This is a genomic window from Pseudomonas sp. HOU2 (assembly GCF_040729435.1).
Taxonomy (GTDB): Bacteria; Pseudomonadota; Gammaproteobacteria; order Pseudomonadales; family Pseudomonadaceae; genus Aquipseudomonas.
In genome coordinates, this window is the sequence record NZ_CP160398.1 from 4250344 (window position 1) to 4308014 (window position 57671).

General features: G+C 60.7%; 43 protein-coding genes (2 of these 43 only partly in view). 21 read left to right on the plus strand and 22 right to left on the minus strand.

The annotated features are described in order from the left end of the window. Positions 1-1512 carry the 3' portion of a methyl-accepting chemotaxis protein gene (locus tag ABV589_RS19130; protein WP_367083066.1) on the plus strand. It extends 519 nt beyond the left edge of the window, so only the last 1512 of its 2031 coding nucleotides appear in the window; its start codon lies beyond the left edge, outside the window; it ends in the stop codon at positions 1510-1512. Positions 1513-1805: 293 nt separating this feature from the next. Further along, positions 1806-2195: a hypothetical protein gene (locus ABV589_RS19135; protein ID WP_367083068.1), complete on the plus strand. Its 390-nt coding sequence runs from the start codon at positions 1806-1808 to the stop codon at positions 2193-2195. Between the two features lie 113 nt (positions 2196-2308). Here the strand turns inward: ABV589_RS19135 and ABV589_RS19140 are convergent, their stop codons facing one another. Next, positions 2309-3085, minus strand: a complete 777-nt coding sequence (locus ABV589_RS19140) for a TatD family hydrolase (RefSeq protein WP_367083069.1) — start codon at positions 3083-3085, stop codon at positions 2309-2311. 3 nt (positions 3086-3088) lie between these two features. Next, complete coding sequence (gene cra, locus ABV589_RS19145; RefSeq protein WP_367083070.1) at positions 3089-4084, minus strand: catabolite repressor/activator; 996 nt, start codon at positions 4082-4084, stop codon at positions 3089-3091. A 306-nt stretch (positions 4085-4390) separates the two neighbouring features. Here cra and ptsP point away from each other — a divergent pair, with 306 nt between their 5' ends. The 4 genes from ptsP to ABV589_RS19165 all read left to right on the plus strand — a co-directional run bounded on the left by ptsP (position 4391) and on the right by ABV589_RS19165 (position 11665). Further along, on the plus strand, positions 4391-7252 hold the full coding sequence (gene ptsP, locus ABV589_RS19150; protein WP_367083071.1) for a phosphoenolpyruvate--protein phosphotransferase: 2862 nt from the start codon (positions 4391-4393) through the stop codon (positions 7250-7252). After that, complete coding sequence (gene pfkB / locus ABV589_RS19155) at positions 7252-8193, plus strand: 1-phosphofructokinase (protein ID WP_367083072.1); 942 nt, start codon at positions 7252-7254, stop codon at positions 8191-8193. Before ptsP ends, pfkB begins: the two co-directional genes overlap by 1 nt. Positions 8194-8204: 11 nt before the next feature. Continuing rightward, on the plus strand, positions 8205-9938 hold the full coding sequence (locus ABV589_RS19160) for a PTS fructose-like transporter subunit IIB (protein WP_367083073.1): 1734 nt from the start codon (positions 8205-8207) through the stop codon (positions 9936-9938). A gap of 185 nt (positions 9939-10123) precedes the next feature. Beyond that, the gene (locus tag ABV589_RS19165) at positions 10124-11665 is read left to right on the plus strand and encodes an alkaline phosphatase D family protein (RefSeq protein WP_367083074.1); all 1542 of its coding nucleotides are present in this window, start codon (positions 10124-10126) and stop codon (positions 11663-11665) included. 16 nt (positions 11666-11681) lie between these two features. Here ABV589_RS19165 and ABV589_RS19170 read toward each other — a convergent pair whose 3' ends face one another. The 3 genes from ABV589_RS19170 to ABV589_RS19180 form a co-directional block, all read right to left on the minus strand. Continuing rightward, on the minus strand, positions 11682-12083 hold the full coding sequence (locus tag ABV589_RS19170) for an endonuclease domain-containing protein (protein WP_367083075.1): 402 nt from the start codon (positions 12081-12083) through the stop codon (positions 11682-11684). 622 nt (positions 12084-12705) lie between these two features. After that, positions 12706-15234, minus strand: coding sequence for a sulfite reductase flavoprotein subunit alpha (locus tag ABV589_RS19175; RefSeq protein ID WP_367083077.1), 2529 nt, complete (start codon positions 15232-15234; stop codon positions 12706-12708). A gap of 214 nt (positions 15235-15448) precedes the next feature. Beyond that, entirely contained in the window at positions 15449-17773 is a 2325-nt protein-coding gene (locus tag ABV589_RS19180) for a TonB-dependent siderophore receptor (RefSeq protein ID WP_367083079.1), read from the minus strand. A gap of 207 nt (positions 17774-17980) precedes the next feature. On the opposite strand from ABV589_RS19180, the gene ABV589_RS19185 reads away from it, so the two are divergent. Beyond that, on the plus strand, positions 17981-18661 hold the full coding sequence (locus ABV589_RS19185) for a Fe2+-dependent dioxygenase (RefSeq protein ID WP_108591450.1): 681 nt from the start codon (positions 17981-17983) through the stop codon (positions 18659-18661). Next, positions 18658-19398 carry a tetratricopeptide repeat protein gene (locus ABV589_RS19190; RefSeq protein WP_367083080.1) on the plus strand — a complete coding sequence of 247 codons (741 nt, stop codon included), beginning with the start codon at positions 18658-18660 and terminating at the stop codon, positions 19396-19398. Before ABV589_RS19185 ends, ABV589_RS19190 begins: the two co-directional genes overlap by 4 nt. Positions 19399-19548: 150 nt before the next feature. Here ABV589_RS19190 and ABV589_RS19195 read toward each other — a convergent pair whose 3' ends face one another. From ABV589_RS19195 to ABV589_RS19215, 5 genes are all read right to left on the minus strand, one after another. Next, positions 19549-20712 carry a type III PLP-dependent enzyme gene (locus ABV589_RS19195; protein WP_047291221.1) on the minus strand — a complete coding sequence of 388 codons (1164 nt, stop codon included), beginning with the start codon at positions 20710-20712 and terminating at the stop codon, positions 19549-19551. 643 nt (positions 20713-21355) lie between these two features. Continuing rightward, positions 21356-22513, minus strand: a complete 1158-nt coding sequence (locus ABV589_RS19200) for an ABC transporter ATP-binding protein (protein WP_003221591.1) — start codon at positions 22511-22513, stop codon at positions 21356-21358. Next, the gene (locus ABV589_RS19205; protein ID WP_329696102.1) at positions 22510-23163 is read right to left on the minus strand and encodes an ABC transporter permease; all 654 of its coding nucleotides are present in this window, start codon (positions 23161-23163) and stop codon (positions 22510-22512) included. Before ABV589_RS19205 ends, ABV589_RS19200 begins: the two co-directional genes overlap by 4 nt. A gap of 12 nt (positions 23164-23175) precedes the next feature. Then, the gene (locus ABV589_RS19210; RefSeq protein ID WP_367083081.1) at positions 23176-24069 is read right to left on the minus strand and encodes a glycine betaine ABC transporter substrate-binding protein; all 894 of its coding nucleotides are present in this window, start codon (positions 24067-24069) and stop codon (positions 23176-23178) included. Between the two features lie 21 nt (positions 24070-24090). After that, entirely contained in the window at positions 24091-24780 is a 690-nt protein-coding gene (locus ABV589_RS19215) for an ABC transporter permease (RefSeq protein WP_177327464.1), read from the minus strand. A 448-nt stretch (positions 24781-25228) separates the two neighbouring features. Here ABV589_RS19215 and ABV589_RS19220 point away from each other — a divergent pair, with 448 nt between their 5' ends. The 3 genes from ABV589_RS19220 to ABV589_RS19230 all read left to right on the plus strand — a co-directional run bounded on the left by ABV589_RS19220 (position 25229) and on the right by ABV589_RS19230 (position 29195). Further along, positions 25229-26812: a peptide chain release factor 3 gene (locus ABV589_RS19220; RefSeq protein ID WP_007965665.1), complete on the plus strand. Its 1584-nt coding sequence runs from the start codon at positions 25229-25231 to the stop codon at positions 26810-26812. Between the two features lie 741 nt (positions 26813-27553). Next, positions 27554-28783, plus strand: a complete 1230-nt coding sequence (locus ABV589_RS19225; protein WP_367083082.1) for an MFS transporter — start codon at positions 27554-27556, stop codon at positions 28781-28783. A gap of 157 nt (positions 28784-28940) precedes the next feature. Next, positions 28941-29195, plus strand: a complete 255-nt coding sequence (locus ABV589_RS19230; RefSeq protein WP_045122146.1) for a hypothetical protein — start codon at positions 28941-28943, stop codon at positions 29193-29195. A 210-nt stretch (positions 29196-29405) separates the two neighbouring features. On the opposite strand, the gene ABV589_RS19235 is transcribed toward ABV589_RS19230, so the two are convergent. The 9 genes from ABV589_RS19235 to ABV589_RS19275 all read right to left on the minus strand — a co-directional run bounded on the left by ABV589_RS19235 (position 29406) and on the right by ABV589_RS19275 (position 42036). After that, positions 29406-30386 (minus strand): peptide ABC transporter ATP-binding protein, encoded by a 981-nt coding sequence (locus ABV589_RS19235; RefSeq protein WP_007966705.1) that lies wholly within the window; start codon positions 30384-30386, stop codon positions 29406-29408. After that, positions 30386-31354 carry an ABC transporter ATP-binding protein gene (locus ABV589_RS19240; protein WP_007966704.1) on the minus strand — a complete coding sequence of 323 codons (969 nt, stop codon included), beginning with the start codon at positions 31352-31354 and terminating at the stop codon, positions 30386-30388. The genes ABV589_RS19235 and ABV589_RS19240 overlap by 1 nt, the downstream gene beginning before the upstream one ends. A gap of 10 nt (positions 31355-31364) precedes the next feature. Further along, complete coding sequence (locus tag ABV589_RS19245) at positions 31365-32291, minus strand: ABC transporter permease subunit (RefSeq protein ID WP_007966702.1); 927 nt, start codon at positions 32289-32291, stop codon at positions 31365-31367. Positions 32292-32302: 11 nt separating this feature from the next. Then, positions 32303-33313: an ABC transporter permease subunit gene (locus ABV589_RS19250; RefSeq protein WP_007953665.1), complete on the minus strand. Its 1011-nt coding sequence runs from the start codon at positions 33311-33313 to the stop codon at positions 32303-32305. Positions 33314-33386: 73 nt separating this feature from the next. Then, complete coding sequence (locus ABV589_RS19255; protein WP_367083085.1) at positions 33387-34982, minus strand: ABC transporter substrate-binding protein; 1596 nt, start codon at positions 34980-34982, stop codon at positions 33387-33389. Between the two features lie 78 nt (positions 34983-35060). Then, positions 35061-36473, minus strand: coding sequence for an OprD family porin (locus tag ABV589_RS19260; RefSeq protein WP_007966699.1), 1413 nt, complete (start codon positions 36471-36473; stop codon positions 35061-35063). A gap of 174 nt (positions 36474-36647) precedes the next feature. Further along, entirely contained in the window at positions 36648-38246 is a 1599-nt protein-coding gene (locus ABV589_RS19265; protein ID WP_007966697.1) for an ABC transporter substrate-binding protein, read from the minus strand. 302 nt (positions 38247-38548) lie between these two features. Next, the gene (locus tag ABV589_RS19270) at positions 38549-40174 is read right to left on the minus strand and encodes an ABC transporter substrate-binding protein (RefSeq protein ID WP_007966695.1); all 1626 of its coding nucleotides are present in this window, start codon (positions 40172-40174) and stop codon (positions 38549-38551) included. A gap of 260 nt (positions 40175-40434) precedes the next feature. Beyond that, a complete protein-coding gene (locus tag ABV589_RS19275) occupies positions 40435-42036 on the minus strand; it encodes an ABC transporter substrate-binding protein (protein WP_367083087.1) in 1602 nt (533 codons plus the stop codon). 977 nt (positions 42037-43013) lie between these two features. Between ABV589_RS19275 and ABV589_RS19280 the strand changes: the two genes are divergently transcribed. Further along, positions 43014-43376 carry a DUF6124 family protein gene (locus ABV589_RS19280; RefSeq protein WP_367083089.1) on the plus strand — a complete coding sequence of 121 codons (363 nt, stop codon included), beginning with the start codon at positions 43014-43016 and terminating at the stop codon, positions 43374-43376. A gap of 170 nt (positions 43377-43546) precedes the next feature. On the opposite strand, the gene ABV589_RS19285 is transcribed toward ABV589_RS19280, so the two are convergent. Next, the gene (locus tag ABV589_RS19285; protein ID WP_027610819.1) at positions 43547-44266 is read right to left on the minus strand and encodes an SIMPL domain-containing protein; all 720 of its coding nucleotides are present in this window, start codon (positions 44264-44266) and stop codon (positions 43547-43549) included. A 412-nt stretch (positions 44267-44678) separates the two neighbouring features. Here ABV589_RS19285 and ABV589_RS19290 point away from each other — a divergent pair, with 412 nt between their 5' ends. The 4 genes from ABV589_RS19290 (at position 44679) to ABV589_RS19305 (ending at position 49242) form a co-directional block, all read left to right on the plus strand. Continuing rightward, the gene (locus ABV589_RS19290) at positions 44679-45941 is read left to right on the plus strand and encodes an ATP-binding protein (protein ID WP_367083090.1); all 1263 of its coding nucleotides are present in this window, start codon (positions 44679-44681) and stop codon (positions 45939-45941) included. Beyond that, entirely contained in the window at positions 45934-46494 is a 561-nt protein-coding gene (locus tag ABV589_RS19295) for a response regulator transcription factor (RefSeq protein ID WP_003221630.1), read from the plus strand. Before ABV589_RS19290 ends, ABV589_RS19295 begins: the two co-directional genes overlap by 8 nt. Positions 46495-46590: 96 nt before the next feature. Next, on the plus strand, positions 46591-48318 hold the full coding sequence (locus ABV589_RS19300) for an ABC transporter ATP-binding protein/permease (RefSeq protein WP_367083091.1): 1728 nt from the start codon (positions 46591-46593) through the stop codon (positions 48316-48318). 174 nt (positions 48319-48492) lie between these two features. Beyond that, positions 48493-49242 carry a FadR/GntR family transcriptional regulator gene (locus tag ABV589_RS19305; protein ID WP_024164483.1) on the plus strand — a complete coding sequence of 250 codons (750 nt, stop codon included), beginning with the start codon at positions 48493-48495 and terminating at the stop codon, positions 49240-49242. A gap of 138 nt (positions 49243-49380) precedes the next feature. Here ABV589_RS19305 and ABV589_RS19310 read toward each other — a convergent pair whose 3' ends face one another. Further along, positions 49381-49569 carry a hypothetical protein gene (locus ABV589_RS19310; RefSeq protein ID WP_367083093.1) on the minus strand — a complete coding sequence of 63 codons (189 nt, stop codon included), beginning with the start codon at positions 49567-49569 and terminating at the stop codon, positions 49381-49383. Between the two features lie 2 nt (positions 49570-49571). After that, positions 49572-50885: a phospholipase gene (locus tag ABV589_RS19315; protein WP_367083094.1), complete on the minus strand. Its 1314-nt coding sequence runs from the start codon at positions 50883-50885 to the stop codon at positions 49572-49574. A gap of 238 nt (positions 50886-51123) precedes the next feature. On the opposite strand from ABV589_RS19315, the gene kdgD reads away from it, so the two are divergent. From kdgD to ABV589_RS19340, 5 genes are all read left to right on the plus strand, one after another. Beyond that, positions 51124-52035 carry a 5-dehydro-4-deoxyglucarate dehydratase gene (kdgD, locus tag ABV589_RS19320; protein WP_367083096.1) on the plus strand — a complete coding sequence of 304 codons (912 nt, stop codon included), beginning with the start codon at positions 51124-51126 and terminating at the stop codon, positions 52033-52035. Between the two features lie 60 nt (positions 52036-52095). Continuing rightward, positions 52096-53541 carry an aldehyde dehydrogenase family protein gene (locus ABV589_RS19325; RefSeq protein WP_367083098.1) on the plus strand — a complete coding sequence of 482 codons (1446 nt, stop codon included), beginning with the start codon at positions 52096-52098 and terminating at the stop codon, positions 53539-53541. A 158-nt stretch (positions 53542-53699) separates the two neighbouring features. Further along, positions 53700-55064, plus strand: a complete 1365-nt coding sequence (locus ABV589_RS19330) for an MFS transporter (RefSeq protein ID WP_367083099.1) — start codon at positions 53700-53702, stop codon at positions 55062-55064. Between the two features lie 11 nt (positions 55065-55075). After that, positions 55076-56629: a galactarate dehydratase gene (garD, locus tag ABV589_RS19335; protein WP_367083101.1), complete on the plus strand. Its 1554-nt coding sequence runs from the start codon at positions 55076-55078 to the stop codon at positions 56627-56629. 260 nt (positions 56630-56889) lie between these two features. Next, positions 56890-57671 carry the 5' portion of an AEC family transporter gene (locus ABV589_RS19340; RefSeq protein WP_367083102.1) on the plus strand. 160 nt of this gene lie beyond the right edge of the window, so only the first 782 of its 942 coding nucleotides appear in the window; its start codon is at positions 56890-56892; its stop codon lies off the right edge, out of view.

The following is a 57671-nucleotide window of genomic DNA, read 5'->3' on the forward strand; positions in this document are numbered from 1 at the left end:
AATCAAAGTGATATCCGCCAGCTCAGCGAACTGCTCACCAATATCACCCCTGCGGTAACCCAGACCCTCGGCGAGGGCCGGGCCATTGGTGCTTATTCACTGGGCCAAGGTTTTCTGAACAGCTCGTCGAGTACCCGGTTCGACGAGTTGCTGGCGCAGATCGAAAAGCTCCAGGCCGAATACGCGCTGAAACTGGCAGACGCCCTCGACTCCAGCCAGGCCGCGCGCGCCGGCCTCAGTGCTCAGGCCGACACCAGCAAAACCTCGCTCAAACAGGCCAGCGAGCTGTTCGAAAAGAAAGTCGTGGTGGCCGAGACTCTCGATACGCCGTGGCAAGCGTTCTACGACCAGGTCACCGGGCTGATGGACAAGACTTACCAGCTCAACGACGCGACCCTGAAATTCCTCGATACCCAATTGCAACAGCGGCTGGCACAGAACCGCACGCACATGGTGTTGCAGGCTGTGGCGCTGTCGGTGGTATTCGTGCTGATTTTCTATCTCTACGGTGGTTTTTACGCCTCGACCCGCACCACGCTCAAGCGTCTGGGCGCGATGATGGACAAGGTCGCGGCCGGTGACATGACGGTCAACTTCAAAGCCAACAGCCGCGATGAGCTGGGTGAGCTGGGTGAGGTATTCAACGGCACCGTGCGGAAAATCCATGACCTGATCGAGCGAGTCGGGCAGACCGTGGCTGAGGTCGAGCGCCAGGCCGGGCAGGTGGAAACTGTCTCGGCGCAAAGCAATCAGGCGGTGGCCGGGCAGCGTACGCAGATCGAGCAAGTGGCGACCGCGATGAACCAGATGTCGGCGACCTCGCTGGAAGTTGCACGCAGCGCGGCGGCAGCGGTGAGCAGCGCGCACAGCGTCAACGATGAAACCGTCAGCGGCCGCACGCTGGTGGAGTCGCAGCAGGGCAGCATTGCCGCGCTGGCCAGCGAGATCGATCAATCGGTGCTGGTGATCAACCAGTTGGCCAGCGACAGCCAGTCGATCAGCCGCGTGCTGGAAGTGATCAAAAGCATTGCCGAGCAGACCAACCTGCTGGCGCTCAATGCCGCCATCGAAGCGGCCCGGGCCGGTGAGCAGGGCCGGGGATTTGCGGTGGTGGCGGACGAAGTGCGAACGTTGGCCAAGCGCACCCAGCAATCGACCGAAGAAATCGAGCAGATGATCGCCAAGCTGCATGGCGGCGTCGGCGCGGCGGTGAAAGCCATGGGCGTCAGCCATCAGATGGCCAACGGCACGGTCGGGCAGTCGGAAAAGGTCCAGCAGGCGCTGGAAAACATCCTCGGCGCGGTCGGCATGATCGTCGATCAGAACCAGCAGATCGCCGCCGCCGTGGAGCAGCAGACCGCCGTGGCCCATGACATCGACCAGAACATCGTCGAGATCAACCGCGCTGGCGAGCGCACGGCCCAAGGGGCGCACCAGACGGAGGACGCCAGCCGGGCACTGTCAGCGCAGGTGGTGGAACTCAAGCAACTGATCAGCGCGTTCCGCGTCTGAAGCCGGCCGCGCCACCCCTTTTCAGAAACCTGTGGCGAGGGGATTTATCCCCGATGGGACGCGAAGCGTCCCCAATACCCAGTCAGTGATGAGGGACTGCTGCGCAGCCCATCGGGGATAAATCCCCTCACCACAGGCTTCGATCCTACAGAGGGGCGTGGAAATATCAGAACATTTTGTAATGCATTGATACTTACGCTTGTAAGCCAATTCCTGTTTTCTTCCGGCGGCTGGCTTTTCGTCATTAATGAGCCAGTATCCGAGTTCCGCTGATTGCGTCGAGGAGGCCGCTCATGTCCGTTGCAACCCTGGGAATCCAGGGCCGTTGTGCTCATTGCCAGACCCTACAGGTACTCAAACCCTGGCAACTCAACGCCATCGCAATCAACGAACCGTTCACCTGCGCACACTGCCAGAAAGCGCTGGAGTTGCGCTGCCCCAGACAGATCAAACGCTTAAAATCCCTCGATTCACTGGGATTGTTGCGCTTCAGCGCATCGGTCACCGTGTGCACTGCGCTGCTGGTGGCGTTGGTCATGGAATGGATCGGCCTGCTCAGCGTGACTGAGCAACTGAACGCGTCACTGATCGTGCTTTTCGCGTACTTCGCGCTGCTGCGCTTTGTTCACCACCGCCAGCACATGACCCTGATCCTCGACGCAGCCAAGGCCCACGCGAACTGACGGTAGGAGCTGCCTGTAGGCGCTGCCGAGTGAAACGAGGCTGCGATCTTTTGATCTTGTTTCAAGGGCCAGGAGCAAAAGATCGCAGCGTGCCGCAGCTCCTACAGAGATTGTTACCAACCGAACACTGCGCAGCTGTTGGCGGTGCTTGAGACGGCCAGTTGCTCGGGACTGATTTTCATCAATTGAGCCAGCGCCGCGCAGATCGCCGGCAGGTGCGCCGGTGTATTGCGTACGCCGGGGAACATCGCCGGCGCCATGTCCGGTGAGTCGGTCTCGAGAACGATCGAATCCAGCGGCAGATCCGCCAGCACCCGATGCATGCGCAACGCCTGCGGCCAGGTTGGCGCGCCGCCCAGCCCCAGTTTGAAACCGAGCTTGATGTATTCGCGGGCCTCTTCGCGGCTGCCGGCGAAGGCGTGGATGATCCCGGCGCGTTTGAGCTTGAAGCGTTTGAGTGTGGCGATCGCCGCCGCGTGGCTGCGACGCACGTGGATCAGTGCCGGCAGATCGAAGTCCGCCGCCAGCTGCAACTGCGCCTCGAACAGCGCCTGCTGGCGTTCGCGGTCGAGGGTTTCGATGAAGTAATCCAGGCCGATTTCGCCCACCGCACACAGTTGCCGATGGCCGCGCAGCCGCGTCAGCCATTCGCCGAGTGCGCGCAGGTCTTCGGGTTGATGCTGATCGAGGTACACCGGGTGCAGACCAAATGCTGCGTACAGATCCGCATCGCTCTGCACCAGATCCCACACCCGCTGCCAATTACCTTCATACACTCCCAGCACCACCATCCGCCGCACCCCGAGGGCGCGGCTTTCGGCGAGCAACGCTGAGCGATCGGCGTCGAAGTCGGGGAAGTCGAGGTGGGTGTGGCTGTCGATCAACTCCACGGCTCAGTCCCGGTGAATACGCTGCTTGAAGGTCCGCGCGATGGCCTGCACGCCAGGCTTGTATTCGGATTGCTCAACCGCAGCCAGCGCCAGCTCCAGGGCCTTGTCGGCGATCAACTGGTGCTGCTGGGCCATGGCGTTGACCGGCAGCGGCAGAAAGTCCAGCAACTGCGTGTCACCAAAGGTGCCCAGGCGCAGCGGACGGGATTTGAGCGGGAAGTCATGCAGCGCATCGAACACGCCCTGCAACAGCACGTAGGACGTGGTCACCAGCGCATCCGGCAAATGCCCCAGTCGTTGCAGGAGTTCTTCCATCAGTTGCTTGCCGCATTCACGGCTGAAGGACTCGGCGTGCTCGATCAGCACTTCGCCTTTGAAGTCGGCCAGTGCCTGCTTGAAGCCGGCAGCACGTTCCTGACTGATGCTCAGCTCCGGACGCGCGCCGAGCAGCACGATCTGTTTCGGCTGCGGGTCGAGCAGGCTCTGGGTCAGGTGCAGGCTGGCCTCGCGGTCGTCACTGATCACCGAGCAGAAGTGCTCCGGCTCCATGACCCGGTCGATGGCGATGATCGGCAAGCCCTTGGCCTGCAACTGGCGATAGCTGTCGTCAGCGGCCGGCAGGCAACTGGCGACGATCAGCGCATCGCAGCGGCGCGCCTTGAACAGTTGCAGCAACTGGCGCTCGCTGTCCGGCGCATCGTCGGAGCTGGCGATCAGCAACTGATAGCCCCGCGCCCGCGCACCTTGCTCCAGCAGTTTGGCGATCCGCGCGTAACTGGGGTTTTCCAGATCCGGCAGAATAAAGCCCAACGTGCGTGTGTGCCGACTGCGCAACCCGGCCGCCTGCGGGTTGGGCGTGAAGCCGTGTTGTTCGACGACCGCACGCACCCGCTCGACCGTGGCGTTGCTGATGCGTTGCTGTTCGGCCTTGCCGTTGATGACGTAGCTGGCGGTGGTCACGGACACTCCGGCCAACCGCGCGATATCACTGAGTTTCAACCCGGGATTTCCTTGTTTTTTCGAGCTTGCCGCGACATTTTCGCCAATCCTACCCGATTCGGGCAGACGACTATTGTCGCAGCGCATCCGACAAGTTGGACTTCAAGGATGAGACATTATCGAGTAACGTGCCGATCAATCTAGATTAAACGTTTCAGCAAGCGTATTTTCTACGTTTTAGACGCCTTTGGCCGGTTCTGCCGTGAAACCGCCAAAACTGCCGCTGAAAAGCAGGCTGACCAGCGCCTAAGCTGTGACCATTCAAAACAATATCCTGGCGCATCCATGTGCCAAAAAGGAGATCGCATGCTCGAGCTCACTATAGAGCAGATATCCATGGGCCAATCGGCTGTGGATAAACCCGCCGCCCTGCAATTGCTCGCCAATCATCTGGTGGCCGACGGTCTGGTTGCCGATGGCTACCTCGCCGGTTTGCAGGCCCGGGAAGCCCAGGGCTCGACCTTTCTCGGCCAGGGTATCGCCATCCCCCACGGCACCCCGGAAACCCGCGATCAGGTGTTCGCCACTGGCGTGCGGCTGATGCAGTTTCCTGAGGGCGTGGATTGGGGCGACGGCCAGATCGTTTATCTGGCGATCGGCATCGCCGCCAAATCCGACGAACACCTGCGTCTGCTGCAACTGCTGACCCGCGCTCTCGGCGAGACCGATCTGGGTCAGGCCCTGCGCCGCGCCAGCTCACCGGAAGCGCTGCTGAAACTGCTGCAAGGCGCGCCGCAGGAACTGGCGCTGGATGCGCAGATGATCGGCCTCGGCGTGTCGGCTGATGATTTTGAAGAGCTGGTCTGGCGTGGTGCGCGTCTGTTGCGTCAGGCCGATTGCGTGAGCAACGGTTTTGCCGGTGTGTTGCAACAAGTCGAAGCGCTGCCGCTGGGCGATGGCCTGTGGTGGCTGCACAGCGAGCAAACCGTGAAGCGTCCGGGCCTGGCCTTCGTCACCCCGGACAAACCGATGCGATACCTCGGCCAGCCGCTCAGCGGTCTGTTCTGTCTGGCCAGTCTCGGCGAGGCGCATCAGGCGTTGCTCGAACGTCTGTGTGCGTTACTCATCGAAGGCCGCGGCCATGAATTGGGCCGCGCCACCAGCAGCCGCAAAGTCCTCGAAGTGCTCGGTGGCGAACTGCCCGCCGACTGGCCGAGCGCGCGTATTGCCTTGGCCAATGCCCACGGTCTGCATGCACGCCCGGCGAAGATCCTTGCGCAACTGGCGAAGAGTTTTGACGGCGAAATCCGCGTGCGCATTGTCGATAGCACGGACAGCGCCGTGTCGGTAAAAAGCCTGAGCAAACTGCTGAGCCTCGGCGCCCGTCGTGGTCAGGTGCTCGAGTTGATCGCTGAACCGAGCATCGCCGCCGACGCCTTGCCCGCATTGCTGGCCGCTATCGAAGAAGGCCTTGGCGAAGAAGTCGAACCGCTGCCGGCCGTGAGCCAGCAGCGCGAAGTCATCACCGATATCGCCGAGGTGCTGATCGCCCCGGCGTCCGGCGCGCAGTTGCAGGCGATTCCTGCCGCGCCGGGTATTGCAATCGGCCCGGCGCACATTCAGGTGCAGCAGGCCATTGATTACCCGTTGCGCGGTGAGTCCGCCGCCATCGAGCGCGATCGTCTCAAACAAGCGCTGAGCGATGTGCGCAGTGACATTCAGGGCCTGATCGAACGCAGCAAGGCCAAGGCGATTCGCGAGATTTTCATTACCCACCAGGAAATGCTCGACGACCCGGAACTCACCGACGAAGTCGACACCCGTCTCAAGCAAGGCGAGAGCGCCGAAGCGGCGTGGATGGCGGTGATCGAAGCTGCGGCCAAGCAACAGGAATCGCTGCAGGACGCGTTGCTCGCCGAGCGGGCCGCAGATCTGCGGGACATCGGTCGTCGGGTGCTGGCGCAACTCTGTGGTGTGCAGACGCCGAACGAGCCGGAGCAGCCGTACATTCTGGTGATGGACGAAGTCGGTCCGTCGGACGTGGCGCGGCTGGATCCGGCGCGGGTAGCGGGGATTCTCACCGCTCGCGGCGGCGCCACGGCGCACAGTGCAATCGTCGCCCGTGCTCTCGGAATTCCGGCGCTGGTCGGTGCGGGTGCAGCGGTGTTGCTGCTGGAACCGGGCACGCCGTTGCTGCTCGACGGCCAGCGCGGTCGCCTGCACGTCGACGCCGATGCCGCGACCCTGCAACGCGCCGCCGAAGAACGCGACACCCGCGAGCAGCGCCTCAAGGCTGCCGCCGAGCAACGCCATCAACCGGCACACACCACGGACGGTCACGCCGTGGAAGTGTTCGCCAACATCGGTGAAAGCGCCGGAGTTACCGCTGCGGTCGAGCAGGGCGCCGAAGGCATCGGCCTGCTGCGCACCGAACTGATTTTCATGGCCCACCCGCAGGCCCCGGACGAAGCCACTCAGGAAGCCGAATACCGCCGCGTTCTCGATGGCCTCGCCGGGCGGCCGCTGGTGGTGCGCACCCTTGATGTCGGCGGCGACAAACCGCTGCCATATTGGCCGATCGCCAAGGAAGAAAACCCGTTCCTCGGCGTGCGCGGCATTCGCCTGACCTTGCAGCGTCCGCAGATCATGGAAGCGCAATTGCGCGCCTTGCTGCGTTCGGCGGACAACCGTCCGCTACGGATCATGTTCCCGATGGTCGGCGGCGTTGAAGAGTGGCGGCAGGCCCGCGACATGACCGAGCGACTGCGCGTGGAAATCCCGGTCACCGATCTGCAACTGGGGATCATGATCGAAGTACCGTCCGCCGCTTTGCTGGCGCCGGTGCTGGCTAAGGAAGTCGACTTTTTCAGCGTCGGCACCAACGACCTGACGCAATACACCCTGGCCATCGACCGTGGTCATCCGACACTCTCGGCCCAGGCTGACGGCCTGCACCCGGCGGTGCTGCAACTGATCGACATCACCGTGCGCGCCGCGCATGCCCATGGCAAGTGGGTCGGTGTCTGCGGCGAACTGGCGGCGGATCCGCTGGCGGTGCCGGTGCTGGTCGGCCTCGGCGTCGATGAGCTGAGCGTGTCCGGTCGCAGCATCGCCGAGGTCAAGGCGCGCATCCGCGAACTCAGCCTGACCCAGGCACAAACCCTTGCTCAACAAGCCCTCACCGTGGGCAGCGCGAACGAAGTGCGTGCATTAGTGGAGGCCCTGTAATGGCCAAGATTCTCACCCTGACCCTCAACCCGGCGCTGGACCTCACGGTTGAGCTGCCACGTCTGGAGGCCGGTCAGGTCAACCGCAGCGACGAGATGCACACCCACGCCGCCGGCAAAGGTGTGAACGTCGCGCAAGTGCTGGCGGATCTCGGGCATCAACTGACGGTCAGCGGCTTTCTCGGCGAAGACAATCTGCAAGCCTTCGAAACCCTGTTCGCCAAGCGTGGTTTTGTCGACGCGTTCATTCGCGTGCCGGGGGAGACGCGCAGCAACATCAAAGTCGCCGAGCACGACGGACGCATTACCGACATCAACGGCCCGGGACCGGTGGTCAACGCGGCAGCGCAGCAGGCGTTGCTCGAGCGTCTGCTGCAGATCGCTGCGGGGCATGACGCGGTGGTGGTTGCCGGCAGTCTGCCGCGCGGCGTCAGCGCGCAGTGGTTGCGCGAGTTGATCGAACGGCTGAACGGTCTCGGTCTGAAAGTCGCCCTTGACAGCAGTGGCGAAGCCTTGCGCGCCGCCATTGAAGCGCGCCCGTGGCTGATCAAGCCGAACACCGAAGAACTCGCCGATGCGCTCGATTGCGATGTGGTTTCGCACGCCGCCGAAGCCCAGGCAGCGGCGTGCCTGCACGCCAAAGGCATCGAGCACGTGGTGATTTCCCACGGTGCCGACGGGGTGAACTGGTTCAGCGTCGGCTCGGCGCTGCATGCCACGCCGCCGAAGGTGACGGTCGCCAGCACGGTGGGTGCCGGCGACTCGCTGCTGGCCGGCATGCTCCACGGCCTGCTCAGTGCCGACACGCCTGAGCAGACCTTGCGCACAGCCACGGCGATTGCCGCGATGGCGGTGACGCAGATCGGTTTCGGCATCAACGATGCGGCGCAACTGGCGCAGCTCGAACAGGGCGTACGCGTGCGTCCCCTGACAGAACAATAAGAGGGTTTGTCATGAAATTAGCCATTGTCACGGCCTGCCCGAACGGCATGGTCACCAGTGTGCTGTGCGCCCGTCTGCTGGATGCGGCGGCCCAGCGTCAGGGCTGGAGCACCAGCGTTGAAGTGGTGGATGCGTCGCACCCGGAACGTGAGCTGTCGGCTGCCACCATCGCGGCCGCGGAGTGGGTGCTGCTGGTCGCCACCGGTGACATCGACATGACGCGTTTTGTCGGCAAGCGCGTGTTCCGCATCGCCCCGGCGCAAGCGCTGCAGGATGTCGAAGCGGTGCTGCGTCGCGGTGCCGCAGAGGCCGAAATTTACGTCGCCAGCGAAGCCGTCCCGGTCGCCGCTGCGCAACGTGCGCCACGCATCGTCGCCATTACCGCGTGCCCGACCGGTGTTGCCCACACCTTCATGGCGGCCGAGGCGTTGCAGCAGACGGCCAAGCGTCTGGGCTATGAACTGCACGTTGAAACCCAGGGTTCGGTCGGCGCGAAAACTCCGCTCAGCGCGACGGCGATTGCCGAGGCTGATGTGGTGTTGCTGGCAGCGGACATCGAAGTCGCCACCGAGCGTTTTGCCGGCAAGAAAATCTACCGCTGCGGCACCGGCATTGCACTCAAACAGTCCGAAGCGACACTGAAAAAAGCCCTCGCCGAAGCTCAGGTGGAAAGCGCTGCGAGCGACGGCAAGGCACCGGCCAAGCAAGAGAAAACCGGGGTGTACAAACACCTGCTGACCGGCGTGTCGTTCATGCTGCCGATGGTGGTGGCCGGTGGTTTGATGATCGCGCTGTCGTTCGTCTTCGGCATCACCGCGTTCAAGGAAGAAGGCACGCTGGCGGCGGCGCTGATGCAGATCGGTGGTGAGACCGCGTTCAAATTGATGGTGCCGTTGCTTGCCGGTTACATCGCCTATTCGATCGCCGACCGTCCGGGTCTGGCGCCGGGGATGATTGGTGGCTTGCTCGCCAGCACGTTGGGCGCCGGGTTCATCGGCGGCATCGTCGCCGGGTTTATCGCCGGTTATGCGGCCAAGGCCATCAGTCGCTACGTTGCCTTGCCGCAGAGCCTCGAAGCGCTGAAACCGATTCTGATCATCCCGTTGTTCGCCAGCCTGTTCACCGGTCTGGTGATGATCTACGTGGTCGGCAAACCGGTTGCCGGGATGCTCGCGGCGCTGACGCATTTTCTCGACAGCATGGGCACCACCAACGCGATTCTGCTCGGCGTGTTGCTCGGCGGCATGATGTGTGTCGACCTCGGCGGACCGATCAACAAAGCCGCATATGCCTTCTCGGTCGGGCTGCTGGCTTCGCAGAGTTATGCACCGATGGCCGCGACCATGGCTGCCGGCATGGTGCCGCCAATCGGGCTGGGCATCGCTACCTTCATCGCCCGGCGCAAGTTCGCCCAGACCGAGCGCGAAGCCGGTAAAGCGGCGCTGGTGCTGGGGCTGTGCTTCATCTCCGAAGGGGCGATTCCGTTTGCCGCGAAAGACCCGCTGCGGGTGATTCCGGCGAGCATTGCCGGCGGTGCGTTGACCGGCGCGTTGTCGATGTACTTCGGCTGCAAACTGATGGCGCCGCACGGTGGTTTGTTTGTGCTGGCGATCCCCAATGCGATCAATCATGCGCTGTTGTATTTGCTGGCGATTGTCGCGGGGAGTTTGTTGACGGCGGTGGTTTACGCGGCGGTCAAACGGCCGGAAGCGGTAGAGCTGGCGCTGGAACCGGCGAAGGCTTAACTGGCTCCACAAAATCCTGTGGGAGCGAGCTTGCTCGCGAAAGCGGTGTGTCAGCGAATAAGATTTCGACTGATAGTACGCATTCGCGAGCAAGCTCGCTCCCACATGGGTTGTGTGGTGTGTCTGGTGTCATTTCCGGGTCATGTGCGCATGCTTAAGTTTTCCTTTTTTCAGGGAGAACACGCATGAGCGATTTCGATATTGGCCGCCGACGGGTCATGCAAGTGGTCGGTGCCGGCCTGCTGATGCCGGGGCTGGCGCCGGCGGTGATTGCGTCGGTCAAGGATCGGCCGCAACTCACCGACGGCGTGCAGTCCGGCGACCTGCAAGGCGACCGCGCGATGATCTGGAGCCGCAGCGACCGGCCGGCGCGGATGGTGGTCGAGTGGGACACCCGCAGTCAGTTTCGTCACCCGCGCCGCGTGGTCTCGCCACTGGTCGATGCACGCACAGACTTCACCGCCCGCGTCGAACTCACCGGGCTGCCTGCCGATCAGGCGATTTTCTATCGGGTGTATTTCAAAGACGCGCAATCCGGCGTCCCCAGCGAGCCGTGGCTCGGCCATTTGCGCAGCGCTCCGAAGGCGCGGCGCAATATCCGTTTCGTCTGGAGTGGCGACACCGTCGGCCAGGGCTTCGGCATCAACCCGGACATCGGCGGCATGCGTATCTACGAATCCATGCGCCTGCGCCTGCCGGACTTCTTTATCCACAGCGGCGACACCATCTACGCCGACGGCCCGGTGCCCGCGCAACTCACCACCGAAGGCGGGCGGATCTGGCGCAACCTCACCACCGAAGCCAAGAGCAAAGTCGCCCAGACCCTCGACGATTATCGCGGCAACTACCGCTACAACCTGATGGACGAAAACATCCGCCGTTTCAACGCCGAAGTCCCGCAGATCTGGCAGTGGGACGACCACGAAGTGGTCAACAACTGGTCGCCGGGCAAGCAGCTCGACGAGCGTTATCAGGAAAAAGATATCCACACCCTGGTCGGCCGTGCACGCAAGGCCTGGCTGGAATATTCGCCGATGCGCCTGCAAGCGGCAGACGGCGGCGGGCGGATTTATCGCAAGCTCAGCTACGGGCCGATGCTCGATGTGTTCGTGCTCGACATGCGCAGCTATCGCGGGGCCAATGACGACAACCTCGGCGCGGCCAAAGCGTTTTTGGGGCGCGAACAACTGGACTGGCTCAAGCGTGGCTTGAAGCACTCCAGGGCGCAGTGGAAGGTGATCGCCGCCGACATGCCGATCGGCCTCGGCGTACCCGACGGTGAAGTCAGCCCGGGCGTGGCGCGCTGGGAAGCGGTGGCCAACGGCGATCCCGGCCCGGCGCAGGGACGCGAGCTGGAAGTCGCTGAACTGCTCGGTTTTCTGCGGGCGCAAAACGTGCGCAATTTCGTGTTTCTCACGGCGGACGTGCATTACTGCGCGGCGCATCACTACCACCCGGATCGCGCGGCGTTTCAGGACTTCGAACCGTTCTGGGAGTTTGTCGCCGGGCCGTTGAATGCCGGGAGTTTCGGTCCTAATCCGCTGGACAAGACCTTCGGCCCGGAAGTGGTGTTCCAGAAGGCACCCCCGACCCAGAATGCTTCACCGTTTGCCGGGTTTCAGTTCTTTGGCGAGGTGAACATCGAAGGGCAGAGCGGGGAGATGAGTGTGGTGTTGCGGGATTTGAATGGGGTGGCGGTTTTCGAACAAAAACTGCAGCCAGTCTGAAGTTCAAAAACAACCCTCACCCCGGCCCTCCCGAAATGTCGGACCGCTTGGAGGGTGAGGGTGTTTTTCGATTCGCGGCAATTCTTGTGATTTGCTCCAGTACATCATCGATCTGCTGCATTACTTCGAGATTACTGAATCGCACAACTTCAATGCCCTGACGTTCCAGGAAAAGCGTCCGACGTTGATCGTGGATCAAGCCCGCTATTTCATAGTGTTGACCCCCATCCAGCTCAATCGCCAGTTTCAGCTCTACGCAGTAAAAATCCAGGACATAGGGCGGACATGGAAACTGCCTGCGGAATTTCAGATTGGCGACTTGGCGTGAACGAAGTTTTTGCCAGAGTAATTGTTCGCAATCGGTTTGGCTGCTGCGTAACTGGCGGGCGAACTGAGCGAGAGTGAGGCGATTTTGCATGCTTCACGATCCTTGTGAAGTGGCTGGAAATCTCACTGTAGACGAGGACCCTCACCCCAGCCCTCTCCCGGAGGGAGAGGGAGCCTACGGAGTTGTATCGAGTTGTACATCGACCTGAAAGACCTAGTCGATTATGGACTCGGTGAATCACCTTCGTAGCGGCGTAATTCGGCATCCCCCAATCAGCTCCCTCTTTTTCGGGGAGAGGGAGCCTACGGAGTTGTATCGAGTTGTACATCGACCTGAAAGACCTAGTCGATTATGGATTCGGTGAATCACCTTCATAGCGGCGTAATTCGGCATCCCCCAATCAGCTCCCTCTTTTTCGGGGAGAGGGAGCCTACGGAGTTGTATCGAGTTGTACATCGACCTGAAAGACCTAGTCGATTATGGATTCGGTGAATCACCTTCGTAGCGGCGTAATTCGGCATCCCTCTATCAGCCTCGTCTTCTTTGGGGGGAGGGAGTCTACGGAGTGGTTTCGAGTTGTACGTCGACCTGAAAGACCGAGTCGATTATGGATTCGGTACATCACTTTCAGGTCGGCGTATTTATCCGGCATCCCCCAATCAGTCCCCTCTCCCTCCGGGAGAGGGTTAGGGTGAGGGGCTCTTTGGCTGAGTCAGTACACGTCGCGGCGGTAGCGGCCCTGTTCGATCAGGTGCTCGACTTCAGCGGCGCCGAGGATGTCGTTGAGTGCCTGATCGACGCCAGCGGCCATGCCCTGCAGGCTGCCGCAGATGTAGATCACCGCACCGTCAGCCAGCCATTTCTTCAGCTCGTCAGCGGATTCGCGCAGGCGATCCTGGACGTAGATTTTCTGCGCCTGATCCCGCGAAAACGCCAGATCCAGTCGCGCCAGGTCGCCATTGATCAACCACTCTTCCAGCTCCGCCCGGCAGAGGAAATCGTGCTCGCGATTGCGTTCGCCGAACAGCAGCCAGTGACGCTGCTGACCGTCGGCGATGCGCGCCTTGAGCAGACTGCGCAGCCCGGCCAGCCCCGTGCCGTTGCCCAGCAGAATCATCGGCACCGGTTCGTTCGGCAAGTGGAAGCCACTGTTGCGCCGCACGCGCAGGCTGATGCTGCCGCCCACGGGCGCATGCTCGGTCAGCCAGCCGGAACCGATGCCCAGGCTGCCATCGGCGTGTTGTTCCTGACGCACGATCAGTTCCAGCACGCCGTCGGCGGCAATCGAGGCGATCGAGTATTCGCGCATCGCCAGCGGCACCATCGCATCCACCAGCGCTTGCGCATGCAGGCCGACCAGATGCGCGCGATGTTCGGGCAACTGGCGGCTGGCGAGGGCGACTTCCAGCGGTTCTTCGAGGCCGTTGATCTTCACCGTGGTTTCGCCACGAATGCCAAGGCCGTCGAGGAAGTGTTCGATGGCCCACGGGCAGTTGCGCGGCAGCACTTCCACCAGATCGCCGGCCAGCCAGCTGCTGGTGCTCGGCGCCTTCAGGCCCAGCAGGTACACCGGCGCGCCGCTGCTGTCGGGGTTCATCAATTCGCGGCTGACCAGCGTCCAGTTGGCGTAGCTCGGCGCTTGCCAGGTGTCGACCGGCGCTTGTCCGGTCAGCTGCCCGAGCTGGGTTTGCCAGTGGCGCAGGGCGTACGGGTCGCCGCTGTCGACTTCCACCGGAGCGAACAGGGTCTTGCCACCGTGTTCGCCCAGCCATTGATGCAGACGTCGGGCGAAACCGCAGAAATGCTGATACTGGCGGTCACCGAGTCCGAGTACCGCATAGTTCAGACCGTCGAGGCTTGCAGCGTTGCTCAAGACTTTGCGCTCGAAACCACGCGCGCTGTCCGGGGCTTCGCCGTCGCCGAAGGTGCTGACCACGAACAGTGCGTTATTCGACTCACGCAAATCCTGCGCGCTGACATTCGCCAGCGGCTGCACCTTCACCGGCAAGCCGGCGGCCTGCAATTGCCCGGCGGTCTGCCACGCCAGTTGTTCGGCAAAACCGCTTTGGCTGGCGAAACCCACCAGCCATGCCGGTGTATCTGCGTTCGGTGCCTGAAGACCTTTGCGTGCGTCCTGAATCTGTTTTTTCTTGCGTCGACGATCCAGATACAGCAGCCACCCGGTGATGAAAAACAGCGGCATGCACACGGCGGCGAGGGTGACGATGATTCGTCCGACCAGACCGAAATAGCTGCCGACGTGCAGCGCGTAAATGCTGGTCAGCAACTGCGCCTTGAAGCTCTTGTCGGCATAGCGGTCGACGCGTTTGACCACGCCGGTGGCCGGGTCGAGGGTGATCTGGTTCAGCGCGCGATCATGCGGCGAGCTGTCGAGCAGGTAGAACACGGTCGCCGGTTGCCCGGCCACTGGCGGCATGCGGATGTTGTAGGCGGACAGGCCCGGGCCGGCCGCGCTGTAGATGCTGCTCCACATCGCCGCATAGTCGGCGGTCGGTGCCGGGCCTTCCGGCGCCGGGCCGCGACCGCCGCGCACACGCTCGTTTTGCGGCGCATCGGAAAGCAGTCTGGTCAGGCCCTTGTTGTACCACTCGTACGACCAGGACAACCCGGTCAACGCCAGCAGCAGATACACCAGCAGACACCAGGTGCCGGCCACCGAGTGCAGGTCCCAATTGAAGCTGCGGCCCTTTTTCTTCCAGTCGAGGGTCAGCCACACGCGCCAGCTGTTCCACTGTCGCGGCCAGCGCAGGTACAGCCCGGAGAGGCAGAAGAACAGCAGAATCAGGGTGCAGGCGCCGGTGATGTTGCGCCCGGTGTCGCCCATGGCGAGAAAGCGGTGCAGTTGCAGCATCAGGCCGAAGAAGTCCTGGCCCACCGCGTCACCCATGAACTCGCCGGTGTACGGATCGAAGTAGCGCATCTCGCCACGACGCTCGCCTTTGGGCGGGGTGAAGTAGACGCGCGCGGCGTTGCCGCTGTCGGTTTCGACCCAGAGCATCCCGACTTTCTTGCCGGAGTTCGCTTCGATGTGTTCCACCAGCTCGACGGGAGGCAGGACGCCAGCGACCTGCTTTTCCACCTGCAACACCGACGGGTTCAGCGCCCGCAGGATTTCGTCCTGGAACGAATAGGCGGCACCGGTAATGCCCATCAGGGCCAGCACCAGCCCGGCAGTGATGCCGAAAAACCAGTGCAACTGGAACAGGGTTTTCTTCAACACGTCGCTCGCCTTGTTCGTTCGAAAATTTGTCATCACGGCGCGCATTATGCCGTGGGTTATCGAGAAGCGTTCTTTATTACGCACAAAACCCCGTTCACATGAATGAACGGGGCTTTGTTCTTTGTAGGAGCTGCCGAAGGCTGCGATCTTTTGATGTTGGTTTTTAACAATCAAGATCAAAAGATCGCAGCGTGCCGCAGCTCCTACAGGTTCCTTAGAAGTGGAAGTTGGTGCTCAACAGCGCCGTACGGCCCGCCGCCTGGTTGGCGAAGTGGGTCGAGAAGGCCTTGTCGTAGTAGGTTTCGTTGGTCAGGTTCTGCACGTTGAGTTGCAGGTCGACGTTCTTGCTCAGCTTGTAGGCAGCCATCGCGTCGTAACGTACGTAGGAATCGACCATGGTGGTGTTGGCCACGCTGCCGTACACGTCGTCGACGTAGAACGCGCCGCCACCGATGGTCAGCTTCGGTGTGACCTGATAAGTGGTCCACAGGCTGGCGCTGTTTTTCGGCGTGTTGGGCAACTCGTTACCGTTGTTGATTTTGTTGGCTGGCAGGTCACCGCCGTCCACCTGTTCGCTGTCCATGTAGGCGTAGCCGGCGAACACTTGCCACTTGTCAGTGATCTTGCCGCTGGCCGACAGCTCGATACCCTGCACGCGGGTCTTGCCGGCGTTCTCGTAGGAGGTGGTGTCGACTTGTACGCGAGCGTTTTCTTTCTCGGTGCGGAACACGTCAGCGGTCAGCGACAGGCGATCGTTCAACAGATCCCACTTGGTGCCGATTTCGTAGTTCTTGGTGGTTTCCGGCTCCATGTCGCTCTTGAGCAGGTTGCCATTGCGATCCGGGGTGCCACCCAGCGGGTTGCCTTCCATGCCTTCGCCCAGGGTGTTGCCCGGTGGTGTCGCGGAGGTCGCGTAGGAGGCGTAGATGCTGCCGTTCGGTGCCGGTTTGTAGACCACGCCGAACTGACCGGTGACGAATTCGCTGGTGTCATCACCCTTGGAGGTGGTGGTGCCGGCGTTGGTGTAGGTTTTGTAGTCGGTGTAGAAGTGGTCGTAACGCAGGCCCATGTTCACCAGCCACTGCTCGGACAACTCCAGGGTGTCGAACGCATACAGCGCGTAAGTGTTGGCCTTGGTGTCGGTGCCGGCGTAGTTGCGCGAGATCGCGCCGTTCCACGGATCGTTCGGGTTCGGGTTCGACAGCGACGTGCAGTTGTAACCGCTCGAGGCGCCGATCATCGACGGGGTGCAGTTGGTGCTGGCGTTGCCCGGGCTGCGCGGTGTGGTGTCGGTGTTGACGTTGTACGAGGATTTCTGGGCTTCTTCGTAGGTGTATTCGACACCGGTGGAGAAGCTGTTCTTGAAGCCGGCGACGTAGAAATTGCCAAACAGATCAGTCTGGTTGGTGGTGGTCTCGGTGTTGCTCACCCGAGTGTTGGCACGACGCCAGACGCTGCCGTTGTTGACGTTGCCCTTGCTGTCGTCCGGCTGGGTCAGGATGTAGTCCTGCATGCTGGTGCCGTGACGCAGGGTGTTCTTGATGGTCAGCGAATCGCTCAGATCGTGCTCGATGGCGAAGGTCGCGGTGTCGGTGCGGCCCTTGCGGAAGTCGCGATCCAGACCGTAGAAGTTGCTGTGATCACCACCGGCGTACGGCTTGTCCGGGTTGGACTTGGTGCGTGCCGCCGAACCACCGGCCGGGATGGTGTAAGGAATGCCCGAGTCCGGGGTGTCGTTGCTTTCCAGATGGTAGTAATCAAGGTTGACGCGGGTGTCGGTGCCCAGGCCAAACGCCAGCGACGGGGCGATACCCCAACGGTCGTAATCGACGCTGTCGCGACCGGCGACGTTGCTTTCGTGGCTCATCAGGTTCAGACGGCCGGCAGCGGTGTCGCTGAACTGGTAGTTGCCGTCCAGGGTGTAGCGCTGGGTCTGGTCGGAACCCCAAGTGAAACCACCGTCGAATGAGTTGCCCAGGTGCGCTTTCTTGCTCACCAGGTTGATGCTGCCGCCAGCCGCGCCACGACCGCCGATGGCCGAGTTCGGGCCTTTGCTGACTTCGATGTTTTCCACGGCGAAGATTTCGCGGCTTTGCGAACCGGTGTCGCGCACGCCGTCGAGGTAGGTGTCGCCCTGGGCGTCGAAACCACGGATGAACGGACGGTCGCCCTGCGGGTTGCCGCCTTCACCGGCGCCGAAGGTAATGCCCGGCACGGTGCGCAGTGCGTCCTGCATGTTCAGGGCGCCGGTGTCTTTCAACACTTGTTGCGGGATCACGGTAACCGAGCGTGGGGTGTCGACCAGTGGCGCGGTGTACTTGGGCGAGGAGGCTTTTTCGACCTGGTAGGACGTCGGGTCCTGCGCTTCGCCGGTGATGGCGGTAGCATCCAGGGCGATGGCATTGCCGGAGGCTTTGCTGTCGGTCTTTTCTGCGGCGAAGACCATGTGGCCAGAGGAACCGGCGGTGATGGCGACACCAATGGCCGAAGCGAGCAAACGTGGTGAACTGACCGGCAATTGTGCGTGTTGACGTGACATTTTTATTCCCCTCCCCAAGGATTTGAGGCGGCGGAATATAGGGTAAACGGGTATTCGTATCAATTGCGAAACATTGTTATTCGCGACGAATTTACATTCTTTACAATTTAACCTTACGGTTTTTGCCGATTCATCCGTCGTGCGGGTTTTACATAGCCAATAAGAATCAATACCATTGGCGCCCCTTTGCCATCAGGTACGTTTGCCATGCTGCTGCACATTCCCGGCTTGTTCGCGAAAGAAGAAGTGCAGCGCATCCGCCAGGCGCTGGAGCAGGCGGATTGGGCCGATGGCAAGATCACCGCCGGCTATCAGTCGGCCAAGGCCAAACACAATCTGCAATTGCCTGAAGGTCATCCACTGGCCAAGGAAATCGGCGCAGCGATGCTCGAACGGCTGTGGAAAAATCCGCTGTTCATGTCCGCCGCGCTGCCGCACAAAGTATTCCCGCCGTTACTCAACTGCTACACGGCGGGCGGCAGTTTCGATTTTCACATCGACAACGCCGTGCGCCAGCCCAAAGGCAGCATCGAGCGGGTGCGCACCGATCTGTCAGCCACGCTGTTTTTCAGCGAACCCGAGGACTACGACGGCGGCGAGCTGGAGATCCAGGACACCTTCGGCACACAACGGGTGAAACTGCCCGCCGGCGACATGGTGCTGTACCCCGGCACCAGCTTGCACAAGGTCAATGCCGTCACCCGCGGTGCACGCTATGCGTCGTTCTTCTGGACACAAAGCCTGGTGCGCGAAGACAGCCAGCGCGCCTTGTTGTTCGAGATGGACGGCGCAATTCAGCAACTCACTCAAGACATGCCCGATCACCCGTCACTGATCCGCCTCACTGGCACCTATCACAATCTGCTGCGGCGCTGGGTCGAGGTATGAGTTTTCAACTGCGGCGCGAAGAAGTGCTCGACGGCGCCCAGCTCAGTGCCATGCTCGAAGAAAGCCCGGCCCGCGCCGCGCAGGCGATTCTGCTGGCGGCGGGGCAGGGCATTGTTGAAGCGCAGGCGCTGCTCGGACAGATTCTGCTCGATGGTCGTGGCATCGCTCAGGATCAACCGCTGGCGCTGCGCTGGTTCGGCATCGCTGCCGGGCAGGGTCATCTGATGGCGCGCAACATGCTCGGTCGCTGCCATGAGCAGGGTTGGGGCTGTGTGGCGGATGCTGCGGTTGCCGCGCGGCATTATCGGATCGCTGCGCAAAACGGGTTGGACTGGGCGATGTACAACTTGGCCAATCTGCTCGCCACCGGGCGCGGGATACCTGAGGATCAACTTCAGGCACTGGACCTGTATCGACGCGCCGCTGAATCCGGCCACGCCAAATCAATGAACCTGTTGGGACGTTATCTGGAAGAAGGGCGGGTGTGCCCGAGGGATCTGACAGCGGCTCACGACTGGTATCGGCGTTCGGCCGAGGGTGGGGATTTTCGGGGGCAGTTCAGTCATGCGGCGGTGTTGGCGGATGAGGGCAGGGTCGATGAGGCGGTTGTGTGGTTGGAGAAAGCGTTGGCGGGTGGTAATCAGAACTTCCTGCGGGTAGCAAGTCAGACGCTGGCCGCCGCAGCCGAACCCAGGTTTCGAGCCTTGGCAACGGAATACGCTCGCCGTTGCGCATGAGCCCTGCAGGAGCTGCCGCAGGCTGCGATCTTCTAGTTTTTTTCAGAATCAAGGTCAAAAGATCGCAGCCTGCGGCAGCTCCTACAGGGATCAGCAGATACAAAAAAGCCCATGACACGTCATGGGCTTTTTGCGTTTCAGCGGCGGCGCTTACACGTAGAACGATTTCAGCGGCGGGAAGCCATTGAATTCGACAGCGCTGTAACTGGTGGTGTACGCACCGGTCGACAGCCAGTACAGGCGATCACCGATGGCCAGGTTCAGCGGCAGACCGTACTTGTAGTTTTCGTACATGATGTCGGCGCTGTCGCAGGTCGGGCCGGCGATGACGACTTCTTCCATCTCGCCTTTCTTCTCGGTCCAGATCGGGAACTTGATCGCCTCGTCCATGGTTTCGATCAGGCCGGAGAATTTGCCCACATCGGTATACACCCAACGCTCGACGGCGGTGCGCGATTTGCGTGCGACCAGCACCACTTCGCTGACCAGAATACCGGCGTTGGCAATCAGCGAACGGCCCGGCTCGAGAATGATTTCCGGCAGGTCATCACCGAAGTCTTCCTTCAGGAAGCGGATGATCTCTTCGGCGTAGGTTTCCAGGCTGTTGGTGCGGGTGATGTAGTTGGCCGGGAAGCCGCCACCCATGTTGATCAGTTTCAGGTGAATGCCGTCTTCTTCTTTCAGGCGTTCGAAGATCACTTTGACCTTGGCGATCGCCGCGTCCCAGACGCTGATGTCGCGCTGCTGCGAACCGACGTGGAAGGAGATGCCGTACGGCACCAGACCGAGGTCACGGGCGAGGATCAGCAGGTCCATGGCCATGTCGGTCTGGCAGCCGAATTTGCGCGACAGCGGCCAGTCGGCGGTGGTCGAGCCTTCGGTGAGGATGCGCACATAGACTTTCGAGCCCGGTGCAGCCTTGGCGATGTTGCGCAGGTCGGCTTCGGAGTCGGTGGCGTACAGACGCACGCCCTTCTCGAAGAAGTAGCGGATGTCCTTGGACTTCTTGATGGTGTTGCCGTAGCTGATCTGATCCGGGCTGACGCCACGGCTCAGCACTTTGTCCAGCTCATAGATGGAGGCGATGTCGAAGCTCGAACCTTTCTCTTTGAGCAGGTCGATGATTTCGACGGCCGGGTTGGCCTTGACCGCGTAGTAGACCTTGGCGAATTCGAAACCGGCACGCAGGTCATCGTAGGCCTGGGCGATCATCGCGGTGTCGATCACCACGAACGGGGTTTCCTGTTTGTCGGCGAACGCCTTCATTTTCTGAAAGGTTTCGCGCGCGAAATAGTCTTCGACCTGGATCGACATGCTGGAGTGCTCCTATGGGCAAACGGGTAAAAACATGGGTGTAAATGAACGTCCTCCGTATCCCCACTTTGGTTCGCCTACTTCCCAAGGCATGTCGCCGAAAGCAAAAAGGCCACGGGCGTAACTGCCCTTGGCCTTGCTGTCTCGTCGTCAGTACTTGAGCCGGATGGATCGTTTCCAGCATGGACGTTCGGCGCGAACTTTAGGGCGTGAGGGGCCTGAGATCAACTAAAAATGTCGCGTTTCTGCACGCTTCTGACGTACGTCGCGGATATCACTCTTTGTAGCCGACCGAGATGACGGACAGATGTTCCCTGCGATTTTTGAAGTGTTAAAAATACCTGCACGTTCGCAGCTTTTGTCGGCGAAGTCGCGGGTAAGTGTGATCGGTGCAACATCGGCGACGTTGGCCGCGAGAGGCGGGGGTGAGGGGGATTTTGTTGGGTGAGGCGGGTGGTTTGGCAGGGTAGGAAGACGCGTGGGTGTTGATATTTTTTTCCGGCCTTTGAAAACCTGTGGCGAGGGAGCTTGCTCCCGCTGGACTGTGCAGCAGTCCCCGCTTTTTTTTAAAAGCAGGGCCGCTTTGCAACCCAGCGGGAGCAAGCTCCCTCGCCACAGGTTCGGTGTACGACCTTTTTATCGATCAGGCGACCACGGCCTCAGCCGGCGAGACGATATTGGTCTTCATCCCGCGCGAACGTCCCGAGCTCAGGTAAGCCGCAATCGACTCCTGCGTCACCTCACCGAGGAACACCCGCTCGGCATCCATCACCGGCAACCATGAGCGGTTGAACTCGTACATCCGCGACAAAAGGATGCGCAGATGTTCGTCGTACGCCGCCGTGGCGTTGAATTCGCGCAAATACTGCGCGCAGGTGCCGGTCTGGCGGTGCAGGTCGCGACGACGCACATAGCCCAGCGCCTTGTTCTCGGCACAGGTGACCACCACGTAGCGGCGGTCGTGCTCGTCCATCAGTTCCAGCGCATCGGCAACCGGGGTTTCCGGGCTGACCGACGGCGCGTTGTCCGCCGCGTCTTCGGCTTTCACCAGCAGCAGGCGTTTGAGGGTGCTGTCCTGGCCGACGAAGTTGCTGACGAAGTCGTCTGCCGGATGGGCGAGCAGGGTGTCCGGGTGATCGATCTGCAGCAGTTTGCCGGCGCGGAAGATCGCGATCTTGTCACCCAGCTTGATCGCCTCGTCGATGTCATGGCTGACCATGATCACGGTCTTGTTCAGCGCGCGCTGCATCTCGAAGAACTCGTTCTGGATCATCTCGCGGTTGATCGGGTCGACCGCACCGAACGGCTCGTCCATCAGCAACAGCGGCGCATCCGCCGCCAGCGCGCGGATCACACCGATGCGCTGTTGCTGGCCGCCGGACAGTTCACGCGGATAGCGATGCAGATACTGCTTGGGCTCGAGCTTGATCATGCTCATCAGTTCGCGAGCGCGGTCGTGGCATTTCTGTTTGTCCCAGCCGAGCAGTTTCGGCACCACGACGATGTTCTCTTCGATGGTCATGTTCGGGAACAGGCCGATCTGCTGGATCACGTAGCCGATGTTGCGACGCAGGGTCACTTCGTCGAGGTCGGTGGTGTCTTCACCGTTGATCAGGATCTTGCCCGAGGTCGGCTTGATCAGGCGGTTGATCATTTTCAGCGTGGTGCTTTTGCCGCAACCCGATGGCCCGAGGAACACACAGATTTCGCCTTCATTGACGGTCAGGCTCACCGAGTCCACGGCTTTGACATCTTTGCCGTTGCTCTGGAAGGTCTTGCTGAGGTTTTGAAGTTCGATCATTTGAGGAGTCCTTTTGGAGTCAGCGTACGTTGCAGCCACTGCAGGAGAAGGTCGGCGAAGATCGCCAGAAGACTGACCAGCAGCGCGCCGACGATCAGCATCGACATGTCGCTGCGGCTGATGGAGGCGAGGATCAGCACACCGAGGCCACCGGCGCCGATGGTTGCGGCGATGGTCATCACGCCGATGTTCATCACCACGGCAGTGCGCACCCCGGCGAGAATCACCGGCACCGCAATCGGCAGCTCGACCATGCGCAGGCGCTGGCCGAAGGTCATGCCGATACCGCGTGCGGCTTCACGGATACCCGGTTCGACGCCCGTCAGGGCGAGGTAGGTGTTGCGCATGATCGGTAGCAGTGAATAAAGGAACACTGCGGTGATCGCCGGCATCGGCCCGAGGCCCTGGCCGAACCTGGAATAGAACGGCAGCAGCAGGCCGAACAGGGCAATCGACGGCACGGTCAGCAGCACCGTGGCGCTGGCCTGCAAAGGCCCGGCGAGAGCCGGGAAGCGGGTCATCAGAATGCCCAGTGGCACGCCGATAAGAATCGCCAGGGTCACGGCGATGCCGACCAGGGTGATGTGCTGCCAGGTCAGGTGCATCACCTGCTGCCAGTCGAGGTGGGAAAAGGCGTTGAGAAATTCCATGACTTTTCCTCCTTAGTTGAGTGGATGCTGGCGCAGGAAATCCGCGGCCACTTTCGATGGGCTTTCGTGATCGACGTCGACCCGCGCGTTGAGCTGGCGCATGGTTTCGTCGTCGAACAGTTGCGCCAGCGGCTTGAGCTGCTCGGCCAGTTGCGGGTGCGCATCCAGATAGGCCTGACGCACCACCGGCGCGGCGGTGTAGTCGGGGAAGTAGTGCTTGTCGTCTTCCAGCAGTTTCAAGCCGAAGGCGTTGAGGCGGCCGTCGGTGGTGTAGACCAGACCGGCGAACACCTGGCCGTTGCGCAGCGCGGTGTAGACCAGCCCCGCGTCCATCTGCCGGATGTTGTTGCGGGTCAGGTTCATGTCGTAGAGCTTGACCATGCCGTCCAGACCGTCGGAGCGGTTGGCGAACTCGGTGTCCAGCGCCACCAGGTGATTGGTCTTGGCCTCATCGCGCAGCACCTTGTTCAGGTCGCTGATGGTGTTGATCTGCGGGTACTCCTCGGCGACTTTTTTCGGCAGGGCGAGGGCGTAGGTGTTGCTGAATTTCGACGGGGTCAGCCAGATCAGGCCTTTTTTCGCATCGAGTTCTTTGACTCGGGCGTAGGACTGCTCGCTGTCGAGTTTCTCGGTGACATGGTTGTAGGCCACCAGCGACACGCCGGTGTATTCCCAGAGCATGTCCAGTTGTCCGCTTTCGTGAGCGCTGCGGGCGAGGTTGCTGCCCAGACCGCCGGTGATCTGCGCGTCGTAGCCTTTGCTGCGCAGGTATTGCGCGGTGATTTCCGCGAGCAGGGTCTGCTCGGTGAATACCCGGGCGCCGAGGCGGATCACCGGCTTCTCGGCGGCTTGCGCGATTCCTGCGAACAGCAGCACGCAACCCAAGATCAAGCTAAGTCGTTTCATAAGTATTCCTTCGCAAAAGCCTTAAGACGGGCGCAAACCGCGTTCCAGCCAGAGACGGCTGGCGAGGGTGACCACGCCATCGAGCAGCAGGGCCAGCAGCGCGGTGCACGCAGCGCCGAGCAGCAGTTGCGGCTGATTGTTCAGGGCGATGCCGGGGAAGATCAGGCTGCCAAGACTGTTGGCGCCGATCAGGAAGGCCAGCGGCGCGGTGCCGACGTTGATCGCCAGTGCCACGCGCACGCCACCGATGATGATCGGCACGGCATTGGGCAACTCGACTTTCCACAACACCTGGCGCGGGGTCATGCCGATGCCGACGGCGGCTTCTTTCAGCGAACCCTGGACGTTTTTCAGACCTTCGTAGGTGTTGCGCACAATCGGCAACAGTGAGGCGAGGAACAAGGCGAAGATTGCCGGACCACTACCGATGCCGAGAATCCCCAGGGCAATCGCCAGTACGGCCAGCGGTGGCACGGTGTTGCCGATATTGAAGATCTGCATGAAGCGTTCGGCGCGGCCGACCATGGTCGGGCGACTGAGGAAGATACCGGCGGGGATGCCCACGACCAGGGCGGCCAGCATTGAAGCGAGGACGAGAATCAGATGAGCTTGCAGGTAAAACAACAAATCGTCGCGGTAGTGTTCGATCGTGTTGATGCCGATCCAGTGAACCAGCAGGGCCAGGAGCGCGATCACCACCGCACCTCCCATCAGCCCTTTGCCATAGCGGATAGCCACAGGCGGACTCCTTTTTTTGTAGTCGGCGAGCGCAGTCCCGTGTGGCATGCCATTCCTGGCCGCCGGGAGCGTCGTTCGCGAAAAGTAGCCGTTTTTCAGGGCCGGCAAAGCGGTCTGAAAGCGAGCCATGAGCGCAGCCTCGTCAGGCTAACTTGCTGATTTTTCAGCCCCTGACGAAATGTCGTAACAGGGGATGGACGTCTCCGTGCTTTAAAAGGTTCCCACATCGGATGCCATCTGGCCACCTGTAGGAGCTGCCGCAGGCTGCGATCTTTTGATTTTGTTGTGAAGAGCAAGGTCCAAAGATCGCAGCCTTCGGCAGCTCCTGCAGGGTTTTGCGCGCCCGAGGGACGGTGGTCTGGCGATCACTTTTTAAGCTATACTCGCCGCCCTTTTTTGAATCACCGCCAGGCGATTTCCCATGACCAACCAGGCCGCCGAAGTCGCGAAACGCCGCACTTTCGCCATTATTTCCCACCCCGATGCCGGTAAAACCACGATCACCGAAAAGCTCCTGTTGATGGGCAAGGCGATTGCCGTGGCCGGCACGGTGAAATCCCGTAAATCCGACCGCCATGCGACATCCGACTGGATGGAGATGGAGAAGCAGCGGGGTATTTCCATTACCACGTCGGTCATGCAGTTCCCGTATCGCGAACACATGATCAACCTGCTCGACACCCCGGGCCACGAAGACTTCTCCGAAGACACCTACCGCACCCTGACGGCGGTCGACTCGGCGCTGATGGTGCTCGACGGCGGTAAAGGCGTTGAGCCACGGACCATCGCCCTGATGGACGTCTGCCGTCTGCGTGACACGCCGATCGTCAGCTTCATCAACAAACTCGACCGTGACATCCGCGACCCGATCGAACTGCTCGACGAAATCGAAGCCGTTCTGAAGATCAAGGCAGCGCCGATCACCTGGCCGATCGGTTGCTACCGCGACTTCAAGGGCGTGTACCACCTGGCCGACGACTACATCATTGTCTACACCGCCGGTCACGGTCACGAACGCACCGAAACCAAGATCATCGAGAAACTCGACTCCGACGAGGCGCGCGCGCACCTGGGCGACGAGTACGAGCGCTTCCTCGAACAGCTGGAACTGGTGCAGGGTGCCTGCCACGAGTTCAACCAGCAGGAATTCCTCGACGGTCAACTGACCCCGGTGTTCTTCGGTACCGCACTGGGCAACTTCGGTGTCGATCACGTGCTTGATGCTGTGGTTGATTGGGCGCCACGTCCGCTGGCCCGTGTCGCCAACGAGCGTACCGTGGAGCCGGTGGAAGAGAAGTTCTCGGGCTTCATCTTCAAGATCCAGGCGAACATGGACCCGAAACACCGCGACCGCATCGCTTTCATGCGTATCTGCTCCGGCAAGTACGAGAAAGGCATGAAGATGCGCCACGTGCGTACCGGCAAGGACGTGCGCATCGGCGACGCCCTGACGTTCTTCTCGTCCGAGCGTGAACAGCTGGAGGAGGCGTACGCCGGCGACATCATCGGTCTGCACAACCACGGCACGATCCAGATCGGCGACACCTTCAGCGAAGGCGAAGTCCTCGGTTTCACCGGTATTCCGCACTTCGCCCCGGAGCTGTTCCGTCGCGTGCGTCTGCGTGATCCGCTGAAGTCCAAGCAATTGCGTCAGGGTCTGCAGCAGTTGGCTGAAGAGGGCGCGACGCAGGTGTTCTTCCCGGAGCGCAGCAACGACATCATTCTCGGCGCCGTGGGTGTGCTGCAGTTCGATGTGGTCGCCAGCCGTTTGAAGGAGGAATACAAGGTCGAGTGCTCGTATGAGCCGATCACTGTCTATTCCGCGCGCTGGATCGAATGCAGCGACAAGAAGAAGCTTGAGGAGTTTTCCAACAAGGCGGTGGAGAACCTGGCATTGGATGGCGGTGGGCACCTGACCTACCTGGCGCCAACGCGGGTTAACCTGGCGTTGATGGAAGAGCGGTGGCCGGATGTGAAGTTCCGTGCGACCCGTGAGCATCATTAAGCGCTGAGCTGGTTTGTTCGAAAGCCCCTGAGGTGTAGGCCTTGGGGGCTTTTTTTGGCTTTGGTCTTGGCGGCCTTTGGGCCGACCAGGTTCTTGATTTTTTTGTGTACATATCCGTTTTTTTGGTAACGGCTACTTAGGGTTTCGCCCTGACGGCGACTCACTTTTTTGACAAACGCCTCAAAAAAGTAAGCAAAAAAAGGCTTGCTCCTACGTTCGGCCCGCTCGCTAAAGCTCGGGGTTCCTTCGCTCCGGGATTGATCCGGGCGCAGCGCCTACGGTTTGCTTCGCTGCACCTCCTCTCGCTGTGTTTGGCTGCGCCAAACGGTCGCTGCGCTCCCGCCCCCGGATCAATCCCTCCACTCAGCCTTCCGATGTCGCCCGTGGATCAAGATCAAAAGCTTTCGGCAAGCTGACACTCGGCCATTGAGTGGTGAAAAGCATGCGTTCGGCTCTGGCTCTTCTGTGGGAGCTGGCTTGCCAGCGAAGGCGGCCTGACAGCCGACCTGAATTTAATTGAATACTCTGAATTCTCCTGTAGGAGCTGCCGAAGGCTGCGATCTTTTGATCTTGCTTTTGAGTCGTGAGAGCCAAAGTCAAAAGATCGCAGCCTACGGCAGCTCCTACAGGGGTTGTAGGGCGACTCTTTATTTTGAGATATCGAGGTTCTTGAGCGCGACAACCGGTGTGCCGGGCGTTAGTGTTTCGGGTCCACGCCAGTCGCTTTGAGAGGTCAATGGAATGACGCGCAACCTCGTCCATCTGCTGCGCCCCAACGGCTATTTCAGCCTGATGGCCTGGGTACTGGCGGCGTTGCTGTTCATTAATCGTCTGAGCAGCATGGTCAAGTTGTTCATGGCGCTGTATCTGCGCCAGGAGCTGGGGCTGGCGATCGAGACGGTCGGGTGGCTGTTGGCGGCCTACGGTGCCGGGTTGTTGATCGGTTCGATGCTCGGTGGGCTGCTCAGTGACCATGTGCGGACGGCGCGGCTGACGGCGGCGTTGTTCTTTGTTTCTGTGTGGGTGTTGATCCTGTTGGGGCTGGTGACGCAGGTGCCGCTGCTGGCCGGTTTGCTGTTGCTCAGCGGCACCCTCGACGGGGCGATTCGAACGCTGCATCAGCGGCTGATCATGGAGTATTGCGAGCCTGCGCAGCGCTCGCGCGCGCAAGCCTTGAGCCGGGTTGCAAGAAACCTCGGCATGGCGGCTGCCGGTGTTGCCGGCGGGGTGTTGGCGCAGACGGATTTCCGTTGGGTGTTTTTTGTCAGTGCGGCGATGACGTTGCTCGCGTTGCTGTGGTTTGTGCGCACCACCTGGCACCGTGCGGTGCTCGAGCCCGATGAGGTGATCGAGGCTGGCACTGGCACACCGTTGCGCGACACGTCGTTCCTCTGGCTGCTCGGTGCGGCGGTGTTACTGGGGATGGCGTTCGATACGGTCTACAGCACGCTGGGCAACTATCTGCGTGACTACTACCACTTGAGCACCGAGGCCATCGGCTGGCAGTTTGGCCTTAACGCGATGCTGGTGGTGGCGCTGCAGATACCTTTGACACATTGGGGCGAGCGCTGGGGCTTGCGTCGGCAATTGCTGGCGGGCTGTGTGTTGCTGGCGGTCGGGTTGGGAATGCTGCCGTTTGGCTCCGGGCTGTTTTACGTGTGTCTGTCGACGGTGATCTGGACGTTGGGTGAAGCTTTTTTCATGCCGCCGATGAATGTGCTGGTCATGCGGCATGCGCAGGGCGGCAACAGCGGCCAGTATTTCGGCCTGTTTTTCATGAGCTGGAGCGCCAGTGCATTGCTGTCGCCGGTGCTGAGTGGTCAGCTGTATGGGCACTTCGGAGGGCATAGCGTATGGCTTGCAAGCGCGACGCTGGCGTTGTTGACCTTGCCCCTGATCTATCTCGCGACGCGCTCATCGACCCAGGCCAATGCGCCGACCGCCAGCAAAGAAATCAGCTCGCTTAGCTGATTCGGTTATAGGGATTATTCACAAGTGATCTTCCCTGCCGGGGCATTTCCGCGGGCTCGTTAGCGTCCTATCTGGTGAACCCGGCTGATCGGAACTAGATTTCATTCAGCGCCGGATCGGCACCCCAGGCTTCAACCACGAAAGGATGGAAATGGCTATGAGCATTTTTCAACGCGTTGTGCTGTTGCTTAAGGTTTTGGTGATGTTGACGCTTGGCACCACGGCGGCGTGGGCGAGTTCTGCCACGCCACCACAGGGTTTTAATGCCGCCCACGGACAATCCGGTGTGGTCATGCTGGCCAAGTCGGAATCCGAACCGGGCGATCAGGATCAGGGCGGCAGCAAGGATGATGACGACTCGACCACCGACGAGCCGGACACCGACGATGACGACGGCGACAGCCAGTCATAAAGCGCCGGCAAAAGAAAACCCCTTCTTCCCCGACTGATGCGCAATCGGGGGAGAAGGGGTTTGGGTTAACACGTTACCTCCGGATAAACACGATCCCTGCAGGCGCTGCGGCACGCTGCGATCTTTTGATCCTGATGCTGAAAATCAAAAGATCGCAGCCTCGTTTCACTCGACAGCTCCTACAGGTTTGGTGTCGATCTGCGGTTTTGTTTACGCCGCGCCGTCGAGGAACTGCTCGGCGTAGTGGCAAGCCACCTGCCGGTTGTCGAGCTGGCGCAGGGCCGGCTCTTCGCTGCTGCAACGCTCGGTCGCATACGGGCAACGCTTGTGGAACGCGCAGCCCGGTGGCGGGTTCAGCGGGTTGGGCAGCTCGCCGACGATCTTGATTTTCGGCTTGTCCGGATCCGGGTGGATCGTTGGCGTTGCCGACAACAAGGCCTGGGTGTACGGGTGCAGGGGACGGGTGTAGATGTCCTCTTTAGGGCCCATTTCCACTGGCCGGCCGAGGTACATCACCAGCACCGAATCAGCAACGTGACGCACCACCGCCAGGTTGTGCGAAATGAACACGTAGGCGGTGTTGAATTCCTGCTGCAGGTCCATGAACAGGTTCAGCACCTGTGCCTGAATCGACACGTCCAGCGCCGAGGTCGGTTCGTCCGCCACCAGCACTTTCGGTTGCAGCATCATCGCCCGGGCGAGGGCAATACGCTGACGCTGACCGCCGGAGAACATGTGCGGATAGCGCTGGTAGTGCTCAGGACGCAAGCCGACCTGCTTCATCATCGCCTGGACTTTCTCGCGACGTTCGGCGGCACTCAGGTTGGTGTTGATCAGCAGCGGCTCGGCCAGTTGATCACCGATTTTCTGCCGTGGGTTCAACGACGCGTAGGGGCTCTGGAACACCATCTGCACGTCTTTGCGCAGTTGCTTGCGCTGGGCCTTGTCGGCGCCGGCGACTTCTTGCCCGGCGATTTTCAGCGAGCCGGACGACGGCTCTTCAATCAGCGTCAGGGCACGGGCCAGGGTGGATTTGCCGCAACCCGATTCGCCTACCACGGCGAGGGTCTTGCCGGCTTCCAGTTCGAACGACACGCCATTGAGGGCGCGCACGGTCGCGTGGCCCTTGAACAGGCCACGGGAGACTTCGTAGTGACGGGTCAGGTCGCGGGCGGTAAGTACGACGGCCATTACGCCACCTCCTGGTTCAGCGGGAAGAAGCAGCGCGCGAGGCTGTTGCTTTTCGGATCAAGGGCCGGACGCTGCGCGCGGCAGGTGTCCTGCACGTATGGGCAGCGCGGCGACAGCAGGCAACCTTGCGGACGATCGTAGCGGCCCGGGACGATGCCCGGCAGGGTCGACAGGCGCGCGGCGCCCAGGCTGTGCTCGGGAATCGCCTTGAGCAGCGCTTCGCTGTAAGGATGCGCCGGGATGTCGAACAGTTGCGGCACCTGACCGACTTCCACCGCCTGGCCGGCGTACATCACGCACACGCGCTGGGCGGTTTCGGCAACGACGGCGAGGTCGTGGGTGATCAGCACCAGACCCATGTTCTGTTCTTTCTGCAACGCCAGCAGCAGATCCATGATCTGTGCCTGAATCGTTACGTCGAGTGCCGTGGTCGGTTCGTCGGCGATCAGCAGTTTAGGCTCGCCGGCAATCGCCATGGCGATCGCGACACGCTGGCTCATACCGCCGGACAGTTGATGCGGGTAGGCGTCCATACGGCTGGCGGCGCCCGGGATTTCAACTTTTTCCAGCAGTTCGATGGCGCGTTTTCGCGCTTGCTTGCCGGACATTTTCAGGTGCAGGCGCAGCACTTCTTCGATCTGGAAGCCGACGGTGTAGCTCGGGTTGAGCGCGGTCATCGGGTCCTGGAACACCATCGCCAGGTCTTTGCCGACGATCTGCCGACGCTGGCGGTTGCTAAGCTTGAGCATGTTCTTGCCGTCGAAGCTCAGGGCGTCGGCAGTGACGATCCCCGGGTGCTCGATCAGGCCCATCAGGGCCATCATGGTCACCGACTTGCCCGAACCGGACTCGCCGACGATCGCTAGGACTTCGCCCTTGTCGACTTTCAGGTCGAGGCCATCGACCACCGGCACGGCGTTCTTGTCGCCGAAGCGAACGTTGAGATTCTTGATTTCTAGCAGTGACATGGGAATCTCCTCAGGCGGCGTTCTTGAGTTTCGGGTCCAGCGCATCGCGCAGGCCGTCGCCCATCAAGTTGATTGCCAGCACGCTGAGCAAAATGGTCAAACCAGGCAGACTGACGACCCACCAGGCGCGTTCGATGTAATCGCGGGCCGAGGCCAGCATGGTGCCCCACTCAGGGGTTGGCGGTTGTACGCCAAGGCCGAGGAAGCCCAGCGCCGCAGCGTCGAGAATCGCCGAAGAGAAACTCAGGGTGGCCTGCACGATCAGCGGTGCCATGCAGTTGGGCAGCACTGTGATGAACATCAGGCGTGGCAGGCCGGCACCGGCCAGGCGCGCGGCGGTCACGTAGTCGCGGTTCAGTTCGCCCATCACCGCAGCACGGGTCAGACGCACGTAGGACGGCAAGGACACCACAGCAATGGCGATCACGGTGTTGATCAGGCCAGGGCCGAGGATGGCGACGATCGCCACAGCCAGCAGCAGGGACGGCAGGGCCAGCATGATGTCCATCAGACGCATGATGGTCGGGCCGATCATTTTCGGGAAGAAACCGGCGAACAGACCCAGCAGGATCCCCGGGATCAGCGACATCACCACCGACGACAGACCGATCAGCAGCGACAGGCGCGAACCCTGGATCAGCCGCGACAGCAGGTCACGACCCAGTTCATCGGTGCCGAGCAGGAACTGCATCTGCCCGCCTTCGAGCCACGCCGGTGGCGTCAGCAGGAAGTCCCGGTATTGCTCGCTCGGGTTATGCGGGGCGACCCACGGCGCGAAGATCGCGCAGAAAATCACCAGCAGCATGAACAGCAGACCGGCAACCGCGCCCTTGTTCTTGGAGAAGGCTTGCCAGAATTCTTTGTACGGCGACGGGTACAGCAGGCTTTGATCCGCGTTTGGGGCGGAAGTGGCTACTGAGGATGTTGGAGTGCTCATGGGTATTGACCTCAGCGCTGATGACGGATGCGTGGGTTGGCAAAGCCGTAGAGGATGTCCACCACGAAGTTGACCAGAATCACCAGGCAGGCGATTAACAGGATGCCGTTTTGCACAACCGGGTAGTCCCGGGCGCCGATGGCTTCGATCAGCCATTTACCGATGCCGGGCCAGGAGAAGATGGTTTCGGTCAGGACCGCACCGGCCAGCAGGGTGCCGACTTGCAGGCCAACCACGGTCAGGACCGGGATCAGCGCGTTGCGCAGACCGTGCACGAACACCACGCGCGACGGCGACAGGCCTTTGGCCTTGGCGGTGCGGATGTAGTCTTCACGCAGCACTTCGAGCATCGACGAACGGGTCATCCGCGCGATCACCGCCAGCGGAATGGTGCCGAGCACGATGGCCGGCAGGATCAGGTGATGCAGGGCATCGAGGAACGCGCCCATGTCATCGGCCAGCAGCGTGTCGATCAGCATGAAACCGGTGCGCGGCTCGATGTCGTAGAGCAGGTCGATCCGCCCGGACACCGGGGTCCAGCCCAGGCTCACCGAGAAGAACATGATCAGGATCAGGCCCCACCAGAAGATCGGCATCGAATACCCCGCCAGGGAGATGCCCATCACCCCGTGGTCGAACAGGGATCCTCGCTTGAGTGCCGCAATCACCCCGGCCAGCAGGCCCAGGATACCGGCGAACAGCAGAGCGGCCATGGACAGTTCCAGGGTCGCCGGGAAGAGGGAGGTGAACTCGGTCCATACGCTTTCCCGCGTACGCAGGGATTCGCCGAGATCGCCGTGGGCCAGTTTGCCGATGTAGTCCAGATACTGGGCATACAGCGGTTTGTTCAGACCTAGGCGTTCCATTGCCTGAGCGTGCATTTCGGGGTCGACCCGACGTTCGCCCATCATCACTTCCACGGGGTCGCCCGGAATCATGCGAATCAACGCGAAAGTCAGCAAGGTGATGCCGAAAAACGTGGGGATCAACAACCCCAGTCGGCGGGCAATAAAACTAAACATCTTGTGTGGTACCTCATCAGCCGGTTAGGCGTGCCCGGCGACCCTGGGGTCAGGGAGGCCGGGAGTTTCTTATCTACTTCACCTGGGTGGTGGCGAAGTTATTGGTTGTGAGAGGGCTGATGTGATAACCCTCTACGTTGTTGCGCATTGCGGTAAACATACGGGTGTGGGCCATGCTGATCCACGGTTGGTCCTGATTAAACAGCACCTGGGCCTGTTCGTAGAGCTTCGCGCGTTCGGCCGGATCTACTTTAGCCCGTGCTTCGTCCAGCAGGCCCTGGAATTTCTCGTTGCACCAGCGAGCGTAGTTTTCGCCGTTCTTGGCCGCTTCGCAACTGAGCATAGGCGTCAGGAAGTTATCCGGGTCGCCGTTGTCGCCCGCCCATCCGGCCGACACCATGTCGTGCTCGCCGGCCTTGGCGCGTTTGAGCATTTCGCCCCATTCCATCACGCGGATGTCGATCTTGATCCCGACTTTCGCCAGGTCAGCCTGCATCATCTGCGCGCCGAGCATCGGATTCGGGTTGGTCGGGCCGCCGCCGTTACGGGTAAACAGAGTAAACACGGTGCCTTCCGGAACCCCGGCTTCCTTGAGCAAGGCACGGGCCTTGTCCAGATCGCGTGGCGGGTTCTTCAGGTCGTGGTTATAGCCCAGCAGCGTCGGCGGGTACGGGTTGACCGCCACGCTGGCGTTGCCCTTGCCGAACAGCGCGTTGACGTAGGCTTCCTTGTCGAAGGCGATGTCGATCGCTTTACGCACGCGTACGTCACTCATGTATTTGTGCTGGGTGTTCATGGCGATGTACGAGACGGTCATCGCGTCCATCTCGTCGACTTTCAGGTTGCTGTCTTTCTTGATGCTCGGGATGTCATCCGGCTTCGGATACAACGCGATCTGGCACTCATTGGCCTTGAGCTTCTGCAGACGCACGTTGTTGTCGGTGGCGATCGCCAGAATCAGCGCGTCAGCCGGGGCCTTGCCACGGAAGTAGTCCGGGTTGGCCTTGAAGCGCACCTGCGCATCCTTGGCGTAGCGCTGGAAGATGAACGGGCCGGTGCCCACAGGCTTGTTGTTGAGGTCGCCGGTCTTGCCGGACTTGAGCAACTGGTCGGCGTATTCGGCCGGGTAGATCGAGGAGAACGCCATGGCGATGTCGGCCAGGAACGGCGCTTCGCGGCGGGTCAGGGTGAACTTGACCGTGTTGTCGTCGACTTTCTCTACGCTTTTGAGCAGTTCCTTGAAGCCCATGCTTTCAAAGTACGGGAAGCCCACGCTCGACAGTTTGTGCCACGGGTGATTCGGGTCCAGCTGACGCTGGAAGCTCCAGACCACGTCGTCGGCGTTCATGTCGCGGGTCGGCTTGAAGTATTCGGTGGTGTGAAACTTGACGCCTTTGCGCAGGTGGAACGTGTACGTCAGGCCGTCTTCACTGATGTCCCAGGATTCGGCCAGTGCCGGAATCACTTCGGTGGTACCGGGCTTGAAGTCCGCCAGACGGTTGAAGATGGTTTCGGCCACCGCATCGGCAGTGACTGCAGTTGTGTACTGGACCATATCGAAGCCTTCCGGGCTGGCTTCGGTGCAGACCACCAAGGGTTTGGCCGAGACGCCGATGGCGGCGCTCAACAACGCGGCAGCAATGGCCGCACGTAGGGGAAGCATTTTCATCGATAACCCTCTGCAATCGGTTGAAGACAAAAAACCGGACGGCCGACTCATCATGAGTCAGCCGCCGGTTGGCGTTTTTTACAGGATGTTGAATGGAACGGTGGTCACGAGACGGAACTCGTTGATGCTGCCGTCAGCCTGGTTTTCGCTGGCGCGGTGAGCGGTGTAGGTGCCACGGATGGTGGTCGCCTTGAGTGGGCCGCTCTGTACCGCGTAGGTTGCACCGATGCCGTATTCATAGTGGTGCTCGCCGTCCATGCTGCGTACGTCGTACGCAGTGCCGGTGTAATGAGTACCGTCGATGCCCCAGCCGCGCGCCTGGTAAATGTTGAACTTCAGGCCTGGCACGCCGTATTCGGCCATGTTCAGACCGTAGGCGACCTGGAAGGACTTCTCGTTCGGGCCGTTGAAGTCCGACAGCAGGGAGTTGGCCAAGTAGATACCGTTGGTTTCGTGCAGGTAGTCGAAGTACTCGTTACCGTTGATGGCCTGGTACGAGAAGGTCAGGCTGTGGGCCTGATGCGTCAGGCCGAACGACAGGGAGTAGGTATCGTTGTCGATTTCACCCATCTCTTTCTTGCCGGTATCGACGGTCTTGTAGTAGTTCAGGCCGGTGGTCAGGCTCAGGACATTACTGTCACCCAGTTCGTGGGTGGCGCCGAAGTAGTACTGGTTCCAGAAGTCTTCAGCCTTGGAGGCGTACAGGCTGGTCTTCAGGCTTTTCAGCGGCTGGTAGTTCAGGCCGACGATGCTGACGCGATCGGTCTCGGCGCCGTTGGCGCTGTACTCGGTGCGAAACTTCGACAGGCTTTCTTCGGTACGCGGCGATACGCGGTCGAAGCTGCCGGCGTCGAACGACAGGTTGTTCAGTTCTTCGCTGTGCAGGCTGACACCTTCAAAGCTCGAAGGCAGCGCACGGTTGCCGATGGTGTCGACGATCGGCGTGCTGAAGTTCTGACGACCAGCGGTCAGCGTGGTGTTCGAAACGCGGAACTTGACGTTGGCCAGGCCCAGTTTGCTCCACTGGCCTTCAGCGTCACCGCCTTCCTTGGTCAGCGTACGGTTGTTGCCCGCGCCTGGACGTGAACCCGGTGCGCCACCATTGTTGGAGGCCAGATCTTTGCGATTACGCTCCAGCGCTACAGCGTTGTAAGCGGCAATTTCAGTGCTGACACCGACGGTGCCCTCAGTGAAGCCGGAGCTGAAGTTGACGATGGTGCCCTGCACCCAGTTGATACGACGGTCAGTCGGGGTGGCGACGCCGTCCTTGCGGTAAGTGAACTTGCCGCCGCGTTTGAGTTGCTCGTTCGCGTACCAGTTACGGGTAGTGCCGCTGATTGTCGAACCTTCGAGGAAACCTTTGGCGTCAGCCTGGGCACTCTTCTCGTTGACGGTCACCGGGGTAAACGCCTGACTCTGCTCTTCCGCGTAAGCGGTAGCGGTGATGCTGCTTATGGCCAAGGCCAGGATCGCGGTGCTGCTCAGTTTCATGGGTGAAGCTCCTTTACTTTCTTTTTATGCCGGCTTTTTTGGGTTGGCCGGTTATTGGTTTAGAACTCATTCACACATCGCAAACGTTTGCAAAAGGCCCGATTGGCGAATTTCGGCAAAGCGCTTGCGTGAGGGGATAGACAGTCCCCTCAGCGTTGCGGCTAATCGGTTGGGTTAATCGATACTGACGCCCGAGAACACATTGCGACCGAAGGGGCTGACCTTGAAGCCTTCAACCCGGGCGCTTAACGGCTGGTTGACCGTCGAGTGGGCGACAGGCGTGATCGGCACTTGCTGCTTGAGCAACTGCTGCGCCTGTTTGTAGAGCGTGGTGCGCTGGTCGCGGTCGGTGACGACCTTGGCCTCTTTGATCAGCTTGTCGTAAGCCGGATCGCACCACATGGAATAGTTGTTGCCGCCAATCGCGTCGCAGCTGTACAGGGTGCCCAGCCAGTTGTCCGGGTCACCGTTGTCGCCGGTCCAGCCGATCAGGCTGATGTCGTGCTCGCCATTCTTGGTGCGCTTGATGTACTCGCCCCATTCGTAGCTGACGATCTTCACTTTCAGACCGATCTTGGCCCAGTCAGCCTGAAGCATTTCGGCCATCAATTTGGCATTCGGGTTGTATGGACGCTGTACCGGCATCGCCCACAGGGTGATTTCGGTGCCTTCCTTGACGCCGGCAGCCTTGAGCAGCTCGCGGGCTTTTTCCGGGTTATAGGCGGCGTCCTTGATGCTGTCGTCGTAGGACCACTGGGTCGGTGGCATGGCGTTGACGGCCAGTTGCCCGGCGCCTTGATAAACGGCGTTGAGAATCCCTTGTTTATTCACCGCCATGTCCAGCGCCTGACGCACTTCGAGCTGATCGAAGGGCTTGTGGCGCACGTTGTAGGCGATGTACCCGAGGTTGAAGCCGGGCTTGGAAATCAGCTGCAGTTTCGAGTCGGCTTTCAGCGCTTCGACGTCGGCAGGGCGCGGATGCAGGGTGATCTGGCATTCGCCGGCCTTGAGCTTCTGCACGCGCACCGAAGCGTCGGTGTTGATCGCGAAGATCAGGTTCTTCAGCTTGACCCGGCTCGGGTCCCAGTAATGCGGGTTGCCGGTGTAGCGGATGTTCGAGTCTTTCTGATAGCTCTTGAACACGAACGGCCCGGTACCGACCGGCTTCTGGTTGATATCGCTCGGCTTGCCTTCGGCCAGCAGCTTGTCGGCATATTCGGCGGACAGGATGGCAGCGAAGCTCATGGCGATGTTCTGGATGAACGCGGCGTCGACGCTGTTGAGCGTGAACTCCACGGTCAGCGGCCCGGTCTTTTCGACCTTGGCGATGTTCTTGTTCAGACTCATCCCGTTGAAATACGGGAATTCGGTCGGATAAGCCTTACGGAATGGCTGTTGCGGATCGAGCATGCGGTTAAACGTGAACAGCACGTCGTCGGCGTTGAAATCGCGCGTCGGTTTGAAGTACGGCGTGGTATGAAACTTCACACCTTCACGCAGGTGAAAGGTGTACTTGAGACCATCCTCGGAAATATCCCACTTGGTTGCCAGTCCGGGTACGACGTTGGTCGCGCCTTTTTCGAACTCGACCAGACGGTTGTACAGCGGTTCGGCAGCGTCGTTATCGGTCGCGGTCGTGTACTGCGCGGTATCGAAACCCGCCGGGCTGCCTTCGGAGCAGAACACCAGGCTGTCGCTGGCGGCGTAACTGGCGGACGTGGCGGCCATCAGGCCGGCGCCCAGCAATGCGGAAAAAACCAAGGTATGGCGCATGACGCTCCCTCTTTTTGTTGTGGTGTTCAATGCATCGCGATCCCGTCCAGGGACGTTGAGGTTGCATTGAGCTCAATCCAGTACGTACAGCAAGCCGATGGCCCACGCAGACACTGGTCAGAACCCGACGGTAGGGGCCGTGGGTCTGGCAGTAAATGCGCTGAGTCCTAAAGACTCGTAGGAAAAGGCAACACGTCATGTACCTCCCTGTTAAAGCAGGGTGGAAATGGCTGTAGGCAAATTCCTGGCTAGTCGGCAGAAAAAAACAGCGGCGCCGCCTGAAACGTCGCCGCTGTCTCTTCTTAATTGCTGACGCTGACGCCGTAGAAGGAGTTCAGGCCGAATGGGCTGATCTTGAAGTCCTGCACGTTGGCGCGCATGGGTTGATACACCGTCGAGTGAGCGATAGGTGTCATTGGGACTGCATCTTTGAGGACGTGTTGCGCCTGTTTGTACAGTTCGGTGCGCTTGGCCTGGTCGGTAGTGCGCTTGGCTTCTTTAACGAGACCGTCGAACTTCTTGTCGCACCACTTGGAGAAGTTGTTGCCGCTGAGCGAGTCGCAGCCGAACAGCACGTTCAGCCAGTTGTCCGGGTCACCATTGTCACCGCTCCAGCCAATGATCATGGCCTGGTTCTCGCCACCTTTGGAACGCTTGATGTACTCGCCCCACTCGTAGCTGGTGATCTTCACGTTCAGGCCGATCTTCTTCCAGTCGGACTGGAGCATTTCAGCCATCAGCTTGGCGTTCGGGTTGTACGGACGCTGCACCGGCATCGCCCACAGCACGATCTCGGTACCTTCCTTGACGCCGGCTTCCTTGAGCAGCTGTTTGGCTTTCTCAGGATCGTACTTGGCGTCCTTGATGGTGGTGTCGTAGGACCATTGGGTCGGCGGCATGGCGTTGACGGCCAGCTGGCCGGCGCCCTGGTAAACCGAATCGATGATCTGCGGCTTGTTCACCGCCATGTCCAGTGCCTGACGCACACGCAGGTCAGCCAGCGGGTTAGCCTCGTTGCTGCCCTTGACCTTGTCCATCACGTTGTAGGCGATATAGCCGAGGTTGAAACCGGCCTGGTCAGGCATCTTCAGGGTCTTGTCGGCTTTCAGTGCCGCGAGATCCGCCGGACGCGGGAACAGGGTGACCTGGCACTCGTTCTTCTTCAGCTTCTGGATACGTACCGACGGGTCGGTGGTGATGGCGAAGATCAGGTTGTCGATCTTCACGTCGTCCGGCTTCCAGTAATCCTTGTTGCCGGTGTAACGGATGTTCGAGTCTTTCTGGTAGCTCTTGAACACGAACGGGCCAGTGCCGATCGGCTTCTGGTTGATGTCGGCAGCCTTGCCTTCCTTGAGCAACTGGGCAGCGTACTCGGCGGACTGGATCGAGGCGAAGCTCATGGCCATGTTCTGGATGAACGCGGCGTCGACTTCTTTCAATGTGAACTTGACGGTGTGGTCGTCGACTTTATCGATTTTGGTGATGTTGGTGTCCATCCCCATGTCGGTGAAGTACGGGAATTCGGTCGGGTACGCCTTACGGAACGGGTCATCCTTGTTAATCATGCGATTGAAGGTGAACAGCACGTCGTCGGCGTTGAACTCACGAGTCGGCTTGAAATACGGGGTGGTGTGGAACTTGACGCCTTCGCGCAGGTGGAAGGTGTAAGTCAGGCCGTCCGGGGAAATGTCCCAACTGGTGGCCAGGCCCGGGATAACGGCGGTGCCGCCACGCTCGAACTGGCTCAGGCGGTTGAACATGGTTTCGGCTGAGGCGTCGAAGTCGGTTCCGGTGGTGTACTGGCCTGGATCAAAACCGGCCGGGCTCCCTTCGGAGCAGAACACCAGGTTAGTCGCAGCGGATGCGAAAGGTGCGGAGGCTAACAAGCCTGCGCCGACTAAAAACGGAATGACCGCGTGTTTAAGCATGTTGGCCTCATGATTTGTTGTCATTTTTTAATATTGAGGTACGACCTCGTGAGTCGTGCCTGCGGATACTTATGCAGGGGCCATACCCAATGCAAGATCCAGAGTGTGAGCGGGCGTTAAACGGTGGCACGAACGTACCTTAATGTCGCATTTGTATAAGAGTTGACGCATTTGACCGTTTGCGGCCGTTTTTTACGGTGCAAACCAAGCCCCAAAACGGTGCGCTGGTCATGTTGTGCGCGCCGCCTTGGGGCTTGGTGTTACTTATTTATACCCACGCCGTAGAAGGGCGTCAGGCCAAACGGACTGATCTTGAAGTCGGTCACCTCCTTGCGCAGCGGCTGGAACACCGTGGAGTTGGCGATCGGGGTGATCGGCACCTGCTGTTTAAGGATCAGTTGCGCCTGTTGATACAGTTTTACCCGTTGCGCCTTGTCGGTGGTCACCTTGGCCTGCTGCACCAGTTTGTCGTAGGCCGGGTCGCACCACTTGGCGTAGTTGCTGCCCTTGACCGCCGCGCAGCTGTAGAGCACGCCGAGCCAGTTGTCCGGGTCACCGTTGTCACCTGTCCAACCATAGATCATCGCGTCGTGTTCGCCATTTTTTGCACGCTTGATGTATTCGCCCCACTCGTAGCTGACGATGTTGGCCTTGATCCCGATCTTGTCCCAATCCTGCTGGATCATCTGCGCCGACATCCGCGCGTTCGGGTTGGACGCACGCTGCACGGTCATTGCCCACAGATTGATGGTGGTACCCGGTGCCACCCCGGCTTCCTTGAGTAGCGCCTTGGCTTTCACCGGGTCGTACGGAGCGTCCTTGATGTTCGGGTCATACGACCATTGCGCCGGCGGCAAGGCGTTCTGCGCCAGTTGGCCGGCACTCTGGTAGACGGCTTTGATGATCGCCGGTTTGTCGATGGCCATGTCCAGTGCCTGACGGACCTTGAGCTGATCCAGTGGCGGGTGAGTGGTGTTGTAGGCGAGGAAGCCGAGGTTGAATCCGGCCTGTTTGAGCACGCGCAGGTTCGGGTCTTGTTCCATCACTTCGATGTCGGCCGGGCGCGGGTAGCCGCTGACCTGGCATTCACCGGCCTTGAGTTTCTGCAGGCGTACGGCGGCGTCCGGGGTAATCGAGAAGATCAGGTTGTCGATCTTCACGTCTTCGGGTTTCCAGTAGGCCGGGTTGGCGGCGTAGCGTATCTGCGAGTCCTTCTGGTAGCGCTTGAACACGAACGGGCCGGTGCCCACCGGTTTCTGGTTGAGGTCGGCGGCTTTGCCTTCCTTTAATAGCCGGGCGGCGTATTCGGCCGATTGCACCGAGGCGAAGCTCATGGCGAGGTTTTGCACGAACGCGGCGTCGACGTTGTTGAGGTTGAAGCGCACGGTGTTGTCGTCGAGCTTTTCGACCGATTTGATCGTGGTGTTCAGGCCCATGTCGGTGAAGTACGGGGACTCGGCGGGGTAGGCCTTGCGGAAGGCGTTGTCCGGGTCGAGCAGGCGCTGGAAGGTGAACAGTACGTCGTCGGCGTTGAAGTCGCGGGTTGGGGTGAAGTATTCCGTGGTGTGGAATTTTACCCCTTGGCGCAGGTGGAAGGTGTATTGGAGGCCGTCGTTGGAGACGTCCCATTTTGTCGCCAGGCCGGGTTCGATGTCGGTGCCGCCGCGCTGGAATTGGGTGAGGCGGTTGAAGACGGTTTCGGCGGAGGCGTCGAAGTCGGTGCCGCTGGTGTATTGGCTGGGGTCGAAGCCTGCGGGGCTGGCTTCGGAGCAGTAGACCAGGGTTGTGGCGGCGTTGGCGATCGGGGCTATGGCTGTCAGTGCGAGGGTGATTAGTAGTGGTTTCAGGGTGAATCTTTCCATGGAGTCCCCGGGATTTTTGAGGTGGTTGTTTTTTCAGGTTAGCGGGGATTTGGGTGTGTTCGGAAATATCGTTTTTCCTGTTGGGGTGTCTATCTCGGTATATGTGGCGGCTTTTGTCGGGTACATATCCGTTGCTGCGGTAACGGCTGCTTAAGGTTTCGCCCTTACGGCGACTCACTTTTTTTACAAACGCCTAAAAAAAGTAAGCAAAAAAACGCTTGCTCCTGCGTTCGGCCCGCTCGCTAAAGCTCGGGGTCCCTTCGCTGCGGGATCGATCCGGGGGCAGCGCCTACGGTTTGCTTCGCTGCACCTCCTCTCGCTGTGTTTGGCTGCGCCAAACGGTCGCTGCGCTCCCACCCCCGGATCAATCCCTCCACTCAGCCTTCCGACGTCGCCCGTAGATCAAGATCAAGAGCTTTCGGCGAGCTGACACTCGGCCATTTGAGTGGTGAAGAGCACGCGGATTCGGCTTTGGTTTTGTGGTGCTCTTGCCCCTCACCCCGGCCCTCTCCCGAGGGAGAGGGAGAGGGGGCCGATTTTTGGGCTTTTCAAAATTGGAGTTCGACTCGGTATTTCATTTCGGCGTAGCTCCCCCAAACACCTCGGTCAGTCCCCTCTCCCTCCGGGAGAGGGCTAGGGTGAGGGTTGGCTTTTGGCTGTTTAAATCTGTGTCAAATAACCAGAACCTTCCCACAAGGTTTTCAGGTTGTCCCTCGGACGTCAGCTCTCTAGCCTTGGGCTGTCGCTGACATCAGCGATCGGGCGTGAGAACCCGGCAGTTCATAGTCATTCAGTGCCCATACCCGCATAATTGCCGCCAGCCAATACGCTGTATGCAATTACGTTATGGCGGCTCTGTGCGGGCAGACTTTTGTCTGGCCGGGTGCCTATGACCGGTTTCTCACCCCGCACACAGCTGCCACCTCTTCGTCGTGTGAGAAACGGCTTGAGGTGGCCTAACGTCATAGGTGAAATGCATGTCCAAACCTGTCCCAGATCCACCGCTCGAATCCACAACCCCAATCGCCGAAGCCCTCCACGCCGAAGACCTCGCAAAAAACCGCGAAGCGATCAAACGCGCCCTCGATTTCTACCTCAGTCCCGAAGCCACAAAACCGCGCCCACCCAGTTCGATGTTCCTCGTCCATCCGGGCATCGACACGGAAAGTCTGCTGGCCCACGCCTGTGAATCCCTGGCGTCGGCCAACACCATGGCCAGCGATTTCGCCGATCAGCTCAGTCGTCCGCAGCGCAATACGGCGCTGGCGATTCAGCAGATCATCATGCTCGCTGAGCTGGCGGTGAATCGGGCGCTGGACCGGGTGGATCCGCAAGCTTGAGACCGCGTTATCGTTCATCGCGAGCAGGCTCACTCCTACAGGGGAACGCATTCCAAATTGTAGGAGTGAGCCTGCTCGCGATGGCGGCGGAACATTCACCACAAAATCCAGGCACAAAAAAACCGGCGATCACTTACTGATCGCCGGTTTCTCATTCAGCAAGCATCAACTCACTGCATCAGCACTTCAATCGAGCCATCGGCGGTGAGGCTGACCTGGCTGGTGCCGGCTTCAACTTCTGGCGTGACCGGTGCCGAATCCGCCATGCCGGCGGCTTTCATCATCATCGGGGCGCGCATGTACGGTTGTGGGTAGCCGTTGCTGTTGAGGTTCAGATTGACGATTTTGTAGCCCTTGCCGCCCAGTGCATCAGTGGCCAGTTGCGCGCGGGCCTTGAAGGCGCTGACGGCTTCTTTCAACAGTTTGTCTTCGCTGGCCTTGCGGGTCGGCTCGGCGATGGCGAAGTCCATGCCGCCCATTTTCAGGTCGGTCAGCAGTTCGCCGGTGAGTTTGGACAGGGCGGCGAAGTCGGCGCTTTCCAGGCGCAGTTCGGCGCGTTCACGCCAGCCGGTGATTTTCTGGCCCTTGGTGTCGTAGATCGGGTAGCTGTTGCGGCTGCCCTGGCGCAGGGTGATGTCCTTGACTTGCTTGGCCTGGGCCAGTGCCTTGTTCATGGTGGTGCTGACGTCGGCGGCGAGTTTGGCCGGGTCGGTGTTTTGCGCTTCGGTGTAGAGCGTCACGATCATCAGGTCGCGGGCCACTTCCTGGCTGACTTCGGCGCGCAGGGAAATCTGGTTGTAGTGCAGCTCATCGGCGGCCAGCGCCGGAAGGCTGGCGATGCTGCCGACGGTCAGGGCGAGAAGGGCGGCGCTGCGGCGAAAGGTGTGCATGAAGGCTCCTTGAATAATGCGCAGGTGTTTGTTCGTCCCTGCGTGAAACCATCAGACTCTAGCTTCTGCGATCCGGTTCGCCCAGTTACAACTTCTATACAGATGGCCCGGCTCACCGCCGATCCTGAGTCGAGTGCGCTCTTGTGGCGAGGGAGCTTGCTCCCGCTGGACTGCGAAGCAGTCCCAAACCCGGCAACCGTGATCTGCCAGGAATACCGGAGATACCGGATTTACGACTGCTTCGCAGCCGAGCGGGAGCAAGCTCCCTCGCCACAGTTGATCTGTGGCAGCCGTGCGGGGTAGACCAATTTTCCGGCAACGCCATGTGGTCATTTGCCGCACTTTCGCCTCTCAAAGGCGCGGCTTGGTTATACTCCGTGCGATCCGCCTGGAGCGCTCATCAGGAGAGCTCATGCTCGCCCCCGTACAACTGACTTCCGCCACTCGCCAGAACCTCTGGCGGCTGACTTTCATCCGCACCCTGGTGCTCGCCGCGCAGGCTGGTTCCGTAGGCCTGGCCTACTGGCTGCAACTGCTGCCGTTGCCGTGGGTGCAACTGGCGATGACCCTCGGCTGCTCGATTCTGCTATGCGTGTTCACCGCCGTGCGTCTGCGCACTTCATGGCCGGTGACCGAACTCGAATACGCGCTGCAACTGGCCTGCGATCTGGTGATCCACAGTGCGCTGCTGTATTTCTCCGGCGGTTCGACCAACCCGTTCGTTTCCTACTATCTGGTGCCGCTGACCATCGCGGCGGTGACGCTGCCGTGGCGTTATTCGGTGATTCTGTCGGGTATCGCGCTGGCGCTGTACACCGTGATGCTCACGCGTTTCTATCCGTTGGAAACCCTGCCGGTGGCCCGCGAGAACCTGCAGATTTACGGCATGTGGTTAAGCTTCGCCCTCGCTGCTGCGGTCATCACGTTCTTCGCTGCGCGCATGGCCGAAGAGCTGCGTCGTCAGGAGGAATTGCGCGCGATTCGTCGTGAAGAAGGCCTGCGCGATCAGCAATTGCTCGCCGTCGCCACCCAGGCAGCCGGCGCCGCCCATGAACTCGGCACACCGCTGGCGACCATGAGTGTGTTGCTCAAGGAGATGCAGCAGGATCATCCCGACCCGATGCTGCAGGACGATCTGAAGGTGCTGCAGGATCAGGTCAAACTCTGCAAGGAAACCTTGCAGCAGTTGGTGCGCGCCGCCGAAGCCAACCGGCGTCTGGCCGTGGAGATGCAGGACGTCACTCAGTGGCTCGACGAGGCACTGAACCGCTGGCACCTGATGCGCCCCGAGGCCAGTTACCGTTTCCAGCGTCTCGGCCAGGGCACCGTGCCGCGCATGGCGCCGCCACCGGATCTGACCCAGGCGCTGCTCAATCTGTTGAACAATGCCGCCGATGCCTGCCCGGAAAATCTCCAGGTGACGCTGGACTGGGATGCGGAAACCGTGACCATCAGCATTCGTGACCACGGCGCCGGTGTGCCGTTGGCCATCGCCGAGCAGATCGGCAAACCGTTTTTTACCACCAAGGGCAAAGGTTTCGGCCTGGGCCTGTTTTTGAGCAAGGCCAGCGTGACACGCGCCGGCGGCTCAGTGAAACTCTATAGTCATGAGGAAGGCGGCACGCTCACCGAGCTGCGCCTGCCCCACGGCGCCCGAGGAGACCAACATGAGTGACGAAATCCAAGTCGAAGGCGAAGAACTGCCGCATTTGCTGCTGGTCGACGACGACGCGACCTTCACCCGAGTGATGGCCCGTGCCATGGCCCGCCGTGGCTTTCGCGTCAGCACCGCCGGTTCCGCCGAAGAAGGCCTGACCATCGCCCAGGCCGACCTGCCGGACTATGCCGCGCTGGACCTGAAAATGGACGGCGACTCCGGTCTGGTGCTGCTGCCCAAGCTGCTGGAGCTGGACCCGGAAATGCGCGTGGTGATCCTCACCGGTTATTCGAGCATTGCCACCGCGGTCGAAGCGATCAAGCGTGGCGCCTGCAACTACCTGTGCAAACCGGCCGACGCCGACGACGTACTGGCCGCGCTGCTCTCCGAACACGCCGACCTCGACAGTCTGGTGCCGGAAAACCCGATGTCGGTTGACCGCCTGCAATGGGAGCACATCCAGCGTGTGCTCACCGAGCACGAAGGCAACATCTCCGCCACTGCCCGCGCCCTGGGCATGCACCGCCGCACCCTGCAGCGCAAACTGCAGAAGCGCCCGGTTCGTCGCTGAACCTGCGCTGAACGGCCATCGCCAGCTCTCGCGATAACGCGCACCGATCAACTATGATCGGTGCGTGTCTGTTCTTATCTTTATCGAGCCTTTTCCATGAATCAGAACGCTGAATATTCCGCGGTCAACGATGCTGTGCGCGGGCAGTTTTTTCGCAAGGTGTGGGCGATCATCACGCCTTACTGGCGCAGTGAAGAGAAGGGCAAGGCCTGGACGCTGCTGATTGCGGTGATCGCACTCTCGCTGCTCAGCGTGGGTATCTCGGTGTGGTTCAACACCTGGTACAAGGATTTTTACAACGCGCTGCAAAAGAAGGATGAAGCGGCGTTCTGGCGCTTGATTCTGTATTTTTGCGGCATTGCGGCCGTGGCGATTGTCGGTGCCGTGTACCGGCTGTATCTGACCCAGATGCTGACGATTCGCTGGCGGGCCTGGCTCACCGAAAAGCATTTCTCCCGTTGGCTCGCCGACAAGAATTACTATCAGCTGGAGCAGGGCGGTTACACCGATAACCCGGACCAGCGGATTTCCGAAGACCTCAACAACTTCACCTCCAATACCCTTGAGCTGGGGATTGGTCTGCTGCGCAATATCGTCAGTCTGGTGTCGTTCTCGATCATTCTGTGGGGCGTGTCGGGCAGCATCGAAGTCTATGGCATCACCATCCCCGGCTACATGTTCTGGTGCGTGCTGGTCTACGCCGTGGTGGGCAGCTGGCTGACGCACCTGATCGGTCGTCGCCTGATCGGCCTGAACAACCAACAACAACGCTTCGAAGCCGACCTGCGTTTTTCCATGGTGCGGATTCGCGAGAATGCCGAGAGCATCGCGTTGTATAACGGCGAGCCGAACGAAAATCGTCGTTTGAGCGGGCGCTTCGGCAATGTCTGGCACAACTTCTGGGACATCATGAAAGTGTCCAAGCGTCTGACATTCTTCACTGCCGGTTACAGCCAGGCGGCCATCATCTTCCCGTTTATCGTGGCCTCGCCGCGTTACCTCGCCGGCAAGATCGAACTGGGCGAACTGATGCAAATCAGCTCGGCATTCGGCAACGTCCAGGAGAGCTTCAGCTGGTTCATCAGCGCCTATCAGAGTCTCGCATCCTGGCGCGCCACCTGTGATCGTCTGTTGAGTTTCCGTCAGGCCATGACCGATAACGAACAGCGTACCCCGGCCATCGATGTACAGAATCAGGGCAGCGAACTCAAAGTGCACAACCTCGGCCTGGATCTGGCCGATGGTCGCCACCTGCTGACCAATGCCGACATGACCGTGGAGCCGGGCGACCGGGTGATGCTCAGCGGCCGCTCCGGCAGCGGCAAGTCCACACTGCTGCGGGCGATGGGGCATTTGTGGCCAGCGGGGCACGGCAACATCCGCTTGCCGGCGGCGCGTTATCTGTTCCTGCCGCAGAAACCCTATTTGCCAATTGGCACCCTGCGCGAAGCCTTGAGTTATCCACAACCGGGCGACACCTACGCGCCGGAGCGTTACGCGCAGGTGCTGGAGATTTGTCGTCTGCCGCATCTGGTCGCGCGCCTGGATGAAGCCAATCACTGGCAGCGCATGCTCTCGCCGGGTGAGCAGCAACGCCTGGCCTTCGCCCGCGCCATGCTTTACGCGCCGCAATGGCTGTACATGGACGAAGCGACGTCGGCGATGGATGAAGAGGATGAGGCAACGTTGTATCAGGCGCTGATCGATCAGTTGCCGGGTCTGAGCATCGTCAGCGTCGGCCACCGCAGCAGCCTGAAACGCTTCCATCCACGGCACGTGCGGATCGACAGCGGGCATCTGGTAGAACAGGCCGTGACCGCCTGACCCCCTCTGTAGGAGCTGCCGCAGGCTGCGATCTTTTGATGTTGTTTTTGAAGATCAAAAGATCGCAGCCTGCGGCAGCTCCTACAAGGGCAGGGTGTTGACTCGACAGTGATCGTACAACCCGCCTGCGCTATGATGCGAACCAAGCCGAATTTTCGAGACCAGACGTTGACCATGGAAAACCCGATCGACACCCCACGCCTCCCGCGCAAGCGCCGCAGCCTGGCCCAGGAGCTGGTGACGGTGCTGACCGAGCAGATCCGCGACGGTCTGCTCAAGCGCGGCGACAAATTGCCCACCGAGTCGGCGATCATGCAGGAGCATGGCGTCAGCCGCACCGTGGTGCGCGAGGCAATCTCCCGGTTGCAGGCCGCCGGCCAGGTGGAAACCCGCCACGGCATCGGCACCTTCGTGCTCGACACGCCGAGCCCCAGCGGTTTTCGCATCGACCCGGCGACGGTCGTCACCCTGCGTGATGTGCTGGCGATTCTCGAATTGCGCATCAGTCTGGAAGTGGAGTCCGCCGGCCTCGCTGCGCAACGCCGCAGTCCCGAACAACTGGCGACCATGCGCGCCGCCCTCGATGCGCTGAACGACAGCGTCGCCCACGCCAGCGATGCGGTGGCCTCGGACTTCGCCTTCCACCTGGAAATCGCCCTGTCCACCGGCAACCGCTATTTCACCGACATCATGACCCACCTGGGCACCAGCATCATTCCGCGTACGCGGCTGAATTCGGCGCGGCTGGCCCATGATGATCAGCAGCATTACATGAACCGCCTGAGCCGTGAGCACGAGGAAATCTACGAGGCGATTGCCCGCCAGGATTCCGATGCGGCGCGGGCGGCCATGCGCCTGCACCTGACCAACAGCCGTGAGCGGTTGCGTCAGGCGCATGAAGAGGCGCAGGCGCAGCGCGGGTGAGTGTCTGGCAGTCTGTTCGCGCCTGACACACCGCCATCGCTGGCAAGCCAGCTCCCACAGGTTCCTATGTTGAAGCGGATTTCGTGTACGGCATCAATCACTGTGGGAGCTGGCTTGCCAGCGATGAGGGCGGTGAATTCAGCGCGGCAATATCGAGCGATCCACCCTCACCGCCAGTCGCGCTTTCCCCGGTTTGGCAACAAACGCCACCTCGCCTGATTGATCCACAACCCCCCGCGCAATCGGCTTGCCATCCGCCAGCAACTCCAATGGCGCACCTTGCAGCGACTGCCCCGACGCCAATTCCAGTTTCAACGTGATGGTCATGCTCATTCTCCTTGATTGACGTTGCCCGTCGGGTGGTAGTCCTTGAGCAGCAGGTACGTGCTCCAGCCCCACCAGTCATCGATGGTGGCGGTGTCGTTTAGGTTGTTCACATCTTTGCGCCGCAGCACCTTGCCGCCCTCGACGCGGAACAGCGGCGCGAAATTGCTGGAAAGGTTCAGCACCGCCGTCAGATCCGGAAGGCGTTGCAGCGCGGCAAACGTCGAAGGGGCGGGCACGTTGCCGCTGAGATAGGCAGCGAAGACTTCGTCCGCCGAGGCCTGCACCGCCAGATTGACCTGGGTGCGGTTGTCCGCGTCGCTGGCGTCGAAGTAGCGTTTGTCGCCGTAGGCGCGCCATTGATCGCCGTGGGCGTTGCGCACCTTGAGGCCGAATTTGCTGTCTTCGTCGTGCATGAAGCGGGTCACCAGCGAGCCGAGATCGCTCGGCGTGACCGCCGCCGCCATTTCCTTGCGCGGCACCCGCAGGTGGCCGGCAGAGAACAGGTCGGTGAGGAAGTGGTCGGCAAATGCGTTCATCGCGTAGGCCCGTTCCAGTTGTTGCTCATCGTGAGTGGCGCGGGCCGCGACGGCGGTTTGCAGGGCGGCGGTGTGCCCGGCGATGTAGGCCAGTCTGGCCCATTCGCCGAAGTGGTCGGCGTTGTTCGCCGCCAGTTTCAGATAACGCCCGAGCGGGAACAGCGCCGAGACAAAACTGCCGCCACCAGTGATCTTGTTCCACTCTTCGGACAACGTATCTCCGAGCGCATCGTAGGCTTCGTGCGGTGCTTTGCCGTCCTTGATCGCCTGTTTAACCGCGTCGACCTCTCTTTGCATGATCGCAAGAATCTGCGTCGCTTCGGCGCGGGAGGCCGGGAGCACGGCGAGAGAGTCGAATGCGGCATTGAAGCGGTTCAGGCGATCAGCCGGGGTAGCGCCTTCGTTGATCGGTCGATCGACCACGCCGTAGAAATCTCCAGCCAGCGCCACCACCTGGCCGTAGGTCAGCGCAAGGCCGTTGGGCAAGTGCAAGGGTAGGTTTTGCGCACGAATCGGTTCGGCGTTTTCGCTGAAGCGCAGCAAGGTGTTATCGCCGATGGCCGTGTGTTCAGCGCCTTCGAAGCGCAGTGGCGGTCGAATTTTCAAGGCGTCGCCGGGGAGGGCAGTGGCCGGTTCGAGATCGTTGTGGGCGTCGGCAATATGCAGCAGCAGATGCGGATTGTCGGCGCTGAAGTGGATGCCATTGATCGTGAAAAGATCGTCGAAACGGGCGATGACCGGTTTGGGGCGTTCCTGTGGTTTTGCATGTAGTCCGGACATTTCTAGCTCCTTGATATGTCGTCGGTGGATTTATTTTTAGCTGTATGTATATACAGTCTAATCGAGCCTAGACCAGATATTTCCTACGTCAAGAAACAATCCTGTCCGACAAAACGCTCCGGGCGACGATGAAATGCAGTTGACGGTTGTCTTTTAAGTTGTACGATGACTTACAACTTCAGCGCTGGCTGAACCATAAAACTCACAAGAAACGTTGTTACCCAGGGTGTTCGAAAAAATGAATCCACAAGAACTGAAGTCCATTCTCTCCGCCGGTCTGCTGTCGTTCCCGGTGACCGATTTCAACGCCCAGGGCGACTTTCATCGCGCCGGCTACATCAAGCGTCTTGAATGGCTGGCCCCGTACGGCGCGTCGGCACTGTTCGCAGCGGGCGGCACCGGTGAATTCTTCTCCCTGGCCGCCAGCGAATACTCGGAAGTCATCAAGACGGCGGTCGATACCTGCGCCAGCAGCGTGCCGATCCTGGCCGGTGTCGGCGGCTCGACCCGTCAGGCCATCGAATACGCACAGGAAGCCGAGCGTCTGGGCGCCAAAGGCCTGCTGCTGCTGCCGCACTACCTGACCGAAGCCAGCCAGGACGGCGTTGCCGCCCACGTTGAAGCGGTGTGTAAATCGGTGAACATCGGCGTGGTGGTCTACAACCGCAACGTCTGCCGCTTGAACGCAGCACTGCTGGAACGTCTGGCCGAGCGCTGCCCGAACCTGATCGGCTACAAGGACGGTCTGGGCGATATCGAGCTGATGGTGTCGATCCGTCGCCGCCTCGGTGATCGCTTCAGCTACCTCGGTGGCTTGCCGACCGCTGAAGTCTACGCCGCTGCCTACAAGGCTTTGGGCGTCCCGGTTTACTCCTCGGCGGTGTTCAACTTCATCCCGAAAACCGCGATGGATTTCTACCACGCGATTGCTCGCGAAGATCACGCCACCGTCGGCAAGATCATCGACGACTTCTTCCTGCCGTACCTCGACATCCGCAACCGCAAGGCCGGTTACGCCGTGAGCATCGTCAAAGCCGGGGCCAAAATTGCCGGCTATGACGCAGGCCCGGTGCGGGCGCCGCTGACCGACCTGACCGGCGAAGAATTCGAAATGCTCGCCGCGCTGATCGACAAGCAAGGCGCGCAATAAACACCGACCCACAAGGCCGCTGAGCAATCAGCGGCTTTTGCGTAGAGAGGAGAATTTTCTGTGGCTGATTCCAAGCGTTACGACAACTACATCAACGGTGAATGGGTCGCCGGTGCCGATTACTCGGCCAACATCAACCCGTCCGAGTTGAGCGACACCATCGGCGATTACGCCAAGGCTGACCTGACTCAGGTTAACGCCGCCATCGATGCGGCCCGCGCGGCGTTCCCAGCCTGGTCGACCTCCGGCATTCAGGCCCGTCACGATGCGCTGGATAAAGTCGGCACGGAAATCCTCGCCCGTCGCGAAGAACTCGGCACCCTGCTGGCCCGGGAAGAGGGCAAGACCCTGCCCGAAGCCATTGGCGAAGTGACCCGCGCCGGCAACATCTTCAAGTTCTTCGCCGGTGAATGCCTGCGTCTGTCCGGCGACTACGTGCCGTCGGTGCGCCCGGGCGTCAACGTCGAAGTCACCCGCGAAGCCCTCGGTGTGGTCGGCCTGATCACCCCGTGGAACTTCCCGATTGCGATTCCGGCCTGGAAGATCGCTCCGGCGTTGGCCTACGGCAACTGCGTGGTGCTCAAACCTGCCGATCTGGTGCCGGGCTGTGCCTGGGCGCTGGCAGAAATCATCTCCCGAGCAGGCTTCCCGGCCGGCGTGTTCAACCTGGTGATGGGCAGCGGTCGGGTGGTCGGCGAAGCGCTGGTCAACAGCCCGAAAGTCGATGGCATCAGCTTCACCGGTTCGGTCGGCGTAGGTCGGCAGATCGCGGTCAGTTGCGTGTCGCGCCAGGCCAAGGTGCAGCTGGAAATGGGCGGCAAGAACCCGCAGATCATTCTCGACGACGCCGACCTCAAACAAGCGGTCGAGCTGTCGGTGCAGAGCGCGTTCTACTCCACCGGCCAGCGCTGCACGGCGTCGAGCCGCCTGATCGTCACCGCCGGGATTCACGACAAATTTGTCGAAGCGATGGCCGAGCGCATGCAGTCGATCAAGGTCGGCCACGCGCTGAAATCCGGCACCGACATCGGTCCGGTGGTTTCCCAGGCGCAGCTTGAACAGGACATGAAGTACATCGACATCGGCCAGAGCGAAGGTGCACGTCTGGTCAGCGGCGGTGGTCTGGTGACCTGCGACACCGAAGGCTACTTCCTCGCGCCAACGCTGTTTGCCGACAGCGAAGCGTCGATGCGCATCAGCCGTGAAGAAATCTTCGGCCCGGTGGCCAACGTCGTCCGCGTGGCCGATTACGAGGCGGCGCTGGCGATGGCCAACGACACCGAGTTCGGCTTGTCGGCCGGTATCGCCACCACGTCGCTGAAGTACGCCAACCACTTCAAGCGTCATTCGCAGGCCGGGATGGTGATGGTCAATCTGCCGACCGCCGGTGTCGATTACCACGTTCCGTTCGGTGGCCGTAAGGGTTCATCCTATGGCTCACGTGAGCAAGGCCGCTATGCACAAGAGTTCTACACCGTGGTGAAAACCGCCTACATCGGTTCCTGATACACGCAATACCTGTGGGAGCTGGCTTGCCAGCGATGCGGACGACGCGATATGCCCTCGTACCGCGGTGATGCCATCGCTGGCAAGCCAGCTCCCACAAAAGCAACACCAAAGAAGATTCACCCGCGCATAAAAATAATCAGTGGGAGTACATCTACATGCAATCGTCCAAGCCGACTCACGTCCGCTATTTGATCCTGCTCATGCTGTTTCTGGTGACCACGATCAACTACGCCGACCGCGCGACCATCGCCATCGCCGGTTCCAGCCTGCAAAAAGACCTCGGCATCGACGCGGTCACCCTCGGTTATATCTTCTCCGCTTTCGGTTGGGCCTACGTCGCCGGGCAGATTCCCGGTGGCTGGCTGCTCGATCGTTTCGGTTCGAAAAAAGTCTACGCCCTGAGCATTTTCTGCTGGTCGCTGTTCACCGTGCTGCAAGGCTTTGTCGGTGAATTCGGCATGTCCACGGCGATCGTCGCGCTGTTCATGCTGCGCTTTCTGGTGGGTCTGGCCGAAGCGCCGTCGTTCCCCGGCAACGCGCGCATTGTCGCGGCCTGGTTCCCGACTGCAGAACGCGGTACCGCGTCGGCGATCTTCAACTCGGCGCAATACTTCGCCACCGTGCTGTTCGCGCCGCTGATGGGCTGGATCGTCTACACCTTCGGCTGGGAACACGTGTTTATCGTCATGGGCGTGTTCGGCATCGTGTTCTCGGGGATCTGGCTCAAGGTTATCCACAGCCCACGCCAACATCCGCTGGCCAACGAAGCGGAAGTGCAGTTCATCGCCGACAACGGCGGCATGGTCGACATGGACGTCAAGCAAGGCAAAAAAACTGACGGGCCGAAGTGGGATTACATCCGCCAGTTGCTGACCAACCGCATGATGCTCGGCGTGTATCTGGGCCAGTACTGCATCAACGGCATCACCTATTTCTTCCTGACCTGGTTCCCCGTGTACCTGGTGCAGGAGCGCGGCATGACCATTCTCAAGGCCGGTTTCATCGCCTCGTTGCCGGCGATCTGCGGCTTCATCGGTGGCGTGCTGGGCGGGGTGATTTCCGATTACCTGCTGCGCAAGGGCCATTCGCTGACCTTCGCCCGCAAGGCACCGATCATCGCCGGTCTGCTGGTGTCCAGCAGCATCGTGGCCTGCAACTATGTTGACGTGGAATGGATGGTGGTCGGCTTCATGGCCCTGGCATTCTTCGGCAAAGGCGTGGGCGCACTGGGTTGGGCGGTGGTCTCCGACACTTCGCCGAAACAGATCGCCGGTCTGAGCGGTGGCCTGTTCAACACCTTCGGCAACATCGCTTCGATTACCACGCCGATCGTGATTGGCTACATCATCAGCTCCACCGGTTCGTTCAAATGGGCGCTGGTGTTCGTCGGTGCCAACGCACTGGTGGCGGTGTTCAGCTATCTGGTGATCGTCGGCCCGATCAAACGGGTTGTGCTCAAAGAGCCGCCAACCAACGGTGGTTCTGAAATCACCGGCAAATTGTCTCAAGCGCATTCCTGAGGAGCGGCGTCATGCAGTTGATTGAACATTCCGACTCGCCGCGCTACATCCGCCTGCACGAGCGGGACAACGTAGTGATTGTGGTCAACGACCAGGGCGTGCCGGCGGGCACCGAGTTCCCGGACGGTCTGGTGACCGTGGATTTTGTGCCGCAGAGCCACAAGGTCACCCTCGAGGACATTCCCGAGGGCGGCCAGGTGATTCGCTACGGCCAGACCATCGGCTACGCGTTGCAGCCGATCCCACGCGGCAGCTGGGTCAAGGAAGATCAACTGCGCATGCCCACCGCGCCGCCGCTGGACAGCCTGCCGCTGTCCACCGAAGTGCCGGCCGCGCAGGCCCCGCTGGAAGGTTTCACCTTTGAGGGTTACCGCAACGCCGACGGCACCGTCGGTACGCGCAATATCCTCGGGATCACCACCACGGTGCAGTGCGTGACTGGCGTGCTCGATCACGCGGTGAAACGCATCAAGGACGAGTTGCTGCCGAAGTATCCGCACGTCGATGATGTGGTGGCGCTGACCCACAGTTACGGCTGCGGCGTGGCGATCACCGCCACCGACGCCTACATACCGATCCGCACCGTGCGCAATCTTGCGCGCAACCCGAACCTCGGTGGCGAAGCGCTGGTGATCAGCCTGGGCTGCGAGAAATTGCAGGCCGGGCAGGTGATGCACGAGGACGATGCCTCGGTCGATCTCAGCGAGCCATGGCTGTATCGCCTGCAGGATTCCAGTCACGGTTTCACCGAGATGATCGAGCAGATCATGGCCTTGGCCGAGACCCGTTTGAGGAGGCTCGACCAGCGCCGCCGCGAAACCGTGCCGGCCTCCGAGCTGATCCTCGGCATGCAGTGCGGCGGCAGCGATGCGTTCTCCGGCATCACCGCCAACCCGGCGCTGGGTTATGCCTCGGACTTGCTGCTGCGTGCGGGGGCGACGGTGATGTTTTCCGAAGTCACCGAAGTGCGCGATGCGATTTATCTGCTGACTTCCCGTGCCGAGACCAAGACCGTGGCGCAGGAACTGGTGCGCGAGATGGACTGGTACGACCGTTATCTGGCCAAGGGCGAAGCGGATCGCAGCGCCAACACCACACCGGGCAACAAGAAGGGCGGGTTGTCGAACATTGTCGAGAAGTCGCTGGGTTCGATCGTCAAATCCGGCAGCAGCGCGATCAACGGTGTGCTCGGCCCGGGCGAGCGTTTCAAGCGCAAGGGGCTGATCTTCTGCGCGACACCGGCCAGTGATTTTGTCTGCGGCACGCTGCAACTGGCGGCGGGAATGAACCTGCATGTGTTCACCACCGGGCGGGGTACGCCGTACGGGTTGGCGATGGCGCCGGTGGTGAAGGTTTCGACGCGTACGGAATTGGCGCAGCGCTGGCCGGACCTGATCGACATCGATGCCGGACGAATCGCCACCGGGCGCGCGTCCATCGAGGAGTTGGGCTGGGAGTTGTTCCACTACTACCTGGATGTGGCGAGCGGCAAGCAGCAGACCTGGGCGGAGAAGCACAAGCTGCATAACGACATCACGTTGTTCAATCCGGCGCCGATTACCTGATGGTTTGTGGGGCAAAAGCTACCCTCACCCCAACCCTCTCCCGGAGGGAGAGGGGGCCGATCCGGGAATATTTTAGTAATACACCGACCTGAAAATGCTTTGCCGAATCCATAGTCGACTCGGTATTGCAGGTCGATGTATGACGCACCACACCTCAGTCAGTCCCCTCTCCCTCCGGGAGAGGGTTAGGGTGAGGGGCTTTTCAAGCTTTTGGCTTATCATTAAGCCCTGACGACGCTCACCCAAAGGCTCCCCCCGGCATGCTGGCAATCTTCCTCGAAACCCTGAACATCACCGCGCCGGTGTTTGCCATGCTGTTCCTCGGGGTGTTGCTCAAGCGCATCGACTGGATCAACGACAACTTCATCCACACCGCCTCCTCGCTGGTGTTCAACGTCAGCATGCCGGCGCTGCTGTTTCTGGGGATTCTGCATGCGGATCTGCACGCCGCGCTGCAACCGGCGCTGCTGATCTATTTTGCGGTTGCGACGCTGATGAGTTTTGCTCTGGCCTGGGGCTGGGCGATCATCAAGTGTCCGCGCGAGGATCGCGGCATCTACACCCAGGGCGCGTTTCGCGGCAACAACGGGGTGATCGGTCTGGCGCTGGCGGCGAGCATGTACGGCGACTACGGGATTTCCCTCGGGGCGATTCTCGCGGCGCTGGTGATCCTGTTCTACAACACCCTGTCGACCATCGTGCTGGCGGTGTACAGCCCGGTGATCAAGTCCGATCCGTGGAGCATCTGCAAAAGCGTGTTCAGCAATCCGTTGATCGTCAGCGTGATTGCGGCGGCGCCGTTTGCCTGGTTCAAGATCAGCCTGCCGGGCTGGCTGGAAACCTCCGGCCAGTATCTGGCGCAAACCACGTTGCCGCTGGCGCTGATCTGCATTGGTGGCACGCTGTCACTGGCGGCGCTGCGTCAGAGCGGCAGCATGGCACTCAGCTCCAGTCTGCTGAAGATGGTCGGTCTGCCGGTGCTGGCAACCCTCGGTGCGTGGCTGTGGGGTTTTCGCGGGGCGGAGCTGGGAATTCTGTTTCT

Bases quoted from the DNA above. Each gene is read 5' to 3' on its own strand.
- kdgD (WP_367083096.1), top strand. From the start codon at position 51,124: ATGAATCCACAAGAACTGAAGTCCATTCTCTCCGCCGGTCTGCTGTCG.
- ABV589_RS19135 (WP_367083068.1), top strand. From the start codon at position 1,806: ATGTCCGTTGCAACCCTGGGAATCCAGGGCCGTTGTGCTCATTGCCAG.
- ABV589_RS19270 (WP_007966695.1), bottom strand. From the start codon at position 40,174: ATGCTTAAACACGCGGTCATTCCGTTTTTAGTCGGCGCAGGCTTGTTA.
- ABV589_RS19290 (WP_367083090.1), top strand. From the start codon at position 44,679: ATGCTCGCCCCCGTACAACTGACTTCCGCCACTCGCCAGAACCTCTGG.
- ABV589_RS19300 (WP_367083091.1), top strand. From the start codon at position 46,591: ATGAATCAGAACGCTGAATATTCCGCGGTCAACGATGCTGTGCGCGGG.
- pfkB (WP_367083072.1), top strand. From the start codon at position 7,252: ATGGCCAAGATTCTCACCCTGACCCTCAACCCGGCGCTGGACCTCACG.
- ABV589_RS19200 (WP_003221591.1), bottom strand. From the start codon at position 22,513: ATGATCGAACTTCAAAACCTCAGCAAGACCTTCCAGAGCAACGGCAAA.
- ABV589_RS19285 (WP_027610819.1), bottom strand. From the start codon at position 44,266: ATGCACACCTTTCGCCGCAGCGCCGCCCTTCTCGCCCTGACCGTCGGC.
- ABV589_RS19250 (WP_007953665.1), bottom strand. From the start codon at position 33,313: ATGTTTAGTTTTATTGCCCGCCGACTGGGGTTGTTGATCCCCACGTTT.
- ABV589_RS19225 (WP_367083082.1), top strand. From the start codon at position 27,554: ATGACGCGCAACCTCGTCCATCTGCTGCGCCCCAACGGCTATTTCAGC.
- ABV589_RS19330 (WP_367083099.1), top strand. From the start codon at position 53,700: ATGCAATCGTCCAAGCCGACTCACGTCCGCTATTTGATCCTGCTCATG.
- garD (WP_367083101.1), top strand. From the start codon at position 55,076: ATGCAGTTGATTGAACATTCCGACTCGCCGCGCTACATCCGCCTGCAC.
- ABV589_RS19210 (WP_367083081.1), bottom strand. From the start codon at position 24,069: ATGAAACGACTTAGCTTGATCTTGGGTTGCGTGCTGCTGTTCGCAGGA.
- ABV589_RS19240 (WP_007966704.1), bottom strand. From the start codon at position 31,354: ATGTCACTGCTAGAAATCAAGAATCTCAACGTTCGCTTCGGCGACAAG.
- ABV589_RS19315 (WP_367083094.1), bottom strand. From the start codon at position 50,885: ATGTCCGGACTACATGCAAAACCACAGGAACGCCCCAAACCGGTCATC.
- ABV589_RS19235 (WP_007966705.1), bottom strand. From the start codon at position 30,386: ATGGCCGTCGTACTTACCGCCCGCGACCTGACCCGTCACTACGAAGTC.
- ABV589_RS19195 (WP_047291221.1), bottom strand. From the start codon at position 20,712: ATGTCGATCCAGGTCGAAGACTATTTCGCGCGCGAAACCTTTCAGAAA.
- ABV589_RS19255 (WP_367083085.1), bottom strand. From the start codon at position 34,982: ATGAAAATGCTTCCCCTACGTGCGGCCATTGCTGCCGCGTTGTTGAGC.
- ABV589_RS19190 (WP_367083080.1), top strand. From the start codon at position 18,658: ATGAGTTTTCAACTGCGGCGCGAAGAAGTGCTCGACGGCGCCCAGCTC.
- ABV589_RS19245 (WP_007966702.1), bottom strand. From the start codon at position 32,291: ATGAGCACTCCAACATCCTCAGTAGCCACTTCCGCCCCAAACGCGGAT.
- ABV589_RS19170 (WP_367083075.1), bottom strand. From the start codon at position 12,083: ATGCAAAATCGCCTCACTCTCGCTCAGTTCGCCCGCCAGTTACGCAGC.
- ABV589_RS19180 (WP_367083079.1), bottom strand. From the start codon at position 17,773: ATGTCACGTCAACACGCACAATTGCCGGTCAGTTCACCACGTTTGCTC.
- ABV589_RS19260 (WP_007966699.1), bottom strand. From the start codon at position 36,473: ATGAAACTGAGCAGCACCGCGATCCTGGCCTTGGCCATAAGCAGCATC.
- ABV589_RS19165 (WP_367083074.1), top strand. From the start codon at position 10,124: ATGAGCGATTTCGATATTGGCCGCCGACGGGTCATGCAAGTGGTCGGT.
- ptsP (WP_367083071.1), top strand. From the start codon at position 4,391: ATGCTCGAGCTCACTATAGAGCAGATATCCATGGGCCAATCGGCTGTG.
- ABV589_RS19295 (WP_003221630.1), top strand. From the start codon at position 45,934: ATGAGTGACGAAATCCAAGTCGAAGGCGAAGAACTGCCGCATTTGCTG.
- ABV589_RS19215 (WP_177327464.1), bottom strand. From the start codon at position 24,780: ATGGGAGGTGCGGTGGTGATCGCGCTCCTGGCCCTGCTGGTTCACTGG.
- ABV589_RS19220 (WP_007965665.1), top strand. From the start codon at position 25,229: ATGACCAACCAGGCCGCCGAAGTCGCGAAACGCCGCACTTTCGCCATT.
- ABV589_RS19265 (WP_007966697.1), bottom strand. From the start codon at position 38,246: ATGCGCCATACCTTGGTTTTTTCCGCATTGCTGGGCGCCGGCCTGATG.
- ABV589_RS19160 (WP_367083073.1), top strand. From the start codon at position 8,205: ATGAAATTAGCCATTGTCACGGCCTGCCCGAACGGCATGGTCACCAGT.
- ABV589_RS19280 (WP_367083089.1), top strand. From the start codon at position 43,014: ATGTCCAAACCTGTCCCAGATCCACCGCTCGAATCCACAACCCCAATC.
- ABV589_RS19185 (WP_108591450.1), top strand. From the start codon at position 17,981: ATGCTGCTGCACATTCCCGGCTTGTTCGCGAAAGAAGAAGTGCAGCGC.
- ABV589_RS19205 (WP_329696102.1), bottom strand. From the start codon at position 23,163: ATGGAATTTCTCAACGCCTTTTCCCACCTCGACTGGCAGCAGGTGATG.
- ABV589_RS19310 (WP_367083093.1), bottom strand. From the start codon at position 49,569: ATGACCATCACGTTGAAACTGGAATTGGCGTCGGGGCAGTCGCTGCAA.
- ABV589_RS19275 (WP_367083087.1), bottom strand. From the start codon at position 42,036: ATGGAAAGATTCACCCTGAAACCACTACTAATCACCCTCGCACTGACA.
- ABV589_RS19230 (WP_045122146.1), top strand. From the start codon at position 28,941: ATGAGCATTTTTCAACGCGTTGTGCTGTTGCTTAAGGTTTTGGTGATG.
- ABV589_RS19305 (WP_024164483.1), top strand. From the start codon at position 48,493: ATGGAAAACCCGATCGACACCCCACGCCTCCCGCGCAAGCGCCGCAGC.